Raw genomic sequence first — 56,011 nt, 5'->3', positions numbered from 1 at the left:
GAGACGAACGGGCAGGAATCCCGTTCGTCCAGATTGCGGCGGTTGGGTCCTTCTCACAACCCCTATGCGTTTTGTTCGGCCGTCCGGGTGCGGGTAGGCTGTGCCGTCTGCACTGGTGTAGTTGTGCCCCCTTGCGCCCTCTTTCGGGTGACACCCTCTTCCGGGTGGTCGGGGCCCGACTGTCCGACCCGGCCGCTACGGTGGCCCGGAGTCGTCACCCCACCGGTGCCGACGCTACGCACAACCCTCCTGCCACGGAGAGACCGTGGCCGCTGAGTCCAAAGGAGGTGGGTTACTCATGCGTCACTACGAGCTGATGGTCATCCTCGACCCCTCGGTCGAGGAGCGCGCTGTCTCCCCCCTGATCGAGTCCTTCCTCGCCGTCGTCCGCAACGGCGGCGGCAAGGTCGAGAAGGTCGACACCTGGGGTCGTCGCCGTCTGGCTTACGAGATCAACAAGCAGTCCGAGGGCATCTACTCGGTCATCGACCTCAAGGCCACGCCTGAGGTCGTCAAGGAGCTCGACCGCCAGCTGGGCCTGAGCGAGTCGGTTCTGCGGACCAAGGTCCTGCGCCCGGACACCCACTGAGCCACCTCTGAGGCCTTCGGGTCTCGGGTAGCTCGCGACCGCTGTTTCACGTGAAACAGCGGTGAACGGACATCTTCCCGAGAGGTCATCACCACCATGGCAGGCGAGACCGTCATCACCCTCGTCGGCAATCTCGTCGACGACCCCGAGCTGCGCTTCACCCCGTCGGGTGCGGCGGTCGCGAAGTTCCGCATCGCGTCCACCCCCCGCACCTTCGACCGTCAGACGAACGAGTGGAAGGACGGCGAGAGCCTCTTCCTCACGTGCAACGTCTGGCGTCAGCCGGCGGAGAACGTGGCCGAGTCGCTGCAGCGAGGCATGCGCGTCATCGTGCAGGGCCGACTGCGCCAGCGGTCTTACGAGACCAAGGAAGGCGAGAAGCGGACGGTCTTCGAGGTCGAGGTCGACGAGGTCGGCCCGAGCCTGCGCTCGGCGACCGCGAAGGTCACCCGGGCCAACCGGTCCGGCGGCCCCGGTGGCGGCTTCGGCGGCCAGCAGGGCGGCGGCCAGGGCGGTTGGGGCGGCGGTGGCGGCCAGCAGGGCGGCGGCTGGGGTGGAAACTCCGGCGGCGGCCAGTCCGGCCCCTCCGACGACCCGTGGGCGTCCAGCGCCCCGTCCGGTGGTGGCAACCAGGGCGGCGGCGGCTGGGGCGGTGCCCCGTCCGGCGGCGGCTACTCGGAAGAGCCCCCGTTCTAGAGCTGACAGATTTCGTGCGGCCCGGCCGCAGGCGTCCCCGGACGCCGGTCGGGCCGTGAACCCCAAATGGAGCACACCATGGCGAAGCCGCCTGCTCGCAAGCCGAAGAAGAAGGTTTGCGTCTTCTGCAAGGACAAGGTCAACTACGTTGACTACAAGGACACGAACCTGCTGCGGAAGTACATCTCCGACCGCGGCAAGATCCGTGCCCGCCGGGTCACCGGCAACTGCACCCAGCACCAGCGTGACGTCGCCACGGCCGTGAAGAACAGCCGTGAGATGGCGCTGCTGCCCTACACCAGCACCGCGCGCTAAGAGAGGGTGACCGAGTAATGAAGATCATCCTCACTCACGAGGTGCCGGGTCTCGGCTCCGCCGGCGAGGTCGTCGAGGTCAAGGACGGCTACGCCCGCAACTACCTGGTCCCGCGTGGCTACGCCATCCGCTGGACCAAGGGTGGTCAGAAGGACGTCGACGCCATCCGTCGCGCCCGCAAGATCCACGAGATCCAGACCCTCGACGCCGCCAACGAGGTCAAGGGCAAGCTGGAAGGCGTCCAGGTCAAGCTGGCCGTCCGCTCGGGCGACGCCGGCCGCCTGTTCGGTTCGGTGACCCAGGCCGACGTCGTCGAGGCCATCAAGGCCGCCGGCGGCCCGGCTGTGGACAAGCGCGCCGTCGCGATCGCCTCGCCGATCAAGACCGTGGGCACCCACAAGGTCTCGGTCAAGCTGCACTCGGACGTCGTGGCCAACCTCGACGTCGCCGTCGTGGCTGCCTGAGTTCCGTAGCAGTGGCCTGAGGGCCGGACTCCGCGAGGAGTCCGGCCCTCGGTCGTTCCCGGGCCCGGGCCCGGTCGTTCCCCGGGCCGCGCGGTTCAGCTCCGGACGGCCCCGGTGACCAGCCAGCGGCCGCCGCGGGCGCGGGCGACCAGGAAGACCGCGCGGACCAGCATGAACAGGTTCATCGCCCACCACAGCCCGGCCAGCCCGGTGCCGGTGGCCGGCACCGCGAAGGCCGCCGGGGTGAACACCGCCAGGGTCGCGAGCGCCGCCCGGGCCAGGTACGGGCCGTCCCCGGCGCCCATCAGCACGCCGTCCAGCACGAAGACCAGCCCGGCCACCGGCTGGCTGAGCGCGAGCAGCAGCAGGGCGGTGTGCAACTGCCCCTGGACCACCGGATCGGGCGTGAACAGCGGGACGTACAGCGGACGGGTGAGCACCACCAGCAGGCCGAGCACCACCCCGGAGCCGATGCCCCACTCGACCATCCGCCGGGTGGCCGCGCGGGCCTCCGGGACGTCCGAGGCACCCAGGTAGCGGCCGATGATGGCCTGCCCGGCGATCGCGATGGCGTCCAGCGCGAAGGCCAGGAAGCTGAACAGCGTCATGGTGATCTGGTGCGCGGCCACCTGGTCGTCGCCGAGCCGGGCGGCCACCGCGGTGGCGATCATCAGCACCGCGCGGAGGCTGACCGTCCGGACCAGCAGCGGGCCGCCCGCCCTGGCGCCGGCCCGGATGCCGGACGGGTCCGGCCGCAGCGAGGCCTGCTCCCGACGGGCGCCGCGGACCACCACGACCAGGTAGACGGCGGCCATCCCGGTCTGCGCCAGCACGGTGCCCCAGGCCGAGCCGGCCACCCCGAGCCCGGCCCCGTACACCAGGCCGGCGTTCAGGCCGATGTTGGCGGTGAAGCCGGCGACGGCCACCACCAGCGGCGTGCGGGTGTCCTGGAGGCCGCGCAGCACGCCGGTGGCTGCCAGGACCAGGAGCATCGCCGGTATGCCCAGCGAGCTGATCCGCAGGTACGTCACGGCGTACGGGGCCGCGGTCGGCGAGGCGCCCAGCACCCCGGCGGCCCAGGGCGCCAGCAGCAGGGTGAGCAGGACCACCGGGACGGCCAGGCCCAGGGCGAGCCAGAGGCCGTCGACGCCCTGCTGGACGGCGCCCCGGCGGTCCCCGGCGCCGATCCGCCGGGCCACCGCGGCGGTGGTGGCGTAGGCGAGGAAGACGAAGACCCCGGTCGCGGTGGTGAGGGCGGCGGAGGCGACGCCGACCCCGGCGAGCTGCGGGGTGCCGAGGTGGCCGACGATCGCGGAGTCGGCCATCAGGAACAGCGGCTCGGCGACCAGCGCGCCGAAGGCGGGCACCGCCAGGGCGAGGATCTCGCGGTCGTGGCTGCGTCTGGAGGGCTCGGAGAGGGCGGCGCGCATGCGCTCCAGGGTACTCATCCACAGGTAATGGGCCAAGAGCATGTTCAGTCATTACTCGAAAGAACGGACGGCCCGCTCCGCCCGGCCCGTGCCCACAGCCGTCCGGCTGTGTGTGAAGAATTTCTCATGCACAGGCCCGGGAAGGGGTAATCGCAGGTCAGCAGGTTGACGGTGGATCGATCGTCCGGTTATCCACAGGAGCTTCCACAGGGGTGTCCACAGCTTTGCGGCAGTTCTCCACAGCCCCGGGCCACTCGTCCACACCCCCTGTGGATAACCGTCTTGGCGCGAGGGCGTCCGGCGCCTTAGCGTGGGCCGTCCACCCGACACTCCCACCGGCCCCGGCGTCCGATTTGTCGGTGCCGTGGCGTACAACAGGAGCGGCTCCGCTCCACCCAGCCACCGGCAAGGCCCGCTCCAACTTCGCACCACTCGCTGATCGGGGAACACGCGTGACCGGCCCCCAGTACGACGACCACGACGCCCCGCCGCCGGAGGAGGACTGGCAGAACGCCGAGGACCCCTTCCCGGTCGGCGCCTTCGCCGACGCCCCCTTCCCGGACGGCCCCGGCGACCGGCTCCCGGTCTCCCACAACCGCGGCAACGGCCAGGGCGGCGGCGGTCAGGGCGGCGGCCGGGGCGAGGGCTTCCGCCAGGGCGGCGCCGGGTTCAACGGCGGCAAGAAGGGCGACCGCCGGGACGACCGGGACCGCCGGGGCGACGAGGGCCAGGGCGGGGTCGACGGCTTCGAGCGCGTCCCCCCGCAGGACCTCGCCGCCGAACAGTCCGTCCTGGGCGGCATGCTGCTGTCCAAGGACGCCATCGCCGACGTGGTCGAGGTGCTCAAGCCCGCCGACTACTACCGGCCCGCGCACGAGATGATCCACGGCGCGATCCTCGACCTGTACGCCCGCGGCGAGCCGGCCGACCCGATCACCGTGGCCGGCGAGCTCACCAAGCGCGGTGAGCTGCAGCGCGTCGGCGGCGCCCCCTACCTGCACACCCTGGTCAACTCCGTCCCGACCGCGGCCAACGCGGAGTACTACGCCCAGATCGTCCACGAGCGCGCCGTACTGCGCCGCCTGGTCGAGGCCGGCACCAGGATCGCCGGCATGGGCTACGCGGCCGAGGGCGACGTGGACGAGATCGTCAACGCCGCCCAGGCGGAGATCTACGCCGTCACCGAGCAGCGCACCAACGAGGACTACGCGCCGCTGGCCGACATCATGGAGGGCGCCCTCGACGAGATCGAGGCGATCGGCTCCCGCAACGGCCAGATGTCCGGCGTGCCGACCGGCTTCGCCGACTTCGACCAGCTCACCAACGGCCTGCACCCCGGTCAGATGATCGTCATCGCGGCCCGCCCCGCCATGGGTAAGTCCACCCTGGCGCTGGACTTCGCCCGCGCCTGCTCGATCCACCACAAGCTGCCGAGCGTGATCTTCTCGCTCGAAATGGGCCGCAACGAGATCGCCATGCGCCTGCTCTCCGCCGAGGCCCGGGTCGCCCTGCACCACATGCGTTCCGGCAACATGACGGACGACGACTGGACGCGGGTCGCCCGCCGGATGCCCGACGTCAGCGAGGCGCCGCTGTTCATCGACGACTCGCCGAACCTGTCGATGATGGAGATCCGCGCCAAGTGCCGCCGGCTCAAGCAGCGCAACGACATCAAGCTGATCGTCATCGACTACCTCCAGCTGATGCAGTCCGGCGGCTCCCGCCGGGCCGAGAACCGCCAGCAGGAGGTCTCGGACATGTCGCGAAACCTGAAGCTGCTGGCCAAGGAGCTGGAAGTCCCGGTCATCGCGCTGTCCCAGCTGAACCGTGGTCCCGAACAGCGCACCGACAAGCGGCCGATGGTCTCCGACCTGCGAGAGTCCGGCTCGATCGAGCAGGACGCCGACATGGTCATCCTGCTGCACCGCGAGGACGCCTACGAGAAGGAGTCCCCGCGCGCGGGCGAGGCCGACCTGATCGTCGCCAAGCACCGTAACGGTCCGACCGCCACCATCACGGTCGCGTTCCAGGGCCACTACTCGCGCTTCGTCGACATGACCAGGGACTGATCCCGCCGCGGTGGCCACCCGGAGGGCGACCACCGCGGTGCGCGCCGGTCAGAACCAGTGCAGGCAGTGCGGGGTGCGCTCGGCGCGGAACAGGGCGTCGGCCAGGGCGGCCGCCTCCGGGTGGTGGGCCCGGATGTGCCCGGCCCGTACGAGCGTGCTCGGGGCGGTGCCGCCGAGGTAGACCGAGCCGAGGTCCCGGACGTCCAGCGAGAGGTCGGGCTCCCGGTCGGTCGGGACGCACTCGGCCGTGCCGTCCCGGACGGTCAGCAGATGGCGGGCGCGCTCGCCGAGGAACGGGTCGTCGACGTCGAGGACGAGCTCGCCGTCGGTGAGCCAGCCGCGTGCGGTCAGGGCACCCGGGACGTCCAGCAGGCGCACCCACAGCCATTCGCTGCTGTTGCCCACCTGGGCGGCGGCGAAGTCCGCGAGCTGCCAGCGCAGCGGGTGCTCGGCCGGGAAGTGCTTGAACACGACCTGACCGACCAGGTCGTGGCCGAGCAGGAACCGGGCCAGCGCCGCGGAGACGGCGTCGTCGACGGCGATGGTCTCGTCGACCGTCAGGGTGTCCCCGTCGAGCGCGTAGCTGGCGTACCCGTCCGGAACGCCGTCGGCGTCCCGGTGGACGGCGATGTAGCGCGGCGCCGAGGAGACCGGGGGCTGTCCCGCGCCCAGCGCCCACCAGCGGTGCGGCCGGGACAGCGCACCCGGCCGGGTGCGGCGGTACCGGTCGTAGAGCTCCTCCAGGAGCTCGCCGCAGCGGGCACGCCGGAGCACCTCGACCGAACCGGTGTCCGTGCCACCGGCCCGCGGGGTGGCGAGGGCGGCCCGGTGGCGCGGCACCGTCAGCCGCCCGGTGTACGTCGCCGGGCCGTAGCCGAACCGGCCGTAGATCAGGGCCTCGGAGGCCAGCAGCACGGAGAGGACCTCACCGCGGGCCCGCAGCTCGGCGAGCTGGTGCCGCATCATCGCGGTGAGCACGCCCTGGCGGCGGTGCGTGGGCAGGACGCCGACGTTGCTCACCCCGGAGACCGGGACGATGACCTGACCGGGCAGGGTCAGCTCGAAGGAGTACGCGCCGGCGGTGCCGACCGGTCGCCCGTCGGCCGTCACGGCGAGCAGGCTGCGGTCCAGCTCGGTGGCCGACCACCAGAGCCCGCCGCCGTCCTCGCCCGGGGTCTCCGGGAAGCGCCCGAACGCGGCGTGGAGCGTGTCGACGAAGACCTCGCGCTCCCGATCGGTCGTGGAACGGATCTCCATGGCTGTCGCCGCCTCCCCTGGGTACCGGCCCCACGGTGCGTGGCGCCCGCGACAGTCCAGCCCCACCCGGCGTCCCGATCAACCGAATTTCGTGCCGGGTTCGGCGACCGGCCGGCCCGGTCACCGCCACGCCCGTCAGACGGTGACGGTGGCGCGGAAGAGGGTGCCGGGGGTTCCGGCGAGGCGGGTCGCGGTGCCGGTGGCCGGGAGGAAGGCGGACTGGCCGCGGGCGAGGTCGAGCACGGCGCCGTCGGCGGCGGTGAGGCGGACGGTGCCCTCGGTGCAGAGCAGGATCTGCGGGGTGCGGCCGTCTATCTCGCGTTCGACGCCGTCCAGCTCGAAGCGGGAGAGCCGGAACTCGTCGATCGGGACGGGGTAGAGCTGCTCGCCGGGGGTGCTCTCGACCGGGACCGGGTGCACCACCTCGGGGGCGCCGGGTTCGAAGAGCACGACCTTCAGCAGCTCCGGCACGTCGATGTGCTTGGGGGTGAGTCCGGCCCGCAGCACGTTGTCCGAGTTGGCCTGGAGCTCCACGCAGACGCCGGACAGGTAGGCGTGCGGCACCCCGGCGCCCAGGTAGAGCGCCTCGCCGGCCCGCAGTCGGACGTGGTTGAGCAGCATGGCGACGATCACGCCGCGGTCGTCCGGGAAGTCCTCGGCGATCCGGGCGTACGGGGCGTGCTCGCCGTCCGGGTCCGTCCCGGCGAGCGCGGCGACGGTCTCCCGGACGGTCCGTCCGGCGGTCGCGTCGTCCATGGTCAGCACGGCCGACAGGGTGTCGCGCAGCGCCTCGGCCTCGGCCTTGTCGTCAGCGCTGTCCCCGACCGACAGCAGCTCGATCAGCGGCTGCAGACCGGGCACCGCGAGGGCGGCCATCAGCGCGGCCGCCCCGGCGGGCCGGCGGAAGCCGCACAGGCCCTCGAACTCGCCCAGCGCGCAGACCATTTCGGGCTTGTGGTTGTCGTCGCGGTAGCTGCGCTCGGGGGCGTCCAGCGGGAGGCCGAGGGCGTTCTCGGCGGCGAAGCCGGCCCGCGCCTGGTCCAGCGTGGGGTGGGCCTGGATGGACAGCGGCAGGCCCGCGGCGAGCACCTTGAGCAGGAACGGCAGGCTCGGGCCGAAGCGGGCCGTGCTGGCCGCGCCGAGTTCACCCTCGGGGTCGGCCGCGATCAGTTCGTCCAGCCGTCGCAGGCCCTCGCCGCGGTCGGCGCGGGACGGGTCGCCGGGGTGGGCGCCCATCCAGAGCTCGGCCTGCGGTTCACCGGTGGGCTCCTGTCCCAGCAGCTCGGGCAGGGCCGTGCGCGACCCCCAGGCGTACGGGCGGACGGTGTTGACGAGCCTGTCCATGCGCGCGGTCCTACTCCTTCGCTGACGGGGCGGCCCCCGGACGTCCCGAGTCCGGATCGCCGGGGCGGGCCCGGCGGTACGGGCGGGTCCCGGCACGAGCAAGGGCATCGACCCTAGCCGACCCTGGTCGCTCGCGGGGAAACGGTGGGCGCCAGGTGGGAGTGCCGTGGTCCGACCAGCGGTTCCCGGGCGCGGTAGTAGGATGCCAGGACGCAGTAGTCTCCGCCCTTCGCAGCATTCCCCACCGTGGTCATCCCGTCGGCGGGCTGTCGGCGGGGCCGCGTTCCAGAGTGCGGGCGACGGTGTTCTGATACTCCCCGCCATCGGCCGAGAGGTTTGTACGTGACCGTGAACCAGCAGAGTTTTGCTGATCTCGGCAGGGTCCTGGTGATCATCCCGACCTACAACGAGGCGGAGAACGTCGAGCGGATCGTCGGCCGGGTCCGCGCCTCGGTGCCCGAGGCGCATGTGCTGGTCGCCGACGACAACAGCCCCGACGGCACCGGTGAGCTGGCCGACAAGCTGGCCGCCGAGGACCGGAACGTGCACGTCATGCACCGCAAGGGCAAGGAGGGCCTGGGCGCCGCCTACCTCGCGGGCTTCCGCTGGGGCATCGACAACGGCTACGACGTCCTGGTCGAGATGGACGCGGACGGTTCGCACCAGCCCGAGGAACTGGACCGGCTGCTGAACGCGCTGCGCGGCGCCGACCTGGTGCTGGGCTCGCGCTGGGTGCCGGGCGGCCGGGTGGTGAACTGGCCGAAGTCGCGCCTGCTGCTCTCCCGCGGCGGCTCCACGTACTCGCGGCTGATGCTGGGCGTGCCGATCCGGGACGTCACCGGCGGCTACCGGGCCTTCCGCAAGGAGACCCTGCTGGGCCTGGGCATGGACGAGGTGGCCTCGGCCGGGTACTGCTTCCAGGTCGACCTGGCCTGGCGCACGGTGAAGGCGGGCTTCAAGGTCGCCGAGGTGCCGATCACCTTCGTCGAGCGCGAGCTCGGCGCGTCCAAGATGAGCCGCAACATCGTGGTCGAGGCGCTCTGGCGGGTGACCACCTGGGGCATCGGCGACCGGGTGGCCCGCCTGCGTGGTGGCGCCGCCGCGCACTGAGCCGACCTGCCGAAGGGCCGACGTACCGAAGGGGCCCGCCCTCCGTTCAACGGAGGGCGGGCCCCTTCGGCATGTGCGGGGCCGGTCGGGGCCGGGCCGGGCGCGGCCGGTCGGGGCGCCGGTCAGCAGCCGCCCCGGAGGGCGCTCTCCGGCAGGTAGCGGTCGGCCCAGACGGCCAGTTCGGTGAGGGCCGGCTTCAGGGCGACGCCGCCCTCGGTGAGGCGGTAGCTGACGCGCAGCGGGGGCCCGGGGTCGACCTCGCGGACGACCAGTCCGGCCTCGGTCAGTTCGGTCAGCCGGTCGGAGAGCATGCGCTCGCTGATGCCCGGGACGGCGCGGCGCAGCTCGGAGAAGTAGGCCGGGCCGCCGTTGTTGAGCACGCCCAGCAGCATGCCGGTCCAGCGCTTGCCGAGCAGGGTGAACACCCGGTTGAGGGCCAGGTCGACGTTGCCGCAGCCACCGGGGCCCGCGGGGGCGGCGCACGGGTCGACGCCGGTCGGGACTGCGTCGGTGACTACCTCGTGCTCGGCCATGGGTCCAGCGTACTCGACCCGTCACTAGTGACTGCAGAAAAGTAAGCTGCTACCTTACTTACAGCTGCAGCGGAAACAGCAGCTGCTTATTCTCTGGAGGTCCCGTCATGCCCACGCTCCTGCACATCGACTCCTCGGCGCTCACCGACGGCTCCGTCTCCCGTGAGGTCACGGCCGCCTTCCGGGCCGCCTGGGAGGCCGAGAACCCCGGCGGCACGGTGATCCACCGCGATCTCGCCGTCGAGCCGGTCCCGCACCTGGACGCCGCCGGGATCACCGCCGGCTTCCTCCCGGCCGAGGCGCGCGACGCCGAGCAGGCCGCCGCCTTCGCGCTGCGCGAGCGGCTGATGGCCGAGCTGGAGTCCGCCGACGCGGTGCTGATCGGCGCCCCGATGTACAACTTCACAATCCCCTCGACCCTCAAGGCCTGGCTGGACCACGTGATCCTGATGGGCCGCACGGCCGGCGACGACCCCTCCGCCAAGGGCACCCCGGTCACCGTCGTCGCCTCCCGCGGCGGCTCGTACGTCCCCGGCGCGCCGCGCGAGCCGTTCGAGTTCGTCACCACCTACCTGGAGAAGGTGCTGGGTGGCGGGCTCGGGCTGGAGGTCGAGTTCATCGTCCCGGAGTTCACCCTGGCGGCCTCCGTCCCGGCGCTGGCCGAGTTCGTCCCGGCCGCCGTCGAGTCCAAGGCGCGGGCCCTGGAGCTGGCCGCCCGCCGGGGCAAGGAGCTGGCCGCCCGGGCCGCGGCGTGACACGCCCGGGGCGCGCCCCGACGGGCGCGCCTCCCGTGCGATCGGTCGCCGGTTCTCCCATGCTGTAGGGCGCAGGAAGTCCGACCGCCGAGCAGAGGGAGAAGCCCGTGACGTCGTCCCCGCCCGAGGAGAACTCCGGCGCGGAACGGGCGGACGTCGAGCCCGTCGGGCCCGTCGCGGCCGCCGCCGGTGACGCCGGGCAGACGGCCCGGCCGCTGGAGATCGCCGTCTTCACCGGGCCCGAATCCGCCTTCTTCGCCACCTCCACGCTGATCCTCGGCGAGCGGACCGCGATCCTGGTGGACGCCCAGCTCACCCGCAGCGCCGGACGCGAGCTGGCCGAGTGGGTCGCGGGCAAGGGCCGTCGGCTGCTCGCCATCGTGGTCACCCACCAGCACCCCGACCACTACTTCGGCGCCGAGGAGGTGCTGAGGCTCTTCCCGGACGCCCAGCTGCTGGCCGCTCCGGCGGTGGTCGAGGGCATCCGGCGCACCGTCGCGGCCAAGGTCGCCCAGTGGAAGCCGGTCTACGGCGACGACATCCCGGACCACCCGCTGGTCCCGGCCCCGCTGCTGCCCCAGCCGCTGATGCTCGACCGCCAGGTGATCCCGGTGCTGCTGCTCGGCCAGGCCGACTGCGGGGACTCCACGGTCGTCCACGTGCCGAGCAGCCGGACCGTGATCGCCGGTGACTTCGTCTGCAACGGCACCCACGCGTGGACGGCCGACACCACCCCGGCCCAGCGCACCACCTGGGGCCACAACCTCGACCGGATCGCCGACCTCGGCGTCGACCGGGTCATCGCCGGACACCGCGCCCCCGAACAGGGGGACGACGCCGCTCGGGTGCTCGCCTTCACCGGGGAGTACCTGCGCGACTTCGACCGGCTGCTGGCCGAGCACCCGGACGACCCGGAGGCGCTGATCACCGCGATGAACGAGCGGTACGGGGAGCTGACCCTGCCGTCCTTCCTGCAGCTGGGCGCGGCCGCGAACACCGCCCGGACCGCCTCCCCGGCGGCCGGAACCGCAGGGGAGGACGCGGTGGAGGAGGACGCGGAGAACTCGGAGGAAAGGGACGGCGAGTAGGGCGGGATACTGGCCGCATGACGACGCCGTACGACGTGATCGTTCCGGCGGGCGGCGCGGCCCGGAGACTCGGCGGGGCCGACAAACCCGGCCTGACCGTGGGGGAGAGCACCCTGCTCGACCGGGTGCTCGCCGCCTGCGCGGGCGCCCGGACCACCGTCGTGGTCGGCCCGGCCCGGCCGACCGCCCGCGAGGGCGTCCGGTGGACCAGGGAGCAGCCGACCGGCGGCGGGCCGGTCGCCGCCGTCGCGGCCGGGCTCGACCTGGTCACCGCGGACACCGTGCTGCTGCTCGCCGCGGACCTGCCCTTCCTCGACCGGCGGACGGTGGAACGGCTGGCAGCCGCCCTCGGCGAGGCCGGACCGCGCGCGGACGCCGCCGTCCTGGTCGACGCCGGCGGACGCGACCAGCCGCTCACCGCCGCGTACCGCACCGCCCCGCTGCGCGCCGCCCTGGCCGCCCTCGGCGACCCGGCCGGACAGCCGCTGCGCCGCCTCGTCGGCGGGCTGACGCGGCTGCGGGTGGCCGACACGGACAACGTCGCGTACGACTGCGACACCTGGGAGGACCTGGAACAGGCGAGGGAACGCGACCGGTCCTGAGCGTCTCCGGCGGGTGGGGCCCGTGGGGTGTCGCGGCCGTCGCGGACGGGGCGGCTCGTGCCAGGTGGCCGCACCGCGGTCGGCCGCCGCCGGACGGGGGAGGCGGCGGTGACCGGGCAGCGGGGCGGGAACCTCACCGGGGCCGCCCCCGGGCCGTGAGGGAGACGACGCGCGCCGCACACGGGGCGAACACCACGGGGAAACCGCTGATCGGGCAGCATGGGCGCATGGAGCGCACGCTGGAAGACTGGATCGCCGAGGTCAAGGCCGACCTGGGCATCGACCTGGACGTGGACGTCCGGGGACTGCTCGACATGACCCGGGTGGTCGCGCACGGAGTGGCCCGGCCCGCCGCGCCGCTGACCGCCTTCCTGATCGGCTACGCGGCCGCGCAGCAGGGCGGCGGACCGGAGGCCGTCGCCGAGGCGTCCCGTCGGACCACCGCGCTCGCCGAGCGGTGGAAGCCCGCTGACGGCCCGGAGGAGCCGTGAGCACGGTCGGACGGGCCACCGTGACCGTTCCGGCCGGCCGTCCCGGTGTGCTGAGCTGGCCGCACGCCCGGGAGGCCGCGCGCCGGGCCGGGCTGCGCCCGCTGCCGGTGGTCGGGCTGCCGCTGGCCGCGGCGCTCGGGCACGTCCTCGCCGAGCCGCTCGGCGCGCTGACCGACCTGCCCGCCTTCGACACCTCCGCGATGGACGGCTGGGCGGTCGCCGGGCCCGGGCCCTGGCGGGTCGCCGGGCGGGTGCTGGCCGGCCGCACCCCGGTGGCGCCGCTGGCCGACGGCAGTGCGGTCGAGATCGCCACCGGCGCCCAACTGCCGCCCGGAGCCACGGCCGTACTGCGCCGCGAGCACGGCGTGGCGGAGGGCGCCCTGCTCCACGACCGGGGGCCGCAGCAGCTGACGACCGGCCAGGACGTCCGTCCGCGCGGCCAGGAGTGCCGCCGGGGCGAGGAGTTGCTGCCGGCCGGGACGGTGGTCGGGCCGGCCGTGCTCGGCCTGGCCGCCGCCTGCGGGCACGACCGGCTTGCCGTGCGCCGCCGCCCCGTGGTCCAACTGCTCGTGCTGGGAGACGAGTTGCTCGACAGCGGGATCCCCGGTCCGGGGCTGGTCCGGGACGCGCTCGGCCCGTTGCTGCCGCCCTGGCTGCGGGCGGCCGGTGCGGAGGTGGCCGAAGTCCGCTACGTCCGTGATGACTTCGGGTTGCTGCGGGACGCCCTGCGGCACTCCACCGCCGACGTCGTGGTCACCACCGGCGGGACGGCCGCCGGACCGGTGGACTTCCTGCACCGGGCACTCGCCGAGGTCGGCGCCCGGCTGCTGGTGGACGGCGTGGCCGTCCGGCCCGGACACCCCATGCTGCTGGCCGAACTCCCCGGCGGACGCCACCTGGTGGGCCTGCCCGGCAACCCGCTGGCCGCCGTCGCCGGGATGGTCACGCTCGCCCTGCCGCTGCTGCACGCCCGTGGCGGCCGGGCCGGTGCCGGCCCCGCGCTCGCCCCCGCGGCCGTCCCGCTGCCCGGGCACCCGGTGGACACCCGGCTCCAGCCGGTGCGGCGCACCCCCGAGGGGGTCGTACCGCTCGCCTTCGACGGGCCCGCGATGCTGCGCGGCCTCGCCCGGGCCGAGGCGCTGGCGGTGCTGCCGCCCGGCGGGGCGGCGGCGGGCGAGGCCGTCGAGCTGGTGGACACCCCGTGAACCGTCTTCGCCGCCTCTCGGCGCCGGGGACGGAGCCGTGGGCGGACGCCGGGATCGTGCTGCCCGCCCGGCGTGCGGCGCCCGCGGTGCGGCAGGTCGGCTCGCGGCTGCTGCTGGCGCTCGCCGTTCTGGTCGCCACCTCGGTGATCGTGTACCTGGACCGGTCCGGCTACCACGACAACGCCGGCGGCGACCTCAGCTTCCTGGACGCCGCCTACTACGCCACCGTGACGCTCTCCACCACCGGCTACGGCGACATCACCCCGTACAGCGACGGCGCCCGGCTCACCAACATCTTCGTGATCACCCCGCTGCGCGTGCTGTTCCTGATCATCCTGGTCGGCACCACCCTGGAGGTGCTCACCGAACGGACCCGCCTGCAATGGCGGTTGAACCGCTGGAGGTCCACCGTGCGCGAGCACACCGTCGTCATCGGCTTCGGGACGAAGGGGCGCAGCGCCGTCGACACCCTGCTCGGGCAGGGGGTGAAGAAGGAGGACATCGTCGTCGTCGACCCCCAGCGCAAGGTGATCGAGCAGGCCTCGCAGCACGGCCTGGTCGGCGTGGTGGGCGACGCGACCCGGACCGACACCCTGGTGCGGGCCGCCGTGCCCACCGCGGCCCGGCTCGTGGTCGCCCCGGAGCGGGACGACACGGCCGTGCTGATCACCCTGACGGCGCGCCAGCTGAACAAGGGCGCCACCGTGGTCGCGGCCGTGCGGGAGGACGAGAACGCGCCGCTGCTGCGGCAGAGCGGCGCCGACGTGGTGGTCACCAGCTCCAGTTCGGCCGGGCGGCTGCTCGGACTGTCGATGCTCAGCCCGCACGCCGGGGCCGTGATGGAGGACCTGCTGACGTACGGGAACGGGCTGGACGTGGTCGAACGCCCGGTCACCCGGGCCGAGGCGGGGCACGGACCGCGCGAGTGCGAGGACCTGGTGGTCGCGGTGGTGCGTGGGCGGCGGGTGCTCAACTACAACGAGCCGGAGGCCGCGGTGCTGCAGCTCACCGACCGGGTGATCGTCATCAAGTCGACGGCGTAGGGCGGGGCCTGGGGCCCGGACCGCCGTGCGGCGCAGTAGGTTCGGGGCATGCATGCGATGACGATTCCCGTACCCGGCGGCCCCGAGGCACTGGTGTGGGCCGAGGTGCCCGATCCGGTGCCGGGCGAGGGCGAGGTCCTGGTCGAGGTGGCGGCCACCGCCGTCAACCGTGCCGACCTGCTCCAGCGGCAGGGCTTCTACAACCCGCCGCCCGGCGCCTCGCCCTACCCGGGGCTGGAGTGCGCCGGGCGGATCGTCGCGCTCGGGCCGGGGGCGGCCGGCTGGGCGGTCGGCGACGAGGTGTGCGCGCTGCTGGCCGGTGGCGGCTACGCCCAGCGGGTCGCGGTGCCGAGCGGGCAGCTGCTGCCGCTGCCGAAGGGGATGGGCCCGGAGCAGGCCGCGGCGCTGCCGGAGGTGGCCTGCACGGTGTGGTCCAACGTCTTCCTCACGGCCCACCTGCGGCCGGGCGAGACGGTGCTGCTGCACGGCGGCGCGAGCGGGATCGGCACGATGGGGATCCAGCTGGCCAAGGCGGTCGGCGCGCGGGTGGCGGTCACGGCGGGGAGCCCGGAGAAGCTGGCCCGGTGCACCGAGCTGGGCGCGGACATCGCGATCGACTACCGCGAGCAGGACTTCGTCGAGGTGCTCCGGGAGGCCACCGGCGGGGCCGGGGCGGACGTGATCCTGGACATCATGGGCGCCAAGTACCTGCAGCGGAACGTGGACGCGCTGGCGGTCAACGGGCGGCTGGTGGTCATCGGGCTGCAGGGCGGGGTGAAGGGCGAACTCGACCTCAACACGCTGCTGCGCAAGCGGGCGGCGGTGATCGCCACCAACCTGCGCGGACGGCCGCTGGCGGAGAAGGCGGCGATCGTGGCGGCGGTGCGGGAGCACGTGTGGCCGCTGGTCGAGTCCGGGGTGGTGAAGCCGGTGGTGGACCGGGTGCTGCCGCTGACCGACGCCGCCGCCGGGCACCGGGTGCTGGAGTCGGGGGAGCAGGTCGGGAAGGTCGTGCTGACGGCCTGAGCGGTGCGGCGCGGGCGACCGAAATGCCGCGATTGCCGGATTGTGTGAGGCTGGTCCGGAGCTGTCCCGCCGCCGATCCCGCCGCCGGGCGAGGTCGGCCGTCGGAAGGACTCCGACCGTGGCCGCAACTCCGCACGACGTCCTCGGGCCGCTGCCCACCGCGCCGCTGCCCACCGCGCTGCACCACCGTCGTACCCGCCGTTCCAGGCAGCTGCTCGCCGCGGCCGTGCTGGGACTGGCGCTTCCGCTGGCCGCCGTGACCACGGCGGTGGCGGAGCCGTCGCCGGGCGCCTCGGCCCCGGCGGCGGACTCCCCGGCCCCGGACTCGCCCGGGCCGGATTCCCCCGTGCGGGACTCCTCGGGGCCGTACTCCTCGGGGCCGTACTCGTCGGGGCCGGATTCCTGGGGGCCGGGCTCCCCGGGCTCGGATTCCCCGGGCCCGGACTCCTCGGCCTGGGCCGACGAGCAGGCCGGTCCGAGCTGGGCCTCCGGGTCGTCACCCCACGCGGCGCCGCCGGAGCACGCGGTGCCCGGCCGGTCCCACCCGGACTTCTCCGAGCTGCGGGCGCGCCACCACCACCCCTCCTCGGCACCGGAACGCCAGGACGCGACCGTGGAGCAGGCGCCGGACCAGGCGCCCGTTCGAGCACCCGGTCAGGCGCCGGACCAGGCCCGGGACCAGGCCCGGGACCAGGCAGTCGAGCAGTCGCCCGGGCAGGGCCAGGACGGCTCGGCCGACCAGCCGGGCCCGGACCCCGACGTGGACGCCGCGGCTCCCGCCGCCGACCAGGGCGCCGGTACGGCGGCCTCCGGCCGGCCCGTGGCAGTCGCCTCCGTCCCGGCGGTCCTCCCCGCCCACTGGCAGGACCCCTCCACCCTCCAGCTGCCGCTGGGCGTGGGCCTGGGGCTGATCGGCTGCGGCCTGGGGCTGATCGGCGTGCGGCTGCGGAAGGGCTGAGGCCCGCCGACGGTACCCGGCCGACGGGCACCCGGCCGACGGGCACCCGGCCGACGGGCACCCGGCCGACGGGCTCCCGGCCGACGGGCGGCGTGGAGATTCGGTGCGGGTTCCGGGGCCGGGCGGCCCGCGCCCGGTGCGGGTCCTGCGTCGCCGTGGCGGCCGGTCCCGTGCCGGGCGGGCGGCCGTAGCGGCCCCGGAACTGAGTACCCGTACGGATTCCCCGGACGACCGCGGCGGCGTACCGTCGTCACGGGTGGCGCAGGACGGCGGGGCGAACGGGGGCTTCCGCCCGACCAACCCCAGTGAGAGAGAATGTTGTTCATGACGAATCCGATGAACGAGCGCTCGTCGCAGGAGCCCTTCCGGGCCGCCGGCGGGCAGTCGCAGGACGGCCAGAAGGTGCTGATCGTCGGACCGGACGGACTGCCCGTGGGCCAGGGGTTCGCCGGCGCAACGATGGAGGGGGACGACGAGGCGGACATGCCCCGCGAACTCCCGGTGACCGAGATGGTCGAGCAGCCCGCCAAGGTCATGCGCATCGGCAGCATGATCAAGCAGCTGCTGGAGGAGGTCCGGGCGGCGCCTCTCGACGAGGCCAGCCGGGCCCGGCTGAAGGACATCCACGCCAGTTCGATCAAGGAACTGGAGCTCGGGCTGGCCCCGGAGCTGGTCGCCGAGCTGGAGCGGCTCTCGCTGCCCTTCACCGAGGACAGCATCCCGACCGAGGCCGAGCTGCGGATCGCCCAGGCGCAGCTGGTGGGCTGGCTGGAGGGCCTGTTCCACGGCATCCAGACCGCCCTGTTCGCCCAGCAGATGGCCGCGCGGGCGCAGCTGGAGCAGATGCGGCGCGCGCTGCCGCCCGGTTCGCACGCCGGCGACCTGGACGAGGAGGATCCGGGTCACGGCCGCGGGATCCGTTCCGGCCCGTACCTGTAGGCCCTCGGACCCGCTCCCGGGCCGGACGTACCACGGCGATCCGCCCCGGACCGCACCGCCGCAGGACGGCACCGACGGTCCGGGGCCAGGATCGGCCCTGGACCGATCACCGTCGGCGGAAGCCGATACCCTGACCCCTGTCGCAGGCCGGTCGAGCCGCCGCGGCAGGGGATCGCCGGGCCAGTGGGTCGGGCCCACCACGTACGGACGAGACCGAACGTCACGGTCGCGGCAGCACCACCGCGCCGAGGGGGAGCAGAGGACCATGAGCGAGCACGGCAACGCGGTCGAGGGCTTCTCCCTGGGCAACGGCCGCTATGTGCTGCAGCGGCTGCTGGGCGAGGGCGGCATGGCCTCCGTGCACCTCGCGTACGACAGCGTGCTGGACCGGCAGGTCGCGCTGAAGAGCATGCACAGCGAGCTGGGCCGGGACGACTCGTTCAAGGAGCGGTTCCGCCGCGAGGCCCAGGCCGTGGCCCGGCTGGAGCACCCCAACATCGTCACGGTGTACGACAGCGGCGAGGACGTCGCCCCCGACGGCTCCAGCACGCCGTACATCGTCATGCAGCTGATCGACGGCAAGGGCCTGCGCGAGACGATCAACGAGGCGGTCGCCCAGTACGGGGCGGTGCCCACCGAGGAGGCCCTGAAGGTCACCGTCGGCGTGCTGAACGCGCTGGAGGCCTCGCACGACATGGGCCTGGTGCACCGCGACATCAAGCCCGGCAACGTCATGTTCGACCGCAAGGGCAATGTCAAGGTCATGGACTTCGGCATCGCCCGGGCGCTGGAATCCGGCGTCACCTCGATGACCCAGACCGGCATGGTGGTCGGCACCCCGCAGTACCTCTCGCCCGAGCAGGCCCTCGGCAAGCCGGTGGACGCCCGCTCCGACCTGTACTCGGTCGGCGTGATGCTCTTCGAGATGCTCACCGGCCAGCTGGTCTTCGACGGCGACTCGGCCTTCTCGATCGCCTACAAGCACGTCCAGGAGGAGCCGCCCGCCCCCTCCAGCCTCAACCGCTCGGTCACCCCGGCCGTGGACGCCTACGTCGCGCAGGCGCTGCGCAAGGACCCGGCGCACCGCTTCCAGAGCGCGGCCGCGATGCGGGACGAGGCGGAGCGGCTGATCGCGGAGCTGAAGGGCGGCGGTGGCGGGCACGCGCTGCAGGCCAGCTCCCCGCTGGTGATCAAGGAGGGGCCGCGCTCGGTGCACGCCGGTCCGCAGGCGCCGCAGACCCCGCACCCGCAGTACCTCCAGCAGGGCGGGCAGCAGCAGTACCAGACCCCGCCGCCCGCCTACCAGACACCGCACCCGCAGGCGCCGCGGACGCCGCACCCGTTCCCGCAGCAGCAGCAGTACCAGACCCCGCCGCCCGCCTACCAGACCCCGCGTCCGCAGGCCCCGCACACGCCGCAGCCGCAGTTCCTCCAGCAGGGCGGGCAGCGGCCGCCGATGCACACCCCGAGGCCGCAGCCGATGCCGCCGTACCAGCAGCCGAAGCCCAACGGCGGCGGGTGCTCCACGGCCTTCGTGGTGATCGCGATCATCGTCGGCGTGCTGGTGCTGGCCGGCATCATCATCGCGATCGTGGTCAACAAGGCGGAGAAGGACACCAACGGCAAGTTCCACTCCGAGCGGCCCGCCGCGGTCGTCGTGGTGGGTCCCCAGGCCGACCGGAACGGTCTGCTCTGACCGTTTCCCGCCGTTCCGCGCGTGTCACGGGTGCGCGCCGGAAGCGGTAGCGTTCGGGGATACGTAAGCGACAGGGCACCGCGATCCGAGCGAACGCCCGGGGCGAGGAGCGATGGCACAGACGCAGCAGCCGGACGACGAGGCGGGTGCCCGAGTGGTCGGACGGACCGGCGGCACGCCGAGGATCCCCGAGCCGGGCAGCGAAGCCGCGACCTCCGCGCTGCCGCCCTTCGGCGGGGCGGGCGGACCGCAGACGCCGGGCCGCGGAGTGCCGCTGGGCACGGTCGGCGACGGCCGCTACCGGCTGACCCACCGGCTCGGCCGCGGCGGCATGGCCGAGGTGTTCGCCGCCGAGGACGTGCGGCTGGGCCGCACCGTCGCGATCAAGCTGCTGCGCGGCGAGCTGGCGCAGGACGACGTCGCCCGGCTGCGCTTCACCCGCGAGGCACACGCCGTCGCGGCGCTGAACCACCACGCGATCGTCTCGGTCTACGACACCGGCGAGGAGTACGTCGGGGACGAGTCCACGCCGTACATCGTGATGGAGCTGGTCGAGGGCCGGACCGTCCGCGAGCTGCTGGTGGACGAGGAGGCGCCGCCGGTCGACCAGGCGCTGATCATCATCGCCGGGGTGCTGGAGGCGCTGGCCTACAGCCACCGCAACGGCATCGTGCACCGCGACATCAAGCCCGCCAACGTGAGCATCACCACCACCGGCGCGGTCAAGGTGATGGACTTCGGCATCGCCCGGGCGCTCACCGGCGGGGCCACCACGATGACCCAGACCGGCATGGTCATGGGCACCCCGCAGTACCTGTCGCCCGAGCAGGCCCTCGGCAAGCCGGTCGACCACCGCTCCGACCTGTACGCGGCCGGCTGCATGCTCTACGAACTGCTCACGCTGCGCCCGCCGTTCACCGGTGACACCCCGCTCTCGGTGGTCTACCAGCACGTCCAGGACCCGCCGGTGCCGCCCTCGCAGGTCAACAGCCGGGTGCCGGCCGGCCTGGACGGGCTGGTGCTGCGCTCGCTCGCCAAGAACCCGGACGACCGCTTCCAGGACGCCGACGAGTTCCGCGCCCACCTGCAGCACGCGCTGCGCGAGATGCACGGCGCGGCCGGGGCCGGCTGGGTCGGTGCCGCGACCGGGATGCCCGGAGACACCGGGGCCACCCAGGTGCTCCGGCCGGACCAGGCGGCGGCCACCCAGGCCTTCGGCGCGGTCGGGGCGGGTGACCAGACCTCCGTCCTGCCGTACTCGGCGGGCGGCCAGCACAGCCCCTCGCCCTACCAGGGCGCCGGCGGGTCGTACGGCGGTGGCGGCGAGGACGACCACGGCGGGGACGGCGGCCGCAGGCGCGGGCCGTGGGGCTGGGTGGCCGGCGGGATCGCCGTGCTGGTCGCGGCCGGGGCCGGGATCGCCTTCGCGCTCAGCGGCGGTGGCGGCACCACGGACCGCACCACGCCCTCGACGCCCGCCCCGGTGGTCAGCACCAACGAGACGACCACGCCCACCCAGAACGGGCAGTCGCCCCAGCCGCCGTCCACCCTGCCCGGCAGCAGGCGGCCGACGCAGCCGGCCGACAACGGGTCGAACGGCTGGAGCGGCGGGGGCGGCGGCAACAACATGTCGCCGTCGCCGGGGACGGGCAGGCACACCCAGGTCCCGACGCCGACGGCGACCCACACGCCGACCTCCACCGCGACGGCGACCAGTGGCGCGAGCACGACGCCGTCCGCGCCGGCGGGCGGTGACGGCGGCAGCTCGACCACCCCGAAGCCGAGCACGAAGCCGACCGGCGGCGGGAGCGGCGGCGGGGCCGGTGGCAGCACGCTGCCGCCGCCGGTCAACCCCTGACGGATCAGTTGGCGAAGGCGTCCAGGACCTGCTCGTACTCCTGGCACCACCACGCCAACTGTCCCGCCGAGGCGGGGAACAGCGGGTCGGCCCGGTGGTCGGCCCGCTGGTAGCGCCACTGCAGCATCCAGAAGTCGTTCAGCCGCTCCCACCAGACCCGGTGGACGGCGGCGGCCAGGTGCTCGGCGGTGGCGGCGCCGGAGGCCCGGTAGGCCTGGGAGTAGCGGCGGACCCTGACCAGGTCGAGGGTGCCGGTGGTCCGGTCGTTGAAGAGCAGGGTGGCGGCCCGGACGGCCTCCTCGGCGCGCGGCTGCGGGCCGAGCTTGTCCCAGTCGAGCACGGCGGCGACCGACTCGCCGTCCGGGCCCCCGTCGTACAGCAGGTTGAGGCCGTGGAAGTCGCCGTGGGTCCAGCCGGTGGGCGGGGCGTCGAGCGGGTCGGGGCGGCGGTGGGCGTGTTCGGCGAGCAGCTCCAGCCGTTCGTCGAGCCGTTGTTCGACCAGGGCGTCCAGCTCGCCGTACGGGCGGTGCTCGCGGGCGCGGCGCCGTAGCTCGCGGGCCAGTTCGGCGCTGTCGAGGGGGTCGGCGCTGTGGTAGCCGACGGGCTGGTCGAGGGGGGCGCACACGTCGTCGAGCGCGCCGTGCAGCCGGCCGAGCAGCGTGCCGAGCGCGTCGCACCGCGACGGGTCGAGCTCCGTACCGTGTCGGTGTCGGCCATCCACCCAGGGGAACAGCGCGAACATCCGGCCGTTCAGGCCCGCCACCGTCCCGCCCCGCCCGGCGCAGCCCAGCGGGGGGGCCACGGGCAGTCCCAGGGCGTTCAGGTCGGTCATGGCGCGGTGGTGGGCGAGGATCTTCGGGCGGCTGGCGGTGGCGGCGTCGACGTAGCACTTCAGGAAGTACGCGCCGGTCTCGGTGGTGACCCGGTAGCCCCGGTTCAGCAGGCCTTCGGCGACCGGTTCGGCGGTCAGCGGCCGTCCCACCCGGAAGCGGGCCAGGACCTCGACGAGTGCGCTGCGCGGGACGGGTGGGCTGAGGGTCCCTATCGGCGGGGCTGAGAGGTCGGGGCGGGCCGGGGCGCAGGCGAGGGTCTGGCTGAAAGTCACGTGCAGAGGTTATGGCCCCTTGGTGGGGGCCCTTGACAAACCGTCAGGACTGTGGCAGGGCTCCAATCAGTACTGGTGGTCGGCCCGGTGTCGCGCCACGTACGCCGCCGCCTGGGTGCGTCGCTCCATGCCCATCTTGGCGAGCAGACTGGAGACGTAGTTCTTCACCGTCTTCTCGGCGAGGTGCAACTCGTTGCCGATCTGACGGTTGGTCATCCCCTCGCCGATCAGGTCGAGGATCCGCCGCTCCTGCTTGGTGAGCTGGGACAGCCGCTCGTCCTCCTTCTCGCCGCCGTCGCGCAGCCGGGCGAGGACCCGGCTGGTGGCGACCGGGTCGAGCAGCGAGCGGCCGGCCGCGACGTCCCGGACGGCGGTGATCAGGTCGGTGCCGCGGATCGCCTTCAGGACGTAGCCGGAGGCGCCCGCCATGATCGAGTCGAACAGGGCCTCGTCGTCCGAGAACGAGGTCAGCATCAGGCACTTGATCTCCGGCAGCCGGGAGCGGACCTCCCGGCAGACCTCGACCCCGTTGCCGTCCGGCAGCCGGACGTCGAGCACCGCGACGTCGGGGTGGACCGCGGGAATCCGGGTGAGCGCCTCGGCGGCCGTGCCGGCCTCGCCGACGATCTCGATGTCGTCCTCGACCGAGAGCAGATCGTGCACGCCCCGGCGGACGACCTCGTGGTCATCGAGCAGAAACACCCTGATTTGTCCGTTATCAGTCACGCCCAAAGCCTCCCATATCACCCTACAAAAGGCCTATCGTTCGCAGTGGCGTAATGGCGTGATCCGGCCACAGTCGCCGAAACCGATACCGAGAACCCCCTTACGTACGGGCTTCCGCCCGGATAACGTGCGCTGGTGTCCTGAAGGCGCTCGAATTGAGAGCTGCGTCACGCCGACCGTCACCCCCACCCTTCCGACGGCGAGCCGGACGCGGCACCCTCGGGGTTGTGGACCCTGAACAAGTAGGACGTCCTAGCGCAAGCGCGCCAAGGGCGGACGCTGGGTAACGTTCTCGTGAGGGACGCCGTCGGAACAGGATCACCACCTGCCACGCAGTAGGTGCGCACACCCACGCGCGCCCCGCGAGGCGGTGACCGGACCGGTCACCGGCGACCCCGGGCGGCCGGACAGACCGAGGAGTGAACGTGACCGTCAAAAGCACGGCGAGGGCCCGCAAGAAGGCGGCCCCCGCTGTACCTGACACCCTCCGCGCCACGGGGACGGACGCCCAGCCGGAGCTCGTACAGCTGCTCACGCCGGAAGGCGAGCGGGTCGAGCACCCGGACTACCCCCTGACCACCACTCCGGAGGAGCTGCGCTCGCTCTACCGCGACCTGGTGCTGGTGCGCCGGTTCGACGGCGAGGCGACCGCCCTCCAGCGCCAGGGCGAGCTGGGCCTGTGGGCCTCGCTGCTCGGCCAGGAGGCCGCCCAGGTCGGCTCCGGTCGGGCCATGCGCACCGGCGACTACGCCTTCCCGACCTACCGCGAGCACGGCGTGGCCTGGTGCCGCGACGTCGACCCGCTGAACCTGCTCGGCATGTTCCGCGGCGTGAACCACGGCGGCTGGGACCCGAACGAGAAGAACTTCCACCTGTACACCATCGTGATCGGCGCGCAGACCCTGCACGCCACCGGCTACGCGATGGGCATCACCAAGGACGGCGCCGACGACGCGGTGATCGCGTACTTCGGCGACGGCGCCTCCAGCCAGGGCGACGTCAACGAGGCCTTCACCTTCGCCTCGGTCTACAACGCCCCGGTGGTGTTCTTCTGCCAGAACAACCAGTGGGCGATCTCCGAGCCCACCACCACCCAGACCAAGATCCCGCTGTACCGCCGCGCCTCCGGCTTCGGCTTCCCGGGCGTCCGGGTCGACGGCAACGACGTGCTGGCCTGCCTCGCGGTCACCCGCTGGGCGCTCGACCACGCCCGCAGCGGCAACGGCCCGGTGCTGATCGAGGCCTTCACCTACCGGATGGGCGCCCACACCACCTCCGACGACCCGACCCGCTACCGGCTCGCCGAGGAGACCGAGGCCTGGAAGGCCAAGGACCCGATCCTGCGGCTGCGCGCCCTCCTGGAGAAGGAGGGCCTGGCGGACGAGGAGTTCTTCGCCGCCGTCGACGCGGAGAGCGAGCAGCTGGGGCTCCGGGTGCGCGAGGGCGTGCGCAGCATGCCGGACCCGGACCCGACGCTGATCTTCGACCACGTGTACAGCGAGCCGCACGCGCTGGTCGATGAGGAACGGGCCGGGTACGTCGAGTACGCGGCCTCCTTCGAGGCGGGGGAGAACCACTGATGGCCGGTCAGCTGAGCATCGCCAAGGCGCTCAACGACGCGCTGCGCAAGTCGCTGGAGAACGACCCGAAGACCGTCCTGATGGGCGAGGACATCGGCAAGCTCGGCGGCGTCTTCCGGATCACCGACGGCCTGCAGAAGGACTTCGGCGAGGACCGGGTGATCGACAGCCCGCTGGCCGAGTCCGGCATCATGGGCACCGCGATCGGCCTCGCGCTGCGCGGCTACCGCCCGGTGGTGGAGATCCAGTTCGACGGTTTCGTCTACCCCGCCTTCGACCAGATCGTCTCCCAGCTGGCCAAGATGCACGCCCGTGCGCTGGGCCACGTCAAGATGCCGGTCACCGTGCGCATCCCTTACGCGGGTGGAATCGGCGCGGTCGAGCACCACAGCGAGTCGCACGAGGCGTACTTCGCCCACACCGCCGGTCTGCGGGTGGTCACCCCGTCCAGCGCGCACGACGCGCACTGGATGCTGCGCCAGGCCATCGAGTCCGACGACCCGGTCATCTTCCTGGAGCCCAAGCGGCGTTACTGGGACAAGGGCGAGGTCGGCGCCGCCGCCGACCTGGCGCTGCACGACGCCCGGATCGTCCGCCCCGGCACCGACGCCACGCTGATCGCGTACGGCCCGATGGTCAAGGTCTGCCTGGAGGCCGCCGCGGCCGCGGAGGAGGACGGCCGCCGACTGGAGGTCGTCGACCTCCGTTCGCTCTCCCCGGTGGACTTCACCACCCTGGAGGAGTCGGTCAAGCGCACCGGCCGGGCCGTCGTGGTGCACGAGGCACCGGTCTTCCTGGGCATGGGCGCCGAGCTGGCCGCCCGGCTCACGGAGCGGTGCTTCTACCACCTGGAGGCACCGGTCCTGCGGGTCGGCGGCTACTACGCCCCGTACCCGCCGTCCCGGGTCGAGGAGGCATTCCTCCCCGACCTGGACCGCGTGCTCGACGCCGTCGACCGCGCACTCGCGTACTGATCCCGGGGAGCGCAGATGACCACCGAAGTTCGCTCGCTCCGCGAGTTCAAGATGCCCGACGTGGGCGAGGGCCTCACCGAGGCCGAGATCCTCAGCTGGTACGTCAAGCCCGGTGACACCGTCACCGACGGGCAGGTCGTGTGCGAGGTGGAGACCGCCAAGGCGGCGGTGGAGCTGCCGATCCCGTTCAACGGGGTCGTCGAGCAGCTCTTCTTCCCCGAGGGCGCGACGGTCGACGTCGGCACCGTGATCATCTCGGTCGCGGTGGCCGGGGAGGCGGGGGCCGCTCCGGCCACCGCGCCGGCACCCGCCGCCGCTGCTGCGGCTCCGGCCGCTGAGGCCGAGCCGGAGCGCCGGGAGGTGCTGGTGGGTTACGGCCCGCGCACCGGCACCGCCCAGCGCCGGGCCCGGCGGACGACCACGGCCACGGCGAAGGCCGCCGCGCCGCAGCCGGCCCCGGTCGCGCCCGCGGCTCCGGTCGCCCCGGCCCCGGTGGCGCCCGCCCCGGTGGCCGAAGCTCCGGCCGGTGAGCGGCCGTTGGCCAAGCCGCCGGTGCGCAAGCTGGCCAAGGACCTCGGCATCGACCTGCGGGCCGTCACCCCGACCGGCCGGGACGGCGTGATCACCCGCGAGGACGTGCACGCCCACGCCGCGGCCAGGTCCGTTCCGGCGGCCCCGGCCGTCGAGCCCGTCGTGGTCGAGGCGGCCGAAGCCGTCGTGGCCCCGGTGCCGGTGTCCGGCTCGGGCGACGTCCGGGTGCCGATCAAGGGCGTCCGGAAGGCGACCGCGCAGGCGATGGTGGCCTCGGCCTTCACCGCCCCGCACGTCACCGAGTTCGTCCAGGTCGACGTGACCCGCACGATGAAGTTCGTCCGCAAGCTCAAGGAGAGCGGCGAGCTGGGCCGGGACGTCAGAGTCAGCCCGCTGCTGCTGGTCGCCAAGGCGCTGCTGGTGGCGATCAAGCGGCACCCCGAGATCAACGCCCAGTGGGACGAGGCGGCCCAGGAGATCGTGGTCAAGGGGCAGGTGAACCTCGGCATCGCCGCGGCCACCCCGCGCGGCCTGATCGTCCCGAACATCAAGGACGCCGGGTCCAAGACCCTTGCGGGCCTGGCCACTTCGCTCGGCGAGCTGGTCGAGACCGCGCGCCAGGGCAAGACCTCGCCGACCGACATGCAGGGCGGCACCGTCACCATCACCAACGTCGGCGTCTTCGGCGTCGACACCGGCACCCCGATCCTCAACCCGGGCGAGGCGGCCATTCTGGCCTTCGGCTCGGTCCGGGAACTGCCGTGGGTGCACAAGGGCAAGGTGGTCCCGCGCCAGGTGACCACGCTGGCGCTCTCCTTCGACCACCGGCTGGTGGACGGGGAGTTGGGCTCCAAGGTGCTGGCCGACATCGCCGGCCTGCTGGAGTTCCCGAAGCGCCTGATCACCTGGGGCTGACGGCTCACCGGAGTGACGAAGGGGCCCTGTTCCGCACCGCTGTGCGGAACAGGGCCCCTTCCGTCGTTCCCGGCCGTCGGCCGTCGTTCCCGACCGGTGCCGGCGACTACCGCTGGCGGCGGAGGCGGCGGACGGCGAGCAGGACGCCGGCGCCGAGGGCGAGCAGGGCGGCGGCCGAGGTGGCGAGGAAGGTGTCGACCCCGGAGGCGCCGGTGTGCGCGAGTTCGGCGGTGCCGGCCGGGGCGGCGGTGACGGGGGTGGCGGCGGTGACGGGGGTGGGGGCGTCGGCCTGCCCGGCGTCGGCCTTCGCGGTCCGGTCGGCGGCGGGTGCGGCCACGGCCGGCTTGGCGGGTACGGGCTCGGCGGGTACGGGCTTGGCGGTGGCCTTCTTCGGGGCGGCCGCCGCGTGGGTCACGGTCATCTCCCTGGTCGCGTTCGCTCCGCCCGCGTTGTCGGCCGTGCTGGAGACGGTGACCTGGAGGCGGGTGAGCTTCGGCGAGGCCTTGGCGGAGAGTCCGACCCGGAAGGTGAAGTGGGTGGCCCGGCCGTTGTCCAACTGCTCGCCGAACCCGGTCTCACCGCCGTAGAACCCGTCGGAGGAGGAGCCGAGCACGACCGGCTGCCATCCGTCGTGCGGGGTGCCGACCTCGATGGTCAGCATGCTGTCGTCGAGAGGGCCGTTCCCCACGACTCCGCGGAAGGCGATGGCGGCCTTCACCTGCTGGTAGGGCTCTCCGGTGAAGTTCGCGACCTCGACCGGCACCTCGACCTTCGGGCCACCGGCGGTGATGCTCAGCGACTTCGTCATGTAGAACCCGATCTCGACGTGGCCGTGGTGCGCGACCGCGGCGGTCGGGGCCGCGACGGGCTCGGCGGACCAGGCGGTGTCGCTCATCGCGAGGACCTGGACGCCGCCCGCGAGGACGGCGGTGGCGGCGAGGGCGGCGATGCGGCGGCGGCCGGAGAGGGCGCGGTCGTTCTTCGCAAAACGGGTGATAACGGACGTGCGCATGACGTGACTCCCCGAAGTCGTGGTGGTGACGGTGTGTTGGTGAAGACGACCGGCCCCGCTCCTCGTGAGCGGGAGCGCCCCCCGGCTCCGCCGGTCTCGCTCTCCGTGCCTTCACCCTGATGGACGTCCATCCCCGCCGGGGGTTGCAGGTGGATCGAAAAGTTTTTTCCGGGAGTCTTCGGCCGGGCTTCGGGATACTGCCGGAATGACGGATGAGCTGACGGTCCGACCGCAGAGGGCGGCGGTCGAGGGTGAGGAACGTCGGTCGCTGCGGCGGGACGTGTCGGCGACGGCGCTGCTGGCCGGGCTGATCTGCGTCGCGGTGTCCTTCTCCGGTCCGCTGGTGGTGGTGCTCGCCGCGGCCGCCGCCGGGCGGCTGGACCCGGCGCACACCGCGTCCTGGATCTGGGCGGTGGCGATCGGCAGCGGGGTGAGCGGCTTCGTGCTCAGCTGGTGGACCGGAACGCCGGTGGTGACCGCCTGGTCGACCCCGGGAGCGGCGCTGCTGGTGACCAGCCTGGGCGGCTACCCGTACCGGGAGGCGGTAGGGGCGTTCCTGGTGAGCGCGGCGGTGGTGACGCTGTTCGGGGTGACCGGCTGGTTCGGCCGGCTGATCGCCGCCGTGCCGGTGGGGATCGTGAACGCGATGCTTGCGGGCATCCTGTTCTCCTTCGGCGCCGGGATCTTCGGCGCGGTGCACGGCGCGCCGGTGCTCGTGGTGGGCAGCTTCGTGGCCTTCCTGCTGGCCAAGCGGTTCGCACCGCGGTACGCCGTCCCGGTCGCGCTGCTGGTCGGCGGGGTGCTGGCGGCGCTCACCGTCGGACTGCCGCTGCACCTGGGCCCGGGCGGGCCGACCGTGCCGGTGCTGACGGCGCCGGCCTTCTCCTGGTCCGCCGCGGTGGGGCTGGCGCTGCCGCTCACCATCGTCGTGCTGGCCTCGCAGAACGCCCCGGGCCTCGGGGTGATGCGGGCCTTCGGCTACCGGGCCGACGACCGGCTGCTGATCGGCTCCACCGGCCTGATGTCGCTGCTGATGGCGCCGTTCGGCTCGCCGGGGGTGAACCTGGCGGCGATCACCGCGGCGATCTGCTCGGGCCCGGAGGCCCACCCTGACCCGCGCCGCCGGTACGTCGCGGGGATGTCCTCGGGCGCCGGGTACGTGCTGGTGGGCAGCTTCGGCGGGGTGCTGGTCAGCCTGTTCACCGGCCTGCCGAAGGAGCTGATCGCGGTGATCGCCGGGGTCGCGCTGCTGGCCTCGCTGCAGGGCAGCCTGGCGGCGGCGGTCACCGAGGAGCGCGGGCGGGACGCGGCGGTGGTGACCTTCCTGGCGAGCGCCTCGGGAATGAGCCTGTTCGGCATCGGCTCGGCCTTCTGGGGGCTGCTCTTCGGGCTCGGCACCCACCTCCTGCTGGATCTGGGAAAGCGCTCCCGGCACTGATCTACGGAATTGGTTGGTATGACTGGGACGATGCTGATCGTTCGGCCAGGTCGGTGACTTTTTCGTCCGCCGGTGGGGGCGACACGCCGGTCCGGGTACGTCTTCGCTCCACCACCCGGGCGACGCCGGGTGACCGGAGCCCCGAGGACGCACCCGTATGCCTGCTGGCAACCCTGGCCGTCTCGTCCGGAGTCTGGCCGCCCTCGTACTGGTGTCCACCGCGGTACTCCCCGCTGCCCTGGAACTGGTCGGCCCCTCGCCGTTCGGCGTGATCGGGCCGGGCGCCGCCCTCGACCGGGCCGTGCCCCCGCACACCGCGCTCCGCCCCGACCAACGGATACCCGCGGCCGCCCCCACCTTCGACATACGGCGGACCGGGGACCCGTCCAACCGGATCACCCTGGTCCTGCTCGGCGACGGCTACACCGCGGACGAACAGGAACTGTTCCGCCAACAGGCCGACAGGACCTGGCACGCCCTGATGGACATCGAACCGTTCCGCACCTACCAGGGGTTCTTCAACATACGGAGGGTCGAGGTGGTCTCCCCGGTCTCCGGGATAGCCGAGACCGAGAGCCGCGGCCGGAACCCCGCCACCCCGCTGGGCATGCACTTCTGGTGCGAGGGGACCGCCCGGCTGCTCTGTGCCGACGAGGCCGCCACCGCCCGCTACGCCGGGGACGGCGCCGGGCCGCAGTACCTGATCGCGCTGGCCAACTCGACCGAGTACGGCGGCGCCGGGGGCACCGGGGTGACCACCCTGGCCGGGGGCAGCCCGGACGCCGGGCGGATCATCCAGCACGAGATCGGGCACACCGTGGGGGACCTCGGCGACGAGTACGACAGCGCTCCCGACGACGCGGACTACCCGAACCTCTCCACCCTCAACGCCGACGACATGAAGAAGAAGCAGACCAAGTGGTGGCGCTGGCTGGGCGCGGTCTCCCCGGACGGCGCCGGCACCGTCGGGGCGTACCGCAGCGCCAACGGCCTCTACCGGCCCACCCCCGACTCGGTGATGCGCACCCTGGGCAGTGCCTACAACCTGCCCTCCCGCGAGGCGATCATCGAGGAGCTGTACCGCAGGGTCCGGCCGACCGACACCCCCTCCCCGCCGCCCGGCGAGGTCAGCGGGCTGCCCCGGCTGGACGTCCGGCCGCTGCCGCTGACCGGCTCCCGGCAGCTGAAGGTGGACTGGAAGGTGGACGGCGCCCCGGTGGCCCCGCAGGCCGTGGAAGGCGGCTCGCTGGACACCGCGAAGCTCAATCTGGCTCCGGGCCGGACCGCGACCGTCACCGCGACCGTCCGGGACACCACGGACTGGGTGCGGGACGAGGCCTTCCGGGACCGCTACATGACCAGGTCGGTGTCCTGGACGGTCACCGGCTGAGCGGTCCGCCCTCACCCCGGGCTGGGCGTCCCATCATGGGATGACTAACCTGGACGAACTATGACCGTGGAGCCAGCTGGTCCAGCCCCGTCCCTGTCCGTACCCGCTCCCCGAGCCACCGCCGAGGCCCCGGCCGCTCCCGCGTCCCCGGCTGCCGTCGCGTCCCCGGCCGTCCCCCTCGTCCACCCCGTGCCTCCCGGTGGCCGTGGGGCCTGGCTGGCCTGGTCCATCGGCGTCAGCGTCTACGTCCTGGCCGTCATCCACCGCACCAGCCTCGGGGTCGCCGGACTCGACGCCGCCGAGCGCTTCGGCATCGGCGCCTCCGCGCTGTCCACCTTCTCCATCCTCCAGGTGCTGGTCTACGCGGCCATGCAGGTCCCGGTCGGCCTGCTGGTCGACCGGTTCGGACCGCGCCGGGTCCTGCTGCTCGGCATTCTGCTGCTGAGCACCGGCCAGCTGGCCTTCGCCTTCAGCTCCTCCTTCGCCCCGGCCCTGGCCTCCCGGGCGGTGCTCGGCTGCGGCGACGCGATGACCTTCATCAGCGTGCTGCGGATCGCCGCCCGGTGGTTCCCGGCGGCGAAGAACCCGTTCGTCGCCCAGCTGACCGGCCTGGCCGGGATGGGCGGCAACCTGGTCACCACCGTGGTGCTCGCCCAGGCACTGCACGACGAGGGCTGGACACCCACGTTCACCGCGATCGCGCTGCTCGGCGTCGCGGTGTTCGCGCTGGTCGCGCTGTTCCTCAAGGACTCCCCGGCGGTAGCCGTCCGACCGGTCGACCCGCCGGCGGCCCGCCCGAAGATCCGGCGACAGGTACTGGACTGCTGGCGGGAGCCGGGCACCCGGCTGGGGCTGTGGGTCCACTTCACCACCCAGTTCCCCGGCAACGCCTTCGGCCTGCTCTGGGGCATGCCCTACCTGGTCGAGGCCCAGGGCATGTCCCGGGGCGAGGCCGGCGGACTGCTGACCCTGCTGGTGCTCTCCAACATGAGCTTCGGCTTCCTCTTCGGCCGGCTGCTCTCCCGCTCGGCGCGGGCCCGGATGCCGATCGTGCTCACCGTCATCACCACCACCGGCCTCGGCTGGGCCCTGGTCCTGGCCTGGCCCGGCGGCCACCCCCCGATGTGGCTGCTGGCCGGGATCATCCTGGTCATGGGGAGCAACGGCCCGGCCTCACTCGTCGGCCTGGACTACGCCCGCACCCGCAATCCGGCCGAACGGCTCGGCACCGCCTCCGGGATCGTCAACATGGGCGGCTTCATCGGCACGATGGTCACCCTGTTGGGCATCGGCGTGCTGCTCGACGCCCTCTCCCCGGCCGGCGCCGAGGCGTACTCGGCGACGGCCTTCCGCTGGGCGTTCTGCTGGCAGTACGTGCCGCTGGCGGTGGGGACGCTGATGATCGTCCGCCTGCGGCGGAGGGTTGTCGCCTCGAAGGCATAGCCCTTCTGGGCTGCGGAAACGTCGAAACCCTCCCTCTGATGGGTCGTTCGCCGTCCGTTGCTACAACCCGATGCCGCGGAGGACTTCGATGATCTCCGGTGGACGACCGTACATCTGGGCCCGGTCCATGAGGCACAGGAGCATGCCCTCCGGTGGCATCGTCGGTGAGGGAGCCGAGGGGACCACTGGCTGCGGTCGTTCGACCGCTGCCTCGCGGAGGCGGACCAGGTCCACCAGCTTCAGCTTCGGGCAACCCGGGGCGACCCGGCTGCCCCGGATGCCGACCCGCTCCCCGCCCGGGCAGGCGAAGTACGCGCCGAACGGCGGCCCGCTGTCCTCCTCCCGGCCCGGCAGGTGGAGCACCATCTCCCCGTGCCGGCAGTGGACCGTCCCGTCCGAGTGAACGGTCAGGCCGGGCCAGTCCTCGTGGTCGATCTCCGCGACGATCCGCACCTGCTGTCCGATCGCCTCGGCCAGCGTCTCCGCCATCCGCCGCTGCTGGGTCGGGATGTCCGTGTCCCCTCGGCGGACGGAGGGCAGGAGGTCACGGGTGACCCACTCCTGGAAAGGGCGGGCATTGGGCTTGTTCGAGCGCATGATCAGCGTGTAGAGAGCCGACTCGCTGATCACGTTGAGCATCGGGTTACCACGCTCGTAGGGTTTCCCACCTGCGGAAACGTGATTAACCTTCCCGAAAGTTAGGTTAATCGAGCGCGAGTTGACGACTCGCGTCTGGCTCGGCTCGACCGCCTTGCGCACCTGGCTCGGGTTCAACCTGCCGAGCACCGCACAGACGTCCGCCGTGACGAACCACGGCTTCCCGTCGATCATCACGACGCGGATCGGCTGCCCCGTGACCGGGAAGCTGGACCGCACCAGCACCATCTCTTCCTGCTGCCCCTGTTCGTCGTCCATCGGGACGCTCCTCCTACTTCTGGGTGACGGCATGACTGCCCTGAGTAACGAGGCCGAACAGGTGAGGAACCTGATGCGGTGTTGACGCATGGATGCACGAGTGGTGCCGACCCGGCGCACGGTCGTGCGTGTACGCCGGGTGGTGCGCGCCGATGAAACTCAGATGGTGACGGAGAAGTTGGCCAGCACCCGCTCGGCCAGTTCCTTGTCCCCCTCGACGGTCACCGGCCCGGGCCGGCCGCGGCCGCAGGCGAGCCGGACGTACGTCTCCCAGTCCATGGTGAGCTGGACGTCGGGGGCCAGGCTGATCGACTCGTCCACGATGCCGCGCCCGGTGGAGTCCACCCGCACGGTGCGCAGGAACTCCACCGGACCGGTCACGTCGACGACCAGCGCCGTCCCGGCCGGCGCGCCGGCGGTGTGGGCGACGGCCTTCGGCAGCCGCTCCAGCAGGAAGTCCCGGGCGACCAGCGCGCCGGGGGCGTCCAGGTTGCCGGGGGTGTCCAGGGCCCGGCGCAGGTCCTGCTCGTGCACCCAGACGTCGAAGGCCCGCATCCGCAGCAGCTCGTGGTACGGGACGTCCCCGGCCAGCGGCCCGGCCGGCCAGCGGACCAGCTCGCCCGGCGTCTGCTTGGCGTTCCGCAGCGCGCGGGAGCGGCGGATGATCGTGTACTCCAGCTCGCTGGTCATCTCCAGCGCGGTGTGGCAGCGGCGCTTGTCGACCGGCAACTCGATGTAGCGGGCGAACTCGGTGGTCACGTGGCGAAGGTCACGCGGCAGCGAGTGGATCGGGCGCGGGTCGCCGAGCAGCTCGGACTCGACCGCGATCACGTGCGAGACGACGTCCCGGACCGACCAGCCGGGGCACTCGGTGGCCCGGTTCCAGGAGCCTTCGGGGAGGGGGGCGACCAGCTCCGATATGGACTCGATGCTCTGCGTCCACGCCTCGGTGTAAGCCTGCACGGTCTGGTTGTCCGTCACGGGAATCTCCGGCCCTCCGTCAGCTTTCCTACGCTCGGCGCCCGGCCGTCGCGGTCGGCCGGGATGTCCGGCTTCCGGGCGCACACGCTAACCGCACGTTACGCTGCCGGGAGACAGCTGGGCAGCGCTTTCGGGTGACGATCGTAGGTCTCTTGCCGTGGACGGTGGTACTGTGCGCGCTTCATTGATCCAACTCGCGGTCTCCGACGCCGAGCCGCCCGCCGAACGGCGTGCCCGGGCGGCGTCGCTGGTACGGGCGCAGCAGGGCGCCGACCTGGTGGTGCTGCCGGAGCTGTGGCCGCTCGGCGGCTTCGCCCACGACCTCTGGTCGGACGGCGCAGAGGCGCTGGACGGGCCCACCTCGGACGCCATGGCGTCGGCCGCCCGGGCGGCCGGGGTCTGGCTGCACGCCGGTTCGATCGTCGAACGCGACCCGGACGGCCCGATCTACAACACCTCGATGGTGTTCGCCCCGGACGGCGAGCTGGTGCACACGTACCGCAAGATCCACCGCTTCGGCTTCGACAGCGGTGAGGCGGTGGTGATGGGTGCCGGGCAGGAGATCGTCACGGCGTCCACCGAGTTCGGCACCCTGGGCCTGGCCACCTGCTACGACCTGCGCTTCCCGGAGCTGTTCCGGGCGCTGCTGGACGCCGGTGCCCAGCTGCTGGTGGTCCCGGCGGCCTGGCCGGCCAAGCGGCGCGAGCACTGGACGCTGCTGGCCCGGGCCCGGGCGCTGGAGGAGCAGGCCTTCGTGCTGGCCTGCAACACCGCCGGGACGCACGCGGGGGTCGAGCAGGCCGGGCACAGCGTGGTGGTGGACCCGTGGGGCCGGGTGCTGGCCGAGGCGGGGGCGGCGGAGGAGGTGCTGACCGTGGAGTTCGACCCGGCCGAGGTGGGCCGGGCGCGCGAGGACTTCCCGGTGCTGCGGGACCGGCTGCTCGGCATTCCGGCACCCGTCCAGCGTTAGGGCGGGTCCGGCGGCCCCTCGTTCCGGAGGGTTGGTTCGGACCTGCTCCGGGCCGGTTTGAGAAGATGAGCACTCGTCGTGTTCCCTGCCGCCGGTCGGCCGGTCCGTCGCGGGTCGGCACGGCGGCCGCCTGCCCGAGGAGGTCGCGCGCATGTCCGGCACCGGCGCCGGCGACACCCCCCGTCCGGTCATCCACCGCAACAGCCTGCGCGAGCAGATCGCCGGCGCGCTGCGCGAGGAGATGATGGCCGGCCGGCTGGAGGCGGGCCGCAACTTCACCGTCAAGGAGATCGCCGAGCTGTACGGCGTCTCCGCGACCCCGGCCCGCGAGGCGCTGGTCGACCTCGGCGCGCAGGGTCTGCTGAGGGCCGAGCACCACCGGGGCTTCACCGTGCCGGAGCTGTGCTGGGAGGACTTCCTGGAGATCTTCGAGGCCCGGGTGCTCCTCACCGACAGCTTCTACCGCCAGTTCTCCGCCCGCCGGGCGCTGCCCGACCTCACCCGGTTGCCCTCGCTGCGCCGCCGGGCCGACGCGGCGGTGCGGGCCGCCCGGGCCGGGAACCTGGACGTGATGGTGGGCTGCGACCGCCGGTTCTGGCAGGAGGTCTCCGCCCTGCTCGGCAACCGCCGGATCGGGGACTACCTGGACTGGCTGCGGGTGCAGTCCTGGATGTTCGCCGCTCCCTACCTGCGCGCGATGCCCGCCCTGGCCGGGGTGTGCTGGGACCGTCACGCGGACCTGGTCGACGCGATCGGGGCCCACGACCTGGTCGGTGCGCACCGGATCGTCTGCGAGTACAACCTGTTCACCGCCCGGCTGCTGGCCGGGCTGACCGGGCAGCCGCTGGAGTCGGTGACGGTGCTCGGGCTGCTCACCGAGGCGGCCGGCGAGGAGCCGCTGCCCGTCCCGGTCGAGCCGCCGCCGGCGCCGCCGTGGTCGGCGCGGTCGGCGTCCGGGACCGGGGCCGGGCCCGCGGCCGGGCGCACGTCCGAACCCGACCCCGACTCCCGGCCCGGATTCCGCCCCGAGCCCGGTGGGTCCCGTCCCGGTCGGCCCGGCCGGGGTGACGAGGTCGCCCGGGAGCTGGGCCGCGAACTGGGCCTGGGCCTCGGCCTGGTGCCGCAACCGCGCTGGGTGCCGCACACCCGGTTCGGCCGGCGGCTGTCCGAGCCGCCCCCCGAGGCCCCGCAGGGACGGCCCGATCCGCATCCGGCCCCGGGCCGGTAGGGTGGGCGGTCGTCGAACCGGGTGCCCCGTGCGGGCCCTCCGGGTACCGACCCCGCCCGTCGTCGCCCCGCCCCGCGGGCGATCCCGCCGTCCGGAGAGGAACTGCCGGCCATGGCCTGCGACCTCTGGCTCGTCCCGCTGGTGGACGTGCTGAGCCACAGCCCCGACAACCCCTTCCGGGACGACCTCGCGCTCTACAACGCGGTGCTGACCTCGCGCGGGCTGCCCGAGGTGCCGGTCTACCAGTTCGTCCCCGGGCTGAGCGGAGCGGTCGAGCCGATAGCCGCCTTCGACTACGACTCGCTGCACTTCCTGCGCCGCGCCTACCTGTTGGGCCTCACCGGACTGGACATCACCCCGGTCGACTCGCTCGGCGGCGACTACGAGCAGCTGCTGGAGATGTTCGAGAGCAGCGCCGAACAGTCCCACCTGGTCTGGCACTTCGACCACGCCGGCGCGTACGTGCCGATCGAGTTCCAGGCACCGCTGGTCGACGAGGTGCTGCTCGCCTCCGGCGGTCCGCTCGGCTCCAGCCACGGGCTGCTGCGCGAACTGCAGGCCGTGGCACCGGCGCTGGGCCTCGACTCGCTCAACCCGCCGAACCCGACCAGGCCGCTCGGCCCGACCGGCCTGGAGCAGCCCTTCGGGCCGCCGATCGACGACCTGCACCCCTTCGCCCGGGAACGGCACGCCTGGGCGGGCCTGTACGCGGCGGCGACCAGGAGCGTCAGCCAGGGCTCCATGATCGTCTTCGCGTAGGCGTCCCGGGTCCTACCGCCGCGCGTCCTACCGCAGCGGGCCCTCCGGCGGCCGCTGGCGCGGCATGGTCGGCCTGGTCCCGGGCGGCGGCAGCACCCGGACCTGGGCACCCACCCCGGGCTCGGTGCGCCCGCCCCAGGCCCCCGCGGACTGGGTGGGCAGCTGGGTCATCGACGCGCGGAACTCCAGCATCCACTCCGAGGTCTCGGTGCGGACCATGTCCGAGACGTCCTCGCAGAACCGGCGCAGCACGCCCAGGCAGCGCTCGGCGGCCTCGCCCGCGGTGCCCTCGGTCGGACCGAGTACCTCGCGCACGCACTCCGAGGCCCAGTCGAACTGGAAGGCCTCCAGCCGGCGTTGCAGCGCCTGGGCCGTGGAGATGTCCCGCATCCAGCCGGAGGTGAGCCCGAAGACCCGGTCCGCGCCGTAGCAGGCGGCGGAGAGTGCCAGGCCGACGTAGCCCCAGCTGGTGCCGTGGGCGACGGTGCCGGTCAGGTCGACCAGCGGGGCGGTCACCCCGCCCACCGCGAAGCCGGCCGACCCGAAGCGCAGCAGGCGTGCCCAGCGGCGCTTCCAGATCCGGTCCCGGCGGTACCACTCGATGGCCTCGACCGCCCGCTCCTCGGACCAGCGGTAGAGCTCCTCCAGCCGTTCGGCGGGCTCGCCCCAGTCCCCGAGCGGGAACTGGCGGGTGCTCAGATCGGTCCGGTGGCGGGTGGAGGCCCGTCGGGCCACGGCTGCGGCGGGCTGGTCCTCCTCGCCGATCTCCTTGCCCCAGGCACTCTCCTCGGGCTGCATTTCCGGCTGGCTCACCTGTGGGGCTCCCTGTGGCGGGCGGGCGGCTGGGTCTGTCGGCACATCGGCTGACATGACGTCTGCCGGTGGTTCTCCAACAGCACTTCTTACCGCCAAATGGCTGACCATGGGGACGCTTCCCCGCTGATCGTTACCGGTTTCGGCCACCGGAACCCGAGGTGGGAGGGTTGCGGGGGGCGGCGAGATTTCACCCGTCCGAGCGAGGTCCCGGTGACCCGCCGTTCTGACCCGGACACCGGCCGCGCACCCGGGGCCGTCGTTCCTGGAGGATCCTCCGAGGCGGTCGGCGTACGGAGAGCTTTTCCTGGAGGATCCGACGAGTCTTCGGCGGTACCGGAGAGCGGCCGGAACAGGCCACCGACTACGCTGCCTGGCGTGAAGGTCCTCGTCATCGGCGGCGGCGCCCGCGAACACGCCCTGTGCCGCTCCCTGTCCCAAGATCCCTCCGTGACCGAGTTGCACTGTGCCCCGGGCAACGCCGGGATCGCCCAGGTGGCGACGGTCCACCCGGTCGACCAGCTGGACGGTGCCCAGGTCACCGACCTGGCCGCGAAGCTCGGCGCCGACCTGGTGGTGGTCGGCCCCGAGGCCCCGCTGGTGGCCGGCGTCGCGGACGCCGTGCGCGCGGCCGGCATTCCGGTCTTCGGCCCCTCCGGCGCGGCCGCGCAGCTGGAGGGCTCGAAGGCCTTCGCCAAGGACGTGATGGCCGGCGCCGGAGTGCCCACCGCCCGCTCCTACGTCTGCACCACCCCGGAGGAGGCCGCCGAGGCGCTGGACGCCTTCGGCGCCCCCTACGTGGTCAAGGACGACGGCCTGGCGGCCGGCAAGGGCGTCGTGGTCACCTCCGACCGCGCGGCCGCGCTGGCGCACGCCGCCTCCTGCGAGCGCGTGGTCATCGAGGAGTACCTGGACGGCCCCGAGGTCTCCCTGTTCGCGATCACCGACGGCACCACCGTGCTGCCGCTGCAGCCCGCGCAGGACTTCAAGCGCGCCCTGGACGGCGACGAGGGCCCCAACACCGGCGGCATGGGTGCCTACTCGCCGCTGCCGTGGGCGCCGGCCGGGCTGGTCCAGGAGGTCCTGGACACCGTCCTGCAGCCGACCGTGGACGAGCTGCGCCGCCGCGGCACCGAGTTCTCCGGCCTGCTGTACGCGGGCCTGGCGCTCACCTCCCGCGGCACCCGGGTGATCGAGTTCAACGCCCGCTTCGGCGACCCGGAGACCCAGGTCGTGCTGGCCCGGCTGCGCACCCCGCTGGCCGGCGTCCTGCTGGCCTCCGCCACCGGCACCCTGGACCAGCTGGAGCCGCTGCGCTGGGACGAGGGCGCGGCCGTCACCGTGGTCGTCGCCTCCGAGGGCTACCCGGCCGCGCCGCGCACCGGCGACCCGATCGAGGGCCTGGCCGAGGCCGAGGCGGACGGCACCGCGTACGTGCTGCACGCCGGGACGGAGGCGGACGAGAACGGCCGGGTGCTCAGCGCCGGCGGCCGCGTCCTGTCGGTCACCGCGACCGGCGCCGACCTGGCCGAGGCGCGCGACCGCGCGTACGCGGCCGTGGAGCGGATCTCGCTCAAGGGCGGCCAGCACCGCACCGACATCGCGCTGAAGGCGGCCACCGCCTGAGGCACCCACGCCCCCGCGGCCCCCGTGCGAACCGCTCGCACGGGGGCCGCTGCGCTCCGTCGGCACCGGGACAGGAGCGGCCCGGAGGCGAGCGGGCCTTCGAGGGGGGCGGAAACAACCCGCAGGGCGCAGCGCCCCCGGCGTTTCCCGGACGGGAGCGGTTCCGCGGTCCGACGCACCGTTCGGCGGCCGGATTCCAGCCCATCGGGTGACAGCAACCGCATCCGGCTGACGCAACCGGGCGCCCGGCCTTATGGTGCGCTGGATCGCAGTGCGGCGGGGCCGTGCGCCGGGGTCGCCGCCGGGTAGCGGCGTGTCCGCGGGGGGATGCTGGACGGCGATCGGCCGGGCGGTCGCCCGGTGCTTCGCGCCGGACCGGTCCCGGGACGACCGGGTGGCGTCATCGGGACGACCCGGCGGCGTCACCGGGACGAGTGGAAACCGGGGCGATCCGGAACACCCGCCCGGACCGGGGCGTCGAAAATGTCAGTAGCGCCACACAGCATGCACTGCCGGGGATCGGATGCCTCCGCTTCCCGGTCGGAACTGATCGTTTCGAGTCGGCTCAGGGCCCGTAGGCGGGCGCCCGAGGGCTCCGAAGGGGGTGCCGCACCGTATGGCCGTCGACACCGCGCGCGCTCACGCCCAAGCGGTCCTGCGGATCCGGGGCCTCGCCCTGGCCGCCGCAGTGCTGCCCGCCGCTGTCGCGGTGGTCCTGCTGGCCGGCCGGTTCACCGGCCGGATCGGGGCCGCCGGATCCTCCGACGCCGCCGGGTGGGACGCCGCCCGCTGGGTGGTCTGCGTCCTCGCCGCGCTCACCCTGCTGGTGGCCGGGCTGACCACCCGCGCCCTGCGCCGGGCCGTCCCGCCGCAGACCCCCGCCGTTCCGGTCGAGCGCGCCGCCGCTCCCGAGCTGTACCGGCTGATCGACGAGCTGGCCGACCGGCTGGACGTCCCGGCACCCTCCGCGGTGGCCCTCACCCCGGACTGCGACAGCTGGCTGGAGGACGTTCCGCCGCCGCGGCGCCCCCGCGCCCTGCGGCCGTACCCCGCGGGGCCCGCGCCGGTACTGGTGATCGGATCGCCCTTCCTCTGGTGGATGCGGTCCGGTGAACTGCGCGCCCTGCTCGCCCCCGTGGTGGCCGGTACCGCCGCCTCCGCGGACCCGGAGATCGCCGCCGCCCGCCGCTTCCTGCGCGGCCTGGACGCCTGCCTGGACTCCGGACCGGGCGCGGCCCCCGGACTCGGCGGCGCCACCCTGGCCGCCCCACCCGGGCCACCGCGCCGCGGCCCGGCCGGGCCGGCCGACCGGATCACCCGGCGGATCACCCGCCGGCTGCTGGGCGCCTGCCGCGGCCACTCCGCCGAGCTGGAGCGGTCCGTCGCTAGCTGGGCCTCCGAGCAGGCCAGGACGGTCGACTACGGCCTGCGGATCGCCGCCCAGGAGCAGGTCGGCCTGGCCTACGCCGGCTGGGACCGGCTGCTCACCCGGGTCGCGCTGCCCGCCTGGCGGCTCGGCCGCCACCCCGCGCACCTGAACGCCGGCGTGGTCTCCGCGCTCACCGAGCTGTCCCGCCGCGACCGGCTGGCCGCCGACGGCTACGGGACCCGGCTCGGCGACCGCCCCGCCTGCGACCTGCTGGAGGAGCCCGGCACGGTCGACCGGGCGGTCTCCCGGCTCGCCGCCGACCTGTTCTTCGGCCGTCCGGCGGCCGGCGTCTGGCACGAGCTGGAGTGGGCCGACTACCCGGCCGAGGTGGTGGACGCCGGCTGGCGGGCCCGGGCCGCCGCCCTGCAGACCGCCCTGGACCGGCTGGCCCCGCAGGCCCGCCCCGGTGCCCCGACCCTGACCCGGCTGCTGGCCCGGCTCGCCGAGGGCGACGGCGAACAGCTGGCCGCCGGCCTGGCCGCCCAGCTCGCCCGCACCACCGCCCCGGCTCCCCTGCTCGAACCCGACCGCACCGGCCGCGACCTGCTGGTCGACCACGTCACCGCGATGGTCTGCTGCGCCGCCGTGGACACCGCCGGCGGTGCCCCCGGCCTGGACTGGCTGGACGGCCCGGTGCTGCTGCTCCGCGGGATCCGCCGCACCGACCTGGCCGCCCCGGTCGCCCAGGCCGTGGAGCAGGGCCAGGACGGCCCGCTGCGCGCCTGGCTGGACGCCGCGGAAGTCCGGCTGGAGAAACCCGTACGCCTCTGACGCCCCGTGGGTCCCCGGGCTTCCGGGCGGCGCTCGACGGCCCGGCACGCGCCCCCGGAAGCCCCGGCCGCCGGCCGTCTCCGCAGGCCGGAGGCCCTGTCGCGGAGGCGCGCGAGATTCCCGACACCAATTGCTACCGTGGGGTGACGGGGCGCCAGCACTGTGTGGTGTATTAGACCGCACGCACATCCGGGGGGCACGTGCCAACCGGACGGAAGTGCACCTGGGAGGGGCGCGTGGGGACCGAACTCAACCGCCGCTGGGAGTCGGGCACGCACGCTTACAGCGTCTCCGACCCCTTCGGCCAGGGCCCGCTGCCCTGGCTGCGCAGCCCCGACCAGTACCTGGCCGGGGCCGAGGGCGCCGTGCCCTGGTACGTCTCGGTGGACGCGCCCGGCCAGCAGCCGCTGTCGGCGGGCGTGCGGCCCAAGCCGCCGGTCGGCACCCCGCAGAGCGCCAACGACGTGGACCAGCAGATCAAGGGCTTCGCCTCGGCCGGGGTGATCCGCCCCGGCGGCGCGGTCGACTTCCGGGTCACCGTCAACCCGCCCCGCGAGTTCACCGTGGACGTCTACCGGATCGGCCACTACGGCGGCGACGGCGCCCGCCACATGACGTCCAGTCCGCTGATCGCCGGGCTGGCCCAGCCCGCCCCGCTGGTGGTCGAGCGGACGGTCTCCTGCCACCACTGGTGGCACTCCTGGCGGCTGCAGGTCCCGCTGCACTGGAAGCCCGGCGCCTACGTCGCCGTGCTGACCACCGCGGACATGCTGCACCGCAGCCACATCCCCTTCACCGTCAGGGACTTCGCCGACCACGGGCACACCGCCGAACTGCTCCTGGTGCTCCCGGACGTGACCTGGCAGGCCTACAACCTGTTCCCCGAGGACGGCCGCACGGGCGCCAGCCTGTACCACGCCTGGGACGGCCTGGGCGGTCTGGTCGGCGAGTCCGAGGCGGCCGTCACGGTCTCCTTCGACCGACCGCACGCCACCGCCGGGCTGCCGCTGCACGTCGGCCACGCCTACGACTTCATCCGCTGGGCCGAGCGCTACGGCTACGACCTCTCCTACGCCACGGCCACCGACCTGCACGCCGGCCAGGTGGACCCGACCGAGCACCGGGCGCTGGTCTTCCCCGGCCACGACGAGTACTGGTCCGAGCCGATGCGCCGGGCCGTCGAGCGGGCCCGGGACGGCGGCACCTCGCTGGTCTTCCTGTCCGCCAACACCATGTACTGGCGGGTCGAGCTGACCGCCGCCGCCTCCGGCGAGCCCAACCGGTTGCTGAACTGCCGCAAGCGGCAGAAGCCCGGCCCCGGCAGTCCGGCCGCCGGGGTGCCCGGCGCGGCCAGCGCGCTGTGGCGGGACGCCGGCGAGCCCGAGCAGCACCTGCTCGGAGTGCAGTACTCGGGCCGGGTCGCCGCGCCCGTCCCGCTGGTCGCCCGGCACACCGCGCACTGGCTCTGGGACGGCACCGGCCTGCAGGAGGGCGACGAACTGCCCGGCCTGGTGGCGGGGGAGGCCGACCGGTACTACCCGAAGGTCGCGCTGCCCGAGCACACCGAGCGGGTGCTGCTGGCCCACTCGCCGTACCGGGACCTGGCCGGCCGCACCCGCTACCAGGAGACCTCGCTCTACCGGGCGCCCAGCGGCGCGTACGTCTTCGCGGCCGGCACCTTCGCCTGGTCGCCCGCCCTCGGCCGTCCCGGCCTCACCGACGAACGGGTCCAGCGGGCCACCGCCAACCTGCTGGACCGGCTCTGCAAGAACTAGGGCCGGACCGTGGGGTCCGGGCGGGCGTGAAAGACTGCGGGGGCAGTGACCTCCCCTTTCGCGGTGCCCCACGCCCGTGAACGACCCCTGAGGACTGAGACACCTTGAGCGGATTTGTCACCAAGCCCGAGCCGGTTCAGGTACCCGGCCTGGTCCACCTGCACACCGGCAAGGTGCGCGACCTGTACCGCACGGGATCGGGCGAGCTGGTGATGGTCGCCAGTGACCGGATGTCCGCCCACGACTGGGTGCTGCCGAACGAGATCCCGGACAAGGGCCGGGTGCTCACCCAGCTCTCGCTGTGGTGGTTCGAGCGGATCGCCGACATCGTCCCCAACCACGTGATCTCCACCGAGGTCCCGGCCGGCGCCCCCGCCGACTGGAAGGGCCGCACGCTGATCTGCAAGAGCCTGGACATGATCCCGGTCGAGGCGGTCGCCCGCGGCTACCTGGCCGGCTCCGGCCTGACCGAGTACCGGGAGAGCCGCACGGTCTGCGGCGTCGCCCTGCCGGAGGGCCTGGAGAACAGCTCCGAGCTGCCCGCCCCGATCTACACCCCGGCCCTCAAGGCCGAGGTCGGCGAGCACGACGAGAACGTCCCGTACGAGGAGACCGCCCGCCGGATCGGCGCCGAGCTGGCCGCCCAGGTGCGCCGCACCACCCTGGACGTCTACGCCCGGGCCCGGGACATCGCCCGCGACCGCGGCATCATCCTGGCCGACACCAAGTTCGAGTTCGGCCTGCTGGACGGCGAGCTGGTGATCGGCGACGAGGTGCTCACCCCGGACTCCTCCCGCTACTGGCCGGCCGACGAGTACGAGCCGGGCCGCTCGCAGGCCTCTTTCGACAAGCAGCTGATCCGCGACTGGCTGGTCTCCCCGGCCTCCGGCTGGGACCGCTACAGCGAGCAGCCGCCGCCGGAGCTCCCGGCCGAGGTGGTCGAGCAGACCCGCGCCAAGTACATCGAGGTCTACGAGCGGCTGACCGGCACCACCTGGGTCTGAGCCGCACGCGCGACGCCCGCGAGCGCTAGATCCACCCGTGCTCGCGGGCGATCCGCACCGCCGCGTGCCGGTTCTCCGCGCCCAGCTTGGTGGCCGCCGAGGACAGGTAGTTGCGCACGGTGCCCTGGGAGAGCGCGGCCCGTTCGGCGATCTCCGCGATCGGGGTGCCGTCCGCGGCCAGCTCCAGGACGTCCGTCTCGCGCGGGGTCAGCGGAGTCTCCCCGGCGCTGATCGCGTCCGCCGCCAGCTCCGGGTCCACGTACCGGCCGCCGGAGCGCACGGTGCGGATGATGCCGGCCAGGTCGGCCGCCGAGACGGTCTTCGGCAGGAAGCCCCGGACCCCGACCTCCAGCGCCCGCTTCAGGTAGCCGGGCCGGCCGTGGCCGGTGACGATCATGCAGCGGCAGTCCGGCAGCAGCCGGCGCAGCTCGGTGGCCACCTCGATGCCGTCCTTCCCGGGCATCTGCAGGTCCAGCACCGCGACGTCCGGCCGGTGCGCCTGGGCCATCGCCAGCGCCTCCGGGCCGGAACCGGCCTGGGCGACCACCTCGATGTCGTCCTCCAGCGAGAGCAGCGCGGCCAGCGCACCGCGGATCAGGTGCTCGTCGTCGGCGAGCAGGACGCGGACGGGCGCGGTGTTCTCGGTCATCGGAAGGCCTCTCTCAGCCCGGCAGCGGGACGGTGGCGAGCATCCGGAAGGTACCGGGTGCGGTGGTGGTCGGGACGGTCAGCTCCCCGTCGTGGGCGGCCAGCCGCTCGCGCAGGCCGCGCAGCCCGGTGCCGCCGCCCTGGGAGGGGAGCGGTACGGCGGGCACCCCGTCGTTCTCCAGCTCCAGCACCGCCCGGCCGTCCTCCTGCCGCAGCCGGATCAAACAGCGGGCGGCCTCGCTGTGCCGCAGCACGTTGGTGGTGGACTCGCGGATCACCCAGCCGAGCACCGACTGCACCTGCGGCGGCAGCCGGTCGGGCTCCTCACCAAGGTCGATCTCGCAGTGGATGTCGGCGGCGCGCAGCACCGCGCGGGCGCCGATCGCCTCGGCGTGCAGGTCGGCGGTGCGGTAGCCGCGGATGACGTCCCGGACCTCGCGCTGCGACTCCTGGGCGATCTTCTGCACCTCGGCCATCTGCTCGGCTGCCTCCGGGCGCCCCCGCCGGGCGAGCTGGACGGCGAGTTCGCTCTTCAGCGCGATGGTGGTGAGGTTGCGGCCCATCACGTCGTGCAGGTCGCGGGAGAAGCGCAGCCGCTCCTCGGCGACGGCCAGCCGGGACTGCGCCTCGCGGGCGGCGTCCAGTTCCCATACCACCGCGGTGACCCAGGCGAAGCTGCGGCAGCTGGCCACCATGAGGACCGTTCCGACGACCGCCCCGATCAGCCATCCCGAGGTGGTGGCGAAGCCGGCTCCGGCCAGCAGCATCGCCGGGGCGATCAGGAGCACGAGGGCGGTTCCGGAGAGGAAGGCCCACCGCCACCGCAGGCCCACCCCCGTGGGGCCCGCGGTGGCGCCGACCAGGGCGGCGGCGATGACCGAGGTGAACGGCGGGCCCGGGTGGGGCGGGACCCCGTCGGAGGCCGGGCCGAGCAGCAGGACGGTCCATGAGCCGGCCACGGTCAGCATGGCGCTGACGACCAGCCAGCGCCGGTACGTGCTGGGTCGTCCAAGGTAGTGGTCGAGCGAGGTGCGGTACGCCCGCAGGGTGACCAGGACGGAGGCGAGGGACAGGACCAGGCCGACCTGTGCGGCGGTGGTCGCGCCCTGGACCTTCACGCTGGAGGCGGTGGCCAGCAGGGCTACCGGCAGCATGATCCACGCCACCATGTAGAGCGACCAGCGGAAGTACAGTTCGGCGCGCTGCGGCTTGCCGTAGCCCCTCCAGCGCCGGATCGGCCCCCGGACCATCGATGTGCTCCCCGTTTGATCACCTGCGTGTCGCTGCCTTCATATCAGAGGACGTACGGGGTGGGTCTCGGGGAATCCGCCGGGGTCAGCGGCGCGGTTCCCAGCGGAAGTAGCGCACCGCGCCCCAGACCGCCAGACCGAGCCAGACGGCGCCGGTGACCAGGTGCGGTGCGGCGGCGCCCCAGCTGCCGAGGAAGTCGGTCGCGGCGGCGGAGCCGTCGGTCCCGAACCAGCCGACCCGGATCAGCTGGAAGGCCGGGGTGGTCGGCAGCAGGCGGCAGACGTCGGCCAGCTGCGAGGGCATGACCTCCAGCGGGAAGTACAGGCCGGACCCGAACTGCATGACCAGCATGACGGGCAGGGTGGTGATGCCCGCACTCTCCACGGTCCTGGTGAAGGCACTGGACAGCGCGGCCAGGGCGATCATGGTGGCCAGCAGCATCAGCAGGCCGACCAGCATCAGCACCGGGTTGACCGGGACGGCCAGGTGCAGGCCGACGCTGCCGCAGATCCCGATCAGGGCGGCCATGAACAGTCCGAGGACGAGCGAGGGGACGGCGGTGCCGAGCAGGATCTCCAGGTCCTTGGCCTCGCCGGTGCGCAGCCGCTTCAGCACCAGCTCGCCGCGCCGCCCCACGTACGCGGCGGTCAGGTTGTAGTACACGACGAAGGCCAGGACCATCCCGACCGAGCCGTAGACCAGCAGCGAGTGGACGTCCAGCCCGGGGTTGTCCTCGGACTGCTTCTTGAGCAGCCCGTGGAGGGTGCTGATCAGCACCACCGGCAGCACCACGGCGGTGAACAGCGCGGCGCGGTTGCGCAGCAGCAGGGTGGCCTCGGCCCGGCCGAGGGCGAGCAGCCGGCCGGCTGTGGTGGTGGTCGGCGGGCCGGCGACGGTGTCGGTGGCGGGCGCGGTGGCCGGGGCGGCGGTGGTCATCGGGCGGATCCGATCAGGCGGCGGGCGGGACGGTCGGCGGCGGCGGCCTGGGGCGGGGCCTGCTGGGCGGCCTCGGAGGCGATGGCGAGGAAGGCCTCCTCCAGCGAGGCGCTGCGGGCGTCCAGGGCGCCGAGCGCGATCCCGTGGTGCCTGGCCCAGCCGAGCAGGTCGGTGAGGGTGTCCTGGAGGCCGATGCTCTGCACGGTGACCTTGCGGCCGTCGACGGTGACCTCGGCCCCGGGCAGGACGGGCAGCGCGGGTCCGGCCGCCACGGGGTCGAGCAGCTCCGGGAGCTCGAAGGTGATCCGGGAGGGCCGTCCGGCGATCACCTCGGCGACGGTGCCGCTGGTGACGACCTGCCCGCCGTGCAGGATGGCCAGCCGGTCGGCGAGCTCCTCGGCCTCCTCCAGGTAGTGGGTGGTGAGCAGCACCGTGGTGCCCTGGGCGCGCAGCTCGCGGACCAGCCGCCAGACGGCGGCGCGCGCCTCCGGGTCGAGGCCGGTGCTGGGCTCGTCCAGGAAGAGCACCTCGGGGCGGCCGAGCAGGGCCATCGCCAGGTCGAGCCGGCGCCGTTCGCCGCCGGACAGCTGCTTGACCCGGACGCCGGCCCGGTGGCCGAGGCCGACCAGCTCCAGCGCCTCCGCGACCGGACGGGCGCCGCTGGTCAACCCGGCCCAGGCCCGGCCGGTCTCGGCGGCGGTGAGCTCGCCGGGGAAGCCGCCCTCCTGGAGCATGACGCCGATCCGCGGCCGGACGGCGGCGCGCTCCGTGAAGGGGTCGTGGCCGAGCACCCGGACGGTGCCGCCGCTGGGCGCGGCCAGGCCCTCGATGACCTCCATGGTGGAGGTCTTTCCGGCGCCGTTGGTGCCGAGCAGGGCGAACAGCTCGCCGCGGCCGACGGTCAGGTCGACGCCGCGGACGGCGTGGTACTCGGTGGCACCGGTGCCGTAGTGCCGGTGCAGGTCGGTGACCTCGATCACGTTCCGGCCGGGACGACCGGGCTTGCTCGTTTCCATGCCCCAAGCCTCCCGGCGCCCCGGGCGCGCGGGCAGTGCGCGCCGTCACGGATCGGCGGTGCGGATCCACGGGTCGGCGATGACAAATGTCATGGGGGAATGCGAGGAGGGGCCGGAATACGTCGAAGGCCCCCTCGATCGAGGGGGCCTTCGCTCTGGAGCGGACGACGAGATTCGAACTCGCGACCCTCACCTTGGCAAGGTGATGCTCTACCAACTGAGCCACGTCCGCAGGGTCAAACTATTGAGTTGTGCTGTGCTCGCGCACTGCGAGCGGACGACGAGATTCGAACTCGCGACCCTCACCTTGGCAAGGTGATGCTCTACCAACTGAGCCACGTCCGCAGGATGCCTGGTGGGGCACCCGCCGCCTCTTCGGATCTCTCCGTTGCGGCGACGAGGAATACTCTACAGCATCGTTCGGGGTGGTCGCCCCACCCTTCCGGTCCGGGCGGGCAGGGCGACCGGGGGCGGTGCCCCGACGGGGTCAGTTCGCCTCGGCGAACGCCTCGTACACGTGCTTGGGGATCCGGCCGCGGGCCGGCAGTTCCATGCCGCGCGACAGGGCCCAGGCGCGCACGGCGGCCGGGTCCGGGGTGAGCGCGGTGCGGCGGAAGGACTTTCCGGTGCGGCTCTGGCGCCGGCCGGCCGCGACGAACGGGGCGAGGGCCTCCCGCAGCTTTTCCGCGTTGTCCACGGACAGGTCGATCTCGTACGACTTCCCGTCGACGCCGAAGTGGACGGTTTCAGCGGCGGCGCCGCCGTCCAGGTCGTCGGAGAGCGTGACAACTACACGCTGAGCCATGGGTGTCAATCCTCTCGGGCAATTCGGCCGCCGGTTCACGGAGTGTGCCCCGTGGCCTGATGTGCACCAACTCGCGCAAGCGCACACGGGCAGGCCCGGTGGCCCGCCGGATACGCAGCACTTGCCGCGACAGGTGGCCCTATTCTGCACCCGAAGGGGGTCGAAATCGAAGAGTCCGGCATTCTTTTCCGGATATTCACGAGTCTTGCGGGACTGCCGGATACCGATGCGCGGGACGGGCGGTTCTGTCCCCAAGTGCCGTATTCGGGTGTTCTCCGGGGTCGTCGTTCGGCGTCCCGAATCCGCGGAAACGGGTCGGCCGGGGCGGGGGGCGGGGGCCCCGGATCCCTTGCGGCGTAAGGGTCCTGGGTCTACGCGCGTCACTATCCCCGGCCAGCAATCCTGCCCCGAACGGCCGGTAGTCTGGAGTTCCCCCGCCTCACCGAAGACACCACCGGGAGTGCCAGTGGCACGCGTCGTAGTCGACGTCATGCTCAAGCCGGAGATCCTCGACCCCCAGGGACAGGCGGTGCAGCGTGCACTGCCCCGTCTCGGATTCACCGGGATCGCCGACGTCCGCCAGGGCAAGCGTTTCGAGCTGGAGTTGGAGGGCCCGGTCGACGACGCCGCGCTCGCCCGTATCCGCGAAGCCGCCGAGACCTTTCTCGCCAACACCGTGATCGAGGACTTCACCGTCCGCGTCGAGGAGGCGGCGAAGTGACCACCCGCATCGGCGTCGTCACTTTCCCCGGCTCGCTCGACGACCGCGACGCCCAGCGCGCGGTCCGCCTGGCCGGCGCGGAGCCGGTCGCCCTCTGGCACCGTGACAAGGATCTCCACCAGGTCGACGCCGTCGTCCTGCCGGGCGGATTCAGTTACGGCGACTATCTGCGCTGCGGCGCGATCTCCCGCTTCTCGCCGGTGATGGAGACCGTCATCGAGCAGGCCAAGCTCGGAATGCCGGTCCTGGGTATCTGCAACGGCTTCCAGGTGCTCTGCGAATCGCACCTGCTGCCCGGCGCGCTCACCCGGAACGACTCGCTGCACTTCGTCTGCCGCGACCAGAAGCTGCGCATCGAGAACGCGGAGACGGCCTGGACCGGGGATTACTCGGCCGGCCAGGAAATCGTGGTGCCGCTGAAGAACGGCGAGGGCCGCTTCGTCGCCGACGCGCACGTCCTGGACGAACTGGAGGCGGAGGGCCGGGTCGTGGCCCGGTACCTCGCCCGCGGCAACGCCGCTGATGGGTACGGTAACCCGAACGGTTCGTACCGCGACATCGCCGGCATCACCAACGCCGCCGGCAATGTCGTCGGCCTGATGCCGCACCCGGAGCACGCCGTGGAGCCGCTCACCGGTCCGACCACCGAGGGCCTGGGCTTCTTCACTTCCGTACTGAAGCAGCTGGTGAACGCCTGATGAGCCTCGACACCGTCAAGAACGCCGAGCAGACCCCGGACGCCGCCCAGCCCTGGGCCGAACTCGGCCTCAAGGAGGACGAGTACGCGCGCATCCGGGAGATTCTCGGCCGCCGCCCGACCGGCGCCGAACTCGCGATGTACTCGGTCATGTGGTCCGAGCACTGTTCGTACAAGAGCAGCAAGGTCCACCTGAAGCAGTTCGGCGAGAAGAAGCCGGATTCGGACGCGATGCTGGTGGGCATCGGCGAGAACGCCGGTGTGGTCGACGTCGGCCAGGGCTACGCGGTGACCTTCAAGGTCGAGTCGCACAACCACCCCTCGTACATCGAGCCCTACCAGGGCGCGGCCACCGGCATCGGCGGCATCGTGCGCGACATCCTGGCGATGGGCGCCCGCCCGGTCGCCGTGATGGACCCGCTGCGCTTCGGCGCGGCCGACCACCCGGACACCCGGCGCGTGCTGCCCGGCATCGTCGCGGGCATCGGCGGCTACGGCAACTGCCTGGGCCTGCCGAACATCGGCGGCGAGGTCGTCTTCGACTCCTGCTACCAGGGCAACCCGCTGGTCAACGCGCTGTGCGTGGGCGTCATGAAGCACGAGGACATCCACCTCGCGCAGGCCTCCGGCGCCGGCAACAAGGTCATCCTGTACGGGGCCCGCACCGGTGGCGACGGCATCGGCGGCGTCTCGGTGCTGGCCTCCGAGACCTTCGACGACACCAAGCCGGCCAAGCGCCCGGCCGTCCAGGTCGGCGACCCGTTCCAGGAGAAGCTCCTGATCGAGTGCACCCTGGAGATCTTCCGGGAGAAGCTCGTCAAGGGCATCCAGGACCTCGGCGGCGCCGGCCTGTCCTGCGCCACCAGCGAGCTGGCCTCGGCCGGCTCCGGCGGCATGCGGATCGACCTCGACACGGTGCACCTGCGCGACCACACGCTCTCGCCGGAGGAGATCCTCATGAGCGAGTCGCAGGAGCGCATGTGCGCGATCGTCGAGCCCGACAAGGTCGCCCGCTTCCTGGAGATCTGCGAGAAGTGGGACGTCATCGCCAACGTCATCGGTGAGGTCACCGACGGCGAGCGCCTGGAGATCTTCTGGCACGGCGAGCTCGTGGTGGACGTGCCCCCGCGCACCGTCGCCCACGAGGGCCCGACCTACCAGCGCCCCTACGCCCGCCCGAGCTGGCAGGACGCGCTGCAGGCCGACGCCCCCACCGCCGAGCGGCTGGCCCGCCCGACCACCGGCGAGGGCCTCAAGGCCGACCTGCTGAAGGTCGCGAGCCACCCGAACCAGGCCTCCAAGTCCTGGATCACCGACCAGTACGACCGCTACGTGCTCGGCAACACCGTGCTCTCGCACGGCGAGGACTCGGGCATGATCCGGATCGACGACGAGACCAACCTGGGCGTCTCGGTCGCCACCGACGGCAACGGCCGCTACGCCAAGCTGGACCCCTACACCGGCGCCCAGCTGGCCCTGGCCGAGGCGTACCGCAACGTCGCGGCCGGCGGTGCCAAGCCGCTCGCCGTCTCCGACTGCCTCAACTTCGGCTCCCCCGAGGACCCGGACGTGATGTGGCAGTTCGCCGAGGCGACCCGTGGCCTGGCCGACGCCTGCCTGGTGCTCGGCACCCCGGTCACCGGCGGCAACGTCTCCCTGTACAACCAGACCGGCGAGGTCGCCATCCACCCGACCCCGGTGGTCGCGGTGCTCGGCGTCATCGACGACGTCACCCGGCGCACCCCGGTCGCCTTCGCCGAGGAGGGGCAGCTGCTCTACCTGCTCGGCGACACGGCGGACGAGCTCGGCGGCTCGGCCTGGTCGCAGGTCGTCCACGACCACCTCGGCGGCCTGCCGCCCAAGGTGGACCTGGAGCGCGAGCGGCTGCTCGGCGAGATCCTGATCTCGGCCTCGCGCGACGGCATGATCGACGCCGCGCACGACCTGTCCGACGGCGGCCTCGGCCAGGCGCTCGTGGAGAGCTGCCTCAAGGGCGGCCACGGCGCGCGGATCGTCGTGCCCGAGGGCACCGACCCGTTCGTGTTCCTGTTCTCGGAGTCGGCCGGCCGCGCCGTCGTGGCGGTGCCGCGCAGCGAGGAGCTCCGCTTCAACGACATGTGCACCGCGCGTGGCCTGCCGGCCACCCGGATCGGTGTCGTGGACGGCGACTCCCTGGACGTCCAGGGGCAGTTCACCGTTTCGCTGGCCGAGCTGAAGGACGCCCACACCGGCGTCATCGAGGCCCTGCTGGCCTGATCGGCGGTTCGAGGGACGGACGGTTCTCCGGAACCGTCCGTCCCTCGGCGTATGTTGGGCCCCATGCCTCCCAAGTCCCGTACGTACCAACCGCAGAAGGTCCGCGCCGCGCTGGTCGCCCAGGGCGAGTCGCTCCGTGCCGTCGTCCACGGCCTCGGCGCCGACCAGTTGGAGCGGCCGACGCGGCTCGGCACCTGGCGGGTGCGGGAGTTGCTGGCGCACCTGAGCATGGCGCTGGGCCACCCGGCGGTCGCGGTGGACGCCCCGGCGCCGGACGGGCCGGTGCTCTCGCTGGCCGGCTACGCGGAGTTGAGCCGGACGATGGCCGTGGCCGTCGACAGCGCGGTGACGGAGCACGCGGCGACCGGGTTCGCGGGCCCGCCCGCGGAGGTGGCCGCCGCGTTCGACCGGTCGCTCGACGCCGTACGGGCCGTGCTCGACCGGCCCGCCGGGGCGGAGCGGGAGCCGACCGCCGTCGTGGTCGGTCGGCGGATGCTCCTGACCGACTACCTGGTGACCAGGCTGGTGGAGGCCGTGGTGCACGCCGACGACCTGGCCGACGCGCTGGGCCTGGACGCCTTCCCGCACGACCGCCAGGCCCTCGCCGCCGTCACCCGGATGCTGGCGGACGCCTTCGCCGACCGGGTGCCCGGCGGCGCGGTCGAGCTGCGGATCCCGCCGTACGCGGTCGTCCAGGCCGTCCCGGGGCCCAGGCACACCCGGGGCACCCCGCCCAACGTGGTCGAGACCGACCCGCTGACCTGGATCCGGCTGGCCACCGGCCGGGTGCCCTGGGCGGCGGCGGTGGCGGACCACGCGGTGGCCGCCTCGGGCGAGCGCAGCGACCTGGGGGAGTACCTGCCGGTGCTCGGTTAGGGCCACGGTTGGGGCGTGTCCGAAGACACGCCCCAGCCGGTCAGTGGATCTGCCCCGCCAGGGCTTCGGCGGCCTTGCGCAGCGGTTCGCCGGCCAGGGCCGGGTCCTGGGCCGCCCCGCCGGTGGTGTTCTGGTCGAGCATCAGCACCAGGTCCCCGTCGCCGTGCAGCGCGATCCGGGCGACGGCGGCGGTGCCCCCGCCCGGGGTGAGCTTGGTCTGCCCGACGGCGGGCCGGTCGGCGGAGAACCGGGAGAGCTGGTCCACGCTGAGCAGCCCGGCGCGCGCGATCGAGGGAAGCAGCATGCTGATGCCGTAGTCGTTCTTCGGCACGGCCAGCAGCTCGACGTCGACGGTTGACGCGCCGACCGTGTACGAGCAGGTGATCTGGGCGTTCGGGGGAGTGGCCGGCATCTCGGTCATGGTCGGCGGGTGACCGGTGTTTCCCGAAGGCCAGGGCTGGGCCGGGACGCCGTTCCCTGCGTTGCCCGTGACGGAGCCTCCGTCCGTCACGGCGGGGGCGACGGCGCCGGCGATCCCGGCCGCGGAGGCGGCCTTGGCGAGGTCGAGTCCGAACGGGCAGGTGCTGGACCTGTTCTTGGCCAGGTCCAGGGCCGTCGACCGGACGCGGTCGTAGGAGAGCGCTCCGCCGCTGGTGGCGGCGGAGGTCGAGGACGAGCACGCCGCGGTGCCGAATGCGATCCCGGCGACGGCGAACGCGGCGGTGAGTCTCAGACGTTGGGCAGCGGTCATGATCGGAGGGTAGGCCGTGGTCGTGCCGGAGGGTTGCCGATCCGGTCTCAACTCCGTTGCACTGCGGGACGGCTGCGGGCCGCGGAACGGCTTCGGTACGGCTACGGCACCGCCGGGCCGCTCAGGTAGGTGCCGTCCGCCGAGTACGGCCAGGCGTTCGGCGCGCAGCCCTTGAGGCCGTAGATCTGCTGCATCATCGCGGGCGCGGGCTTGCCGGGGCCGGGGCAGGTCTCGTGTCCGTGGCCGATCCGGTGGCCGACCTCGTGGTTGACGATCAGCGCCCGGTACTCGTCCAGCGGGCCGCTGAACTGCGGTGAACCGGTGTTCCAGCGCTTGGAGTTGACGAGCACCTGGTTGCCGACGTTGCAGTTGACCTCGCCGTGGGTGTCCAGCCCGGAGGCGCCGCAGATCTTGTCCACGGTTGCCGGGGAGGCGATCTTCACGGTGAAGTCGTACGAGCCGCCCGCGACCAGCTGGAAGGCGTTCTTGCGGTCGTTGGTCCAGCCGCGGCGGTCGCCGAGGATGCCGTGGATCTGCGCGGCGGCCGAGGCGGCGTCGATGCCGATGCCGTCCTCGACCTCGACCCGGTAGCGGCGTACGGTGCCGCGGCCGATGGCCTTGGCGCTGGCCGGGGCGATGCTGAAGGTGCCGGCGCCCTTGGTGGGGCCGGGGTCGGGCGCGGTGGGCGTCGGCGTGGGGGCCGTCGTCGGGGTCGGGGTGACGGACGGGGCTGGAGCCGCAGTCGTCGTCGGCGCCTGCTCGCCGGGCGGGGCGACCCGGGCCTGGGCGGTCGCGACGGGGGCCGGGGTGTCGGTGGGGCGGTTCAGGGCGAAGGCGGCGACGCCCAGCAGCAGCACCGATGCGATGAGTGCCGTGAGCATGCCAGGGCCGATCCGGCGGCGTGAACGGCGGCGACGGGTGTTGCGAGCGTTCCCAGACGAAGCGGTTCGCCTCCGGGCGGATCTGGCTGCGGGCACGAGCGACACCCTGGCATGCGAACGGGTGAATGTCTACATACCAGGTATGCAGGTGGGGGTCCCGGACGGTGGCGCCGGGGCGTCCGGGAAGGCCCGGGAGGCCGTGGAGCCCGCCGGTACCCGGAGGCCAACGGGCGGATCGGCGAGATCGTGGTCACCGTCCGGCACCGAGCGTCCCGCGGGGGTGGCCGAGCAGGGCGGGTCGGTTGACCCCTGGGCCCCGG

General features: G+C 73.3%; 49 protein-coding genes, 2 tRNA genes and 2 pseudogenes. 34 read left to right on the top strand and 19 right to left on the bottom strand.

The features are described from left to right. The first annotated feature begins 298 nt into the window (after window positions 1-298). The 4 genes from rpsF to rplI all read left to right on the top strand — a co-directional run bounded on the left by rpsF (window position 299) and on the right by rplI (window position 2,064). Complete coding sequence (rpsF, locus tag ACIRVF_RS16635) at window positions 299-589, top strand: 30S ribosomal protein S6 (RefSeq protein WP_030278276.1); 291 nt, start codon at window positions 299-301, stop codon at window positions 587-589. 96 nt (window positions 590-685) lie between these two features. Further along, window positions 686-1,285: a single-stranded DNA-binding protein gene (locus tag ACIRVF_RS16630; RefSeq protein ID WP_402817409.1), complete on the top strand. Its 600-nt coding sequence runs from the start codon at window positions 686-688 to the stop codon at window positions 1,283-1,285. 78 nt (window positions 1,286-1,363) lie between these two features. After that, a complete protein-coding gene (rpsR, locus tag ACIRVF_RS16625) occupies window positions 1,364-1,600 on the top strand; it encodes a 30S ribosomal protein S18 (protein WP_030059640.1) in 237 nt (78 codons plus the stop codon). 17 nt (window positions 1,601-1,617) lie between these two features. Next, window positions 1,618-2,064, top strand: coding sequence for a 50S ribosomal protein L9 (rplI, locus tag ACIRVF_RS16620; protein WP_402817407.1), 447 nt, complete (start codon window positions 1,618-1,620; stop codon window positions 2,062-2,064). 95 nt (window positions 2,065-2,159) lie between these two features. Here the strand turns inward: rplI and ACIRVF_RS16615 are convergent, their stop codons facing one another. After that, on the bottom strand, window positions 2,160-3,494 hold the full coding sequence (locus tag ACIRVF_RS16615; RefSeq protein WP_402817526.1) for an MATE family efflux transporter: 1,335 nt from the start codon (window positions 3,492-3,494) through the stop codon (window positions 2,160-2,162). Window positions 3,495-3,946: 452 nt separating this feature from the next. On the opposite strand from ACIRVF_RS16615, the gene dnaB reads away from it, so the two are divergent. Further along, on the top strand, window positions 3,947-5,563 hold the full coding sequence (dnaB, locus tag ACIRVF_RS16610; protein WP_402817405.1) for a replicative DNA helicase: 1,617 nt from the start codon (window positions 3,947-3,949) through the stop codon (window positions 5,561-5,563). Window positions 5,564-5,611: 48 nt separating this feature from the next. On the opposite strand, the gene ACIRVF_RS16605 is transcribed toward dnaB, so the two are convergent. Next, window positions 5,612-6,820: a GNAT family N-acetyltransferase gene (locus ACIRVF_RS16605; protein ID WP_402817403.1), complete on the bottom strand. Its 1,209-nt coding sequence runs from the start codon at window positions 6,818-6,820 to the stop codon at window positions 5,612-5,614. 135 nt (window positions 6,821-6,955) lie between these two features. Beyond that, window positions 6,956-8,164, bottom strand: coding sequence for a mannose-6-phosphate isomerase, class I (manA, locus tag ACIRVF_RS16600; protein ID WP_402817401.1), 1,209 nt, complete (start codon window positions 8,162-8,164; stop codon window positions 6,956-6,958). A 342-nt stretch (window positions 8,165-8,506) separates the two neighbouring features. Here manA and ACIRVF_RS16595 point away from each other — a divergent pair, with 342 nt between their 5' ends. After that, window positions 8,507-9,274: a polyprenol monophosphomannose synthase gene (locus ACIRVF_RS16595; RefSeq protein WP_402817399.1), complete on the top strand. Its 768-nt coding sequence runs from the start codon at window positions 8,507-8,509 to the stop codon at window positions 9,272-9,274. 122 nt (window positions 9,275-9,396) lie between these two features. On the opposite strand, the gene ACIRVF_RS16590 is transcribed toward ACIRVF_RS16595, so the two are convergent. Continuing rightward, window positions 9,397-9,807, bottom strand: coding sequence for a winged helix-turn-helix transcriptional regulator (locus ACIRVF_RS16590; protein ID WP_402817397.1), 411 nt, complete (start codon window positions 9,805-9,807; stop codon window positions 9,397-9,399). A 107-nt stretch (window positions 9,808-9,914) separates the two neighbouring features. Between ACIRVF_RS16590 and ACIRVF_RS16585 the strand changes: the two genes are divergently transcribed. The 11 genes and pseudogenes from ACIRVF_RS16585 (at window position 9,915) to ACIRVF_RS16535 (ending at window position 21,468) form a co-directional block, all read left to right on the top strand. Then, a complete protein-coding gene (locus ACIRVF_RS16585) occupies window positions 9,915-10,562 on the top strand; it encodes an FMN-dependent NADH-azoreductase (RefSeq protein ID WP_402817395.1) in 648 nt (215 codons plus the stop codon). A gap of 107 nt (window positions 10,563-10,669) precedes the next feature. Beyond that, window positions 10,670-11,650 (top strand): MBL fold metallo-hydrolase, encoded by a 981-nt coding sequence (locus tag ACIRVF_RS16580; RefSeq protein WP_402817393.1) that lies wholly within the window; start codon window positions 10,670-10,672, stop codon window positions 11,648-11,650. Between the two features lie 17 nt (window positions 11,651-11,667). Beyond that, window positions 11,668-12,242, top strand: a pseudogene (locus tag ACIRVF_RS16575) (molybdenum cofactor guanylyltransferase); the annotation flags it as partial. Between the two features lie 219 nt (window positions 12,243-12,461). Beyond that, window positions 12,462-12,743 (top strand): annotated as a pseudogene (locus ACIRVF_RS16570) (DUF6457 domain-containing protein); the annotation flags it as partial. Continuing rightward, window positions 12,740-13,948 (top strand): molybdopterin molybdotransferase MoeA, encoded by a 1,209-nt coding sequence (locus ACIRVF_RS16565; RefSeq protein ID WP_402817391.1) that lies wholly within the window; start codon window positions 12,740-12,742, stop codon window positions 13,946-13,948. The pseudogene ACIRVF_RS16570 and the gene ACIRVF_RS16565, both read left to right, overlap by 4 nt. Beyond that, entirely contained in the window at window positions 13,945-14,991 is a 1,047-nt protein-coding gene (locus ACIRVF_RS16560; RefSeq protein ID WP_402817389.1) for a potassium channel family protein, read from the top strand. The genes ACIRVF_RS16565 and ACIRVF_RS16560 overlap by 4 nt, the downstream gene beginning before the upstream one ends. Window positions 14,992-15,039: 48 nt before the next feature. Further along, entirely contained in the window at window positions 15,040-16,017 is a 978-nt protein-coding gene (locus ACIRVF_RS16555) for an NAD(P)H-quinone oxidoreductase (protein ID WP_402817387.1), read from the top strand. A gap of 118 nt (window positions 16,018-16,135) precedes the next feature. Continuing rightward, window positions 16,136-16,975 carry a hypothetical protein gene (locus tag ACIRVF_RS16550; protein ID WP_402817385.1) on the top strand — a complete coding sequence of 280 codons (840 nt, stop codon included), beginning with the start codon at window positions 16,136-16,138 and terminating at the stop codon, window positions 16,973-16,975. A 324-nt stretch (window positions 16,976-17,299) separates the two neighbouring features. After that, window positions 17,300-17,914, top strand: coding sequence for a bacterial proteasome activator family protein (locus tag ACIRVF_RS16545; protein WP_402817383.1), 615 nt, complete (start codon window positions 17,300-17,302; stop codon window positions 17,912-17,914). A gap of 265 nt (window positions 17,915-18,179) precedes the next feature. After that, on the top strand, window positions 18,180-19,610 hold the full coding sequence (locus ACIRVF_RS16540) for a protein kinase (RefSeq protein ID WP_402817381.1): 1,431 nt from the start codon (window positions 18,180-18,182) through the stop codon (window positions 19,608-19,610). Window positions 19,611-19,722: 112 nt separating this feature from the next. After that, entirely contained in the window at window positions 19,723-21,468 is a 1,746-nt protein-coding gene (locus ACIRVF_RS16535) for a protein kinase (RefSeq protein ID WP_402817379.1), read from the top strand. Between the two features lie 4 nt (window positions 21,469-21,472). On the opposite strand, the gene ACIRVF_RS16530 is transcribed toward ACIRVF_RS16535, so the two are convergent. Both ACIRVF_RS16530 and ACIRVF_RS16525 read right to left on the bottom strand, forming a co-directional pair. After that, the gene (locus ACIRVF_RS16530) at window positions 21,473-22,573 is read right to left on the bottom strand and encodes a phosphotransferase (protein ID WP_402817377.1); all 1,101 of its coding nucleotides are present in this window, start codon (window positions 22,571-22,573) and stop codon (window positions 21,473-21,475) included. Between the two features lie 66 nt (window positions 22,574-22,639). Next, window positions 22,640-23,299 carry a response regulator gene (locus ACIRVF_RS16525; RefSeq protein ID WP_402817375.1) on the bottom strand — a complete coding sequence of 220 codons (660 nt, stop codon included), beginning with the start codon at window positions 23,297-23,299 and terminating at the stop codon, window positions 22,640-22,642. A gap of 425 nt (window positions 23,300-23,724) precedes the next feature. Here ACIRVF_RS16525 and pdhA point away from each other — a divergent pair, with 425 nt between their 5' ends. Genes pdhA through ACIRVF_RS16510 form a run of 3 tightly spaced genes read left to right on the top strand, consistent with a single transcriptional unit; the run spans window position 23,725 to window position 27,299 of the window. Then, window positions 23,725-24,879: a pyruvate dehydrogenase (acetyl-transferring) E1 component subunit alpha gene (pdhA, locus tag ACIRVF_RS16520; RefSeq protein WP_402817373.1), complete on the top strand. Its 1,155-nt coding sequence runs from the start codon at window positions 23,725-23,727 to the stop codon at window positions 24,877-24,879. Next, window positions 24,879-25,853, top strand: coding sequence for an alpha-ketoacid dehydrogenase subunit beta (locus ACIRVF_RS16515; protein WP_380419899.1), 975 nt, complete (start codon window positions 24,879-24,881; stop codon window positions 25,851-25,853). The genes pdhA and ACIRVF_RS16515 overlap by 1 nt, the downstream gene beginning before the upstream one ends. 15 nt (window positions 25,854-25,868) lie before the next feature. Beyond that, window positions 25,869-27,299, top strand: a complete 1,431-nt coding sequence (locus ACIRVF_RS16510) for a dihydrolipoamide acetyltransferase family protein (RefSeq protein WP_402817371.1) — start codon at window positions 25,869-25,871, stop codon at window positions 27,297-27,299. 106 nt (window positions 27,300-27,405) lie between these two features. On the opposite strand, the gene ACIRVF_RS16505 is transcribed toward ACIRVF_RS16510, so the two are convergent. Beyond that, a complete protein-coding gene (locus ACIRVF_RS16505; protein ID WP_402817369.1) occupies window positions 27,406-28,311 on the bottom strand; it encodes a hypothetical protein in 906 nt (301 codons plus the stop codon). 205 nt (window positions 28,312-28,516) lie between these two features. Here ACIRVF_RS16505 and ACIRVF_RS16500 point away from each other — a divergent pair, with 205 nt between their 5' ends. The 3 genes from ACIRVF_RS16500 (at window position 28,517) to ACIRVF_RS16490 (ending at window position 32,582) form a co-directional block, all read left to right on the top strand. After that, window positions 28,517-29,749 carry a benzoate/H(+) symporter BenE family transporter gene (locus ACIRVF_RS16500; RefSeq protein ID WP_402817367.1) on the top strand — a complete coding sequence of 411 codons (1,233 nt, stop codon included), beginning with the start codon at window positions 28,517-28,519 and terminating at the stop codon, window positions 29,747-29,749. A gap of 157 nt (window positions 29,750-29,906) precedes the next feature. Continuing rightward, on the top strand, window positions 29,907-31,139 hold the full coding sequence (locus tag ACIRVF_RS16495) for a M64 family metallopeptidase (RefSeq protein WP_402817365.1): 1,233 nt from the start codon (window positions 29,907-29,909) through the stop codon (window positions 31,137-31,139). A gap of 189 nt (window positions 31,140-31,328) precedes the next feature. Then, a complete protein-coding gene (locus ACIRVF_RS16490; RefSeq protein WP_402817363.1) occupies window positions 31,329-32,582 on the top strand; it encodes a nitrate/nitrite transporter in 1,254 nt (417 codons plus the stop codon). Window positions 32,583-32,642: 60 nt separating this feature from the next. Here the strand turns inward: ACIRVF_RS16490 and ACIRVF_RS16485 are convergent, their stop codons facing one another. Together ACIRVF_RS16485 and ACIRVF_RS16480 are read right to left on the bottom strand one after the other, a co-directional pair. Further along, the gene (locus ACIRVF_RS16485; protein ID WP_402817361.1) at window positions 32,643-33,497 is read right to left on the bottom strand and encodes a Bro-N domain-containing protein; all 855 of its coding nucleotides are present in this window, start codon (window positions 33,495-33,497) and stop codon (window positions 32,643-32,645) included. Between the two features lie 159 nt (window positions 33,498-33,656). Next, on the bottom strand, window positions 33,657-34,478 hold the full coding sequence (locus tag ACIRVF_RS16480; RefSeq protein ID WP_402817359.1) for a maleylpyruvate isomerase family mycothiol-dependent enzyme: 822 nt from the start codon (window positions 34,476-34,478) through the stop codon (window positions 33,657-33,659). Window positions 34,479-34,650: 172 nt separating this feature from the next. On the opposite strand from ACIRVF_RS16480, the gene ACIRVF_RS16475 reads away from it, so the two are divergent. The 3 genes from ACIRVF_RS16475 (at window position 34,651) to ACIRVF_RS16465 (ending at window position 37,435) form a co-directional block, all read left to right on the top strand. After that, complete coding sequence (locus ACIRVF_RS16475) at window positions 34,651-35,448, top strand: carbon-nitrogen family hydrolase (RefSeq protein WP_402817357.1); 798 nt, start codon at window positions 34,651-34,653, stop codon at window positions 35,446-35,448. Between the two features lie 151 nt (window positions 35,449-35,599). After that, window positions 35,600-36,676 (top strand): GntR family transcriptional regulator, encoded by a 1,077-nt coding sequence (locus tag ACIRVF_RS16470; protein WP_402817355.1) that lies wholly within the window; start codon window positions 35,600-35,602, stop codon window positions 36,674-36,676. Window positions 36,677-36,787: 111 nt separating this feature from the next. Continuing rightward, complete coding sequence (locus tag ACIRVF_RS16465; protein WP_402817353.1) at window positions 36,788-37,435, top strand: hypothetical protein; 648 nt, start codon at window positions 36,788-36,790, stop codon at window positions 37,433-37,435. Window positions 37,436-37,462: 27 nt separating this feature from the next. On the opposite strand, the gene ACIRVF_RS16460 is transcribed toward ACIRVF_RS16465, so the two are convergent. After that, window positions 37,463-38,248, bottom strand: coding sequence for an SLATT domain-containing protein (locus tag ACIRVF_RS16460; RefSeq protein WP_402817351.1), 786 nt, complete (start codon window positions 38,246-38,248; stop codon window positions 37,463-37,465). A 378-nt stretch (window positions 38,249-38,626) separates the two neighbouring features. Here ACIRVF_RS16460 and purD point away from each other — a divergent pair, with 378 nt between their 5' ends. The 4 genes from purD (at window position 38,627) to ACIRVF_RS16440 (ending at window position 44,853) form a co-directional block, all read left to right on the top strand. Then, window positions 38,627-39,874: a phosphoribosylamine--glycine ligase gene (gene purD, locus ACIRVF_RS16455; protein WP_402817349.1), complete on the top strand. Its 1,248-nt coding sequence runs from the start codon at window positions 38,627-38,629 to the stop codon at window positions 39,872-39,874. Window positions 39,875-40,490: 616 nt separating this feature from the next. Continuing rightward, complete coding sequence (locus ACIRVF_RS16450) at window positions 40,491-42,074, top strand: hypothetical protein (RefSeq protein WP_402817347.1); 1,584 nt, start codon at window positions 40,491-40,493, stop codon at window positions 42,072-42,074. Between the two features lie 236 nt (window positions 42,075-42,310). Next, the gene (locus ACIRVF_RS16445; RefSeq protein WP_402817345.1) at window positions 42,311-43,849 is read left to right on the top strand and encodes a N,N-dimethylformamidase beta subunit family domain-containing protein; all 1,539 of its coding nucleotides are present in this window, start codon (window positions 42,311-42,313) and stop codon (window positions 43,847-43,849) included. A gap of 104 nt (window positions 43,850-43,953) precedes the next feature. After that, window positions 43,954-44,853: a phosphoribosylaminoimidazolesuccinocarboxamide synthase gene (locus ACIRVF_RS16440; protein ID WP_402817343.1), complete on the top strand. Its 900-nt coding sequence runs from the start codon at window positions 43,954-43,956 to the stop codon at window positions 44,851-44,853. A 25-nt stretch (window positions 44,854-44,878) separates the two neighbouring features. On the opposite strand, the gene ACIRVF_RS16435 is transcribed toward ACIRVF_RS16440, so the two are convergent. The 7 genes from ACIRVF_RS16435 to ACIRVF_RS16405 all read right to left on the bottom strand — a co-directional run bounded on the left by ACIRVF_RS16435 (window position 44,879) and on the right by ACIRVF_RS16405 (window position 49,509). After that, the gene (locus ACIRVF_RS16435; protein WP_402817341.1) at window positions 44,879-45,502 is read right to left on the bottom strand and encodes a response regulator; all 624 of its coding nucleotides are present in this window, start codon (window positions 45,500-45,502) and stop codon (window positions 44,879-44,881) included. 13 nt (window positions 45,503-45,515) lie between these two features. Beyond that, the gene (locus tag ACIRVF_RS16430) at window positions 45,516-46,751 is read right to left on the bottom strand and encodes a sensor histidine kinase (RefSeq protein WP_402817339.1); all 1,236 of its coding nucleotides are present in this window, start codon (window positions 46,749-46,751) and stop codon (window positions 45,516-45,518) included. A gap of 85 nt (window positions 46,752-46,836) precedes the next feature. Continuing rightward, window positions 46,837-47,688 (bottom strand): ABC transporter permease, encoded by an 852-nt coding sequence (locus ACIRVF_RS16425; protein ID WP_402817337.1) that lies wholly within the window; start codon window positions 47,686-47,688, stop codon window positions 46,837-46,839. Continuing rightward, window positions 47,685-48,704, bottom strand: coding sequence for an ABC transporter ATP-binding protein (locus ACIRVF_RS16420; protein WP_402817335.1), 1,020 nt, complete (start codon window positions 48,702-48,704; stop codon window positions 47,685-47,687). The genes ACIRVF_RS16425 and ACIRVF_RS16420 overlap by 4 nt, the downstream gene beginning before the upstream one ends. A gap of 156 nt (window positions 48,705-48,860) precedes the next feature. Continuing rightward, window positions 48,861-48,936, bottom strand: a tRNA-Gly gene (locus tag ACIRVF_RS16415). A 40-nt stretch (window positions 48,937-48,976) separates the two neighbouring features. After that, window positions 48,977-49,049 (bottom strand) — tRNA-Gly (locus tag ACIRVF_RS16410). A gap of 142 nt (window positions 49,050-49,191) precedes the next feature. Beyond that, complete coding sequence (locus ACIRVF_RS16405) at window positions 49,192-49,509, bottom strand: Lsr2 family protein (protein ID WP_030056585.1); 318 nt, start codon at window positions 49,507-49,509, stop codon at window positions 49,192-49,194. Window positions 49,510-49,975: 466 nt separating this feature from the next. Between ACIRVF_RS16405 and purS the strand changes: the two genes are divergently transcribed. From purS to ACIRVF_RS16385, 4 genes are all read left to right on the top strand, one after another. After that, window positions 49,976-50,230: a phosphoribosylformylglycinamidine synthase subunit PurS gene (purS, locus tag ACIRVF_RS16400; protein ID WP_030278336.1), complete on the top strand. Its 255-nt coding sequence runs from the start codon at window positions 49,976-49,978 to the stop codon at window positions 50,228-50,230. Continuing rightward, window positions 50,227-50,928, top strand: a complete 702-nt coding sequence (purQ, locus tag ACIRVF_RS16395) for a phosphoribosylformylglycinamidine synthase subunit PurQ (RefSeq protein ID WP_402817333.1) — start codon at window positions 50,227-50,229, stop codon at window positions 50,926-50,928. The genes purS and purQ overlap by 4 nt, the downstream gene beginning before the upstream one ends. Further along, entirely contained in the window at window positions 50,928-53,183 is a 2,256-nt protein-coding gene (gene purL, locus ACIRVF_RS16390) for a phosphoribosylformylglycinamidine synthase subunit PurL (RefSeq protein WP_402817331.1), read from the top strand. Before purQ ends, purL begins: the two co-directional genes overlap by 1 nt. Before the next feature lie 63 nt (window positions 53,184-53,246). Beyond that, window positions 53,247-54,059, top strand: a complete 813-nt coding sequence (locus ACIRVF_RS16385; protein WP_402817329.1) for a sterol carrier family protein — start codon at window positions 53,247-53,249, stop codon at window positions 54,057-54,059. Window positions 54,060-54,099: 40 nt separating this feature from the next. On the opposite strand, the gene ACIRVF_RS16380 is transcribed toward ACIRVF_RS16385, so the two are convergent. Both ACIRVF_RS16380 and ACIRVF_RS16375 read right to left on the bottom strand, forming a co-directional pair. After that, window positions 54,100-54,810 carry a hypothetical protein gene (locus tag ACIRVF_RS16380; protein ID WP_402817327.1) on the bottom strand — a complete coding sequence of 237 codons (711 nt, stop codon included), beginning with the start codon at window positions 54,808-54,810 and terminating at the stop codon, window positions 54,100-54,102. A gap of 101 nt (window positions 54,811-54,911) precedes the next feature. Then, window positions 54,912-55,691, bottom strand: coding sequence for a DUF3152 domain-containing protein (locus tag ACIRVF_RS16375; RefSeq protein ID WP_402817325.1), 780 nt, complete (start codon window positions 55,689-55,691; stop codon window positions 54,912-54,914). Window positions 55,692-56,011 lie beyond the last annotated feature (320 nt).

It is taken from the genome of Kitasatospora sp. NPDC101157, from assembly GCF_044768255.1.
Classification (GTDB): Bacteria; Actinomycetota; Actinomycetes; order Streptomycetales; family Streptomycetaceae; genus Kitasatospora.
Note: the sequence above shows the minus strand (reverse complement) of the source record. Positions and strands in the feature narration are given on the sequence as shown.

Excerpts from the sequence above, each read along its gene's own strand:
- ACIRVF_RS16375 (WP_402817325.1), bottom strand. The coding sequence starts at position 55,691 with ATGCTCACGGCACTCATCGCATCGGTGCTGCTGCTGGGCGTCGCCGCC.
- ACIRVF_RS16385 (WP_402817329.1), top strand. The coding sequence starts at position 53,247 with ATGCCTCCCAAGTCCCGTACGTACCAACCGCAGAAGGTCCGCGCCGCG.
- ACIRVF_RS16540 (WP_402817381.1), top strand. The coding sequence starts at position 18,180 with ATGAGCGAGCACGGCAACGCGGTCGAGGGCTTCTCCCTGGGCAACGGC.
- ACIRVF_RS16420 (WP_402817335.1), bottom strand. The coding sequence starts at position 48,704 with ATGGAAACGAGCAAGCCCGGTCGTCCCGGCCGGAACGTGATCGAGGTC.
- ACIRVF_RS16510 (WP_402817371.1), top strand. The coding sequence starts at position 25,869 with ATGACCACCGAAGTTCGCTCGCTCCGCGAGTTCAAGATGCCCGACGTG.
- ACIRVF_RS16545 (WP_402817383.1), top strand. The coding sequence starts at position 17,300 with ATGACGAATCCGATGAACGAGCGCTCGTCGCAGGAGCCCTTCCGGGCC.
- purL (WP_402817331.1), top strand. The coding sequence starts at position 50,928 with ATGAGCCTCGACACCGTCAAGAACGCCGAGCAGACCCCGGACGCCGCC.
- ACIRVF_RS16515 (WP_380419899.1), top strand. The coding sequence starts at position 24,879 with ATGGCCGGTCAGCTGAGCATCGCCAAGGCGCTCAACGACGCGCTGCGC.
- ACIRVF_RS16435 (WP_402817341.1), bottom strand. The coding sequence starts at position 45,502 with ATGACCGAGAACACCGCGCCCGTCCGCGTCCTGCTCGCCGACGACGAG.
- ACIRVF_RS16630 (WP_402817409.1), top strand. The coding sequence starts at position 686 with ATGGCAGGCGAGACCGTCATCACCCTCGTCGGCAATCTCGTCGACGAC.
- ACIRVF_RS16405 (WP_030056585.1), bottom strand. The coding sequence starts at position 49,509 with ATGGCTCAGCGTGTAGTTGTCACGCTCTCCGACGACCTGGACGGCGGC.
- ACIRVF_RS16585 (WP_402817395.1), top strand. The coding sequence starts at position 9,915 with ATGCCCACGCTCCTGCACATCGACTCCTCGGCGCTCACCGACGGCTCC.
- ACIRVF_RS16590 (WP_402817397.1), bottom strand. The coding sequence starts at position 9,807 with ATGGCCGAGCACGAGGTAGTCACCGACGCAGTCCCGACCGGCGTCGAC.
- ACIRVF_RS16465 (WP_402817353.1), top strand. The coding sequence starts at position 36,788 with ATGGCCTGCGACCTCTGGCTCGTCCCGCTGGTGGACGTGCTGAGCCAC.
- rpsF (WP_030278276.1), top strand. The coding sequence starts at position 299 with ATGCGTCACTACGAGCTGATGGTCATCCTCGACCCCTCGGTCGAGGAG.
- rplI (WP_402817407.1), top strand. The coding sequence starts at position 1,618 with ATGAAGATCATCCTCACTCACGAGGTGCCGGGTCTCGGCTCCGCCGGC.
- ACIRVF_RS16425 (WP_402817337.1), bottom strand. The coding sequence starts at position 47,688 with ATGACCACCGCCGCCCCGGCCACCGCGCCCGCCACCGACACCGTCGCC.
- ACIRVF_RS16430 (WP_402817339.1), bottom strand. The coding sequence starts at position 46,751 with ATGGTCCGGGGGCCGATCCGGCGCTGGAGGGGCTACGGCAAGCCGCAG.
- ACIRVF_RS16380 (WP_402817327.1), bottom strand. The coding sequence starts at position 54,810 with ATGACCGCTGCCCAACGTCTGAGACTCACCGCCGCGTTCGCCGTCGCC.
- ACIRVF_RS16615 (WP_402817526.1), bottom strand. The coding sequence starts at position 3,494 with ATGCGCGCCGCCCTCTCCGAGCCCTCCAGACGCAGCCACGACCGCGAG.
- ACIRVF_RS16485 (WP_402817361.1), bottom strand. The coding sequence starts at position 33,497 with ATGGACGACGAACAGGGGCAGCAGGAAGAGATGGTGCTGGTGCGGTCC.
- ACIRVF_RS16495 (WP_402817365.1), top strand. The coding sequence starts at position 29,907 with ATGCCTGCTGGCAACCCTGGCCGTCTCGTCCGGAGTCTGGCCGCCCTC.
- ACIRVF_RS16450 (WP_402817347.1), top strand. The coding sequence starts at position 40,491 with ATGGCCGTCGACACCGCGCGCGCTCACGCCCAAGCGGTCCTGCGGATC.
- ACIRVF_RS16535 (WP_402817379.1), top strand. The coding sequence starts at position 19,723 with ATGGCACAGACGCAGCAGCCGGACGACGAGGCGGGTGCCCGAGTGGTC.
- ACIRVF_RS16500 (WP_402817367.1), top strand. The coding sequence starts at position 28,517 with ATGACGGATGAGCTGACGGTCCGACCGCAGAGGGCGGCGGTCGAGGGT.
- ACIRVF_RS16470 (WP_402817355.1), top strand. The coding sequence starts at position 35,600 with ATGTCCGGCACCGGCGCCGGCGACACCCCCCGTCCGGTCATCCACCGC.
- ACIRVF_RS16605 (WP_402817403.1), bottom strand. The coding sequence starts at position 6,820 with ATGGAGATCCGTTCCACGACCGATCGGGAGCGCGAGGTCTTCGTCGAC.
- manA (WP_402817401.1), bottom strand. The coding sequence starts at position 8,164 with ATGGACAGGCTCGTCAACACCGTCCGCCCGTACGCCTGGGGGTCGCGC.
- ACIRVF_RS16505 (WP_402817369.1), bottom strand. The coding sequence starts at position 28,311 with ATGCGCACGTCCGTTATCACCCGTTTTGCGAAGAACGACCGCGCCCTC.
- ACIRVF_RS16555 (WP_402817387.1), top strand. The coding sequence starts at position 15,040 with ATGCATGCGATGACGATTCCCGTACCCGGCGGCCCCGAGGCACTGGTG.
- rpsR (WP_030059640.1), top strand. The coding sequence starts at position 1,364 with ATGGCGAAGCCGCCTGCTCGCAAGCCGAAGAAGAAGGTTTGCGTCTTC.